Source organism: Paenibacillus sp. N22P23 (assembly GCF_059383735.1).
In genome coordinates, this window is the sequence record NZ_JBXENT010000008.1 from 172,091 (window position 1) to 229,761 (window position 57,671).

At 49.4% G+C, this 57,671-nt stretch carries 57 protein-coding genes and 2 tRNA genes (2 of these 59 running past the window's edge); 21 read left to right on the forward strand and 38 right to left on the reverse strand.

The window, feature by feature from the left end; translation table 11 throughout:
- The 3 genes from AC506A_RS24995 to AC506A_RS25005 all read left to right on the forward strand — a co-directional run.
- A protein-coding gene (locus AC506A_RS24995; RefSeq protein ID WP_495463714.1) for a tyrosine-protein phosphatase crosses the window boundary here: on the forward strand, positions 1–450 show its end. It extends 669 nt beyond the left edge of the window; only the last 450 of its 1,119 coding nucleotides appear in the window; its start codon lies off the left edge, out of view; the stop codon is at positions 448–450.
- 144 nt (positions 451–594) lie between these two features.
- Positions 595–1,242, forward strand: coding sequence for a GntR family transcriptional regulator (locus tag AC506A_RS25000; RefSeq protein WP_495463715.1), 648 nt, complete (start codon positions 595–597; stop codon positions 1,240–1,242).
- Positions 1,243–1,457: 215 nt separating this feature from the next.
- Positions 1,458–2,717: an MFS transporter gene (locus tag AC506A_RS25005; RefSeq protein ID WP_495463716.1), complete on the forward strand. Its 1,260-nt coding sequence runs from the start codon at positions 1,458–1,460 to the stop codon at positions 2,715–2,717.
- Positions 2,718–2,776: 59 nt separating this feature from the next.
- Here the strand turns inward: AC506A_RS25005 and AC506A_RS25010 are convergent, their stop codons facing one another.
- Complete coding sequence (locus AC506A_RS25010; RefSeq protein WP_495463717.1) at positions 2,777–4,333, reverse strand: stalk domain-containing protein; 1,557 nt, start codon at positions 4,331–4,333, stop codon at positions 2,777–2,779.
- Positions 4,334–4,359: 26 nt separating this feature from the next.
- A complete protein-coding gene (locus AC506A_RS25015) occupies positions 4,360–5,166 on the reverse strand; it encodes a methyltransferase domain-containing protein (RefSeq protein ID WP_495463718.1) in 807 nt (268 codons plus the stop codon).
- A gap of 207 nt (positions 5,167–5,373) precedes the next feature.
- Here AC506A_RS25015 and AC506A_RS25020 point away from each other — a divergent pair, with 207 nt between their 5' ends.
- The 3 genes from AC506A_RS25020 (at position 5,374) to AC506A_RS25030 (ending at position 7,438) form a co-directional block, all read left to right on the forward strand.
- On the forward strand, positions 5,374–6,003 hold the full coding sequence (locus AC506A_RS25020; RefSeq protein ID WP_495463719.1) for a lysoplasmalogenase: 630 nt from the start codon (positions 5,374–5,376) through the stop codon (positions 6,001–6,003).
- A gap of 84 nt (positions 6,004–6,087) precedes the next feature.
- Positions 6,088–6,567, forward strand: coding sequence for a hypothetical protein (locus AC506A_RS25025; protein WP_495463720.1), 480 nt, complete (start codon positions 6,088–6,090; stop codon positions 6,565–6,567).
- A gap of 208 nt (positions 6,568–6,775) precedes the next feature.
- On the forward strand, positions 6,776–7,438 hold the full coding sequence (locus AC506A_RS25030) for a hypothetical protein (protein ID WP_495463721.1): 663 nt from the start codon (positions 6,776–6,778) through the stop codon (positions 7,436–7,438).
- On the opposite strand, the gene AC506A_RS25035 is transcribed toward AC506A_RS25030, so the two are convergent.
- The 3 genes from AC506A_RS25035 to AC506A_RS25045 all read right to left on the reverse strand — a co-directional run bounded on the left by AC506A_RS25035 (position 7,435) and on the right by AC506A_RS25045 (position 8,975).
- On the reverse strand, positions 7,435–7,737 hold the full coding sequence (locus AC506A_RS25035; protein ID WP_495463722.1) for a hypothetical protein: 303 nt from the start codon (positions 7,735–7,737) through the stop codon (positions 7,435–7,437). The two genes, AC506A_RS25030 and AC506A_RS25035, sit on opposite strands and share 4 nt — an antisense overlap.
- Positions 7,738–7,913: 176 nt before the next feature.
- Positions 7,914–8,579, reverse strand: a complete 666-nt coding sequence (locus AC506A_RS25040; RefSeq protein WP_495463723.1) for a DUF421 domain-containing protein — start codon at positions 8,577–8,579, stop codon at positions 7,914–7,916.
- 15 nt (positions 8,580–8,594) lie between these two features.
- Positions 8,595–8,975 (reverse strand): hypothetical protein, encoded by a 381-nt coding sequence (locus tag AC506A_RS25045; protein WP_495463724.1) that lies wholly within the window; start codon positions 8,973–8,975, stop codon positions 8,595–8,597.
- Positions 8,976–9,131: 156 nt separating this feature from the next.
- On the opposite strand from AC506A_RS25045, the gene udk reads away from it, so the two are divergent.
- Positions 9,132–9,761 carry a uridine kinase gene (gene udk / locus AC506A_RS25050; RefSeq protein ID WP_495463725.1) on the forward strand — a complete coding sequence of 210 codons (630 nt, stop codon included), beginning with the start codon at positions 9,132–9,134 and terminating at the stop codon, positions 9,759–9,761.
- 229 nt (positions 9,762–9,990) lie between these two features.
- Entirely contained in the window at positions 9,991–10,566 is a 576-nt protein-coding gene (locus tag AC506A_RS25055) for a hypothetical protein (RefSeq protein ID WP_495463726.1), read from the forward strand.
- Between the two features lie 91 nt (positions 10,567–10,657).
- On the opposite strand, the gene AC506A_RS25060 is transcribed toward AC506A_RS25055, so the two are convergent.
- The 9 genes from AC506A_RS25060 to AC506A_RS25100 all read right to left on the reverse strand — a co-directional run bounded on the left by AC506A_RS25060 (position 10,658) and on the right by AC506A_RS25100 (position 19,198).
- A complete protein-coding gene (locus AC506A_RS25060; protein WP_495463727.1) occupies positions 10,658–11,149 on the reverse strand; it encodes a hypothetical protein in 492 nt (163 codons plus the stop codon).
- A gap of 70 nt (positions 11,150–11,219) precedes the next feature.
- Positions 11,220–12,617 carry a sensor histidine kinase gene (locus AC506A_RS25065; protein ID WP_495463728.1) on the reverse strand — a complete coding sequence of 466 codons (1,398 nt, stop codon included), beginning with the start codon at positions 12,615–12,617 and terminating at the stop codon, positions 11,220–11,222.
- A gap of 2 nt (positions 12,618–12,619) precedes the next feature.
- Positions 12,620–13,273: a response regulator transcription factor gene (locus tag AC506A_RS25070; RefSeq protein WP_495463729.1), complete on the reverse strand. Its 654-nt coding sequence runs from the start codon at positions 13,271–13,273 to the stop codon at positions 12,620–12,622.
- A 204-nt stretch (positions 13,274–13,477) separates the two neighbouring features.
- Positions 13,478–14,242 (reverse strand): glutamate racemase, encoded by a 765-nt coding sequence (gene murI, locus AC506A_RS25075; protein WP_495463730.1) that lies wholly within the window; start codon positions 14,240–14,242, stop codon positions 13,478–13,480.
- A 126-nt stretch (positions 14,243–14,368) separates the two neighbouring features.
- Positions 14,369–15,205, reverse strand: coding sequence for an alpha/beta hydrolase (locus tag AC506A_RS25080; protein WP_495463731.1), 837 nt, complete (start codon positions 15,203–15,205; stop codon positions 14,369–14,371).
- The gene (locus AC506A_RS25085; protein ID WP_091225244.1) at positions 15,202–16,035 is read right to left on the reverse strand and encodes an ABC transporter ATP-binding protein; all 834 of its coding nucleotides are present in this window, start codon (positions 16,033–16,035) and stop codon (positions 15,202–15,204) included. The genes AC506A_RS25080 and AC506A_RS25085 overlap by 4 nt, the downstream gene beginning before the upstream one ends.
- 1 nt (position 16,036) lies before the next feature.
- Positions 16,037–17,068: a FecCD family ABC transporter permease gene (locus AC506A_RS25090; protein WP_091225306.1), complete on the reverse strand. Its 1,032-nt coding sequence runs from the start codon at positions 17,066–17,068 to the stop codon at positions 16,037–16,039.
- Positions 17,068–18,108, reverse strand: a complete 1,041-nt coding sequence (locus AC506A_RS25095) for a FecCD family ABC transporter permease (protein WP_495463732.1) — start codon at positions 18,106–18,108, stop codon at positions 17,068–17,070. The genes AC506A_RS25090 and AC506A_RS25095 overlap by 1 nt, the downstream gene beginning before the upstream one ends.
- Complete coding sequence (locus AC506A_RS25100) at positions 18,101–19,198, reverse strand: iron-siderophore ABC transporter substrate-binding protein (protein WP_495463733.1); 1,098 nt, start codon at positions 19,196–19,198, stop codon at positions 18,101–18,103. Before AC506A_RS25100 ends, AC506A_RS25095 begins: the two co-directional genes overlap by 8 nt.
- Positions 19,199–19,483: 285 nt before the next feature.
- On the opposite strand from AC506A_RS25100, the gene AC506A_RS25105 reads away from it, so the two are divergent.
- The 4 genes from AC506A_RS25105 (at position 19,484) to AC506A_RS25120 (ending at position 27,940) form a co-directional block, all read left to right on the forward strand.
- Entirely contained in the window at positions 19,484–20,197 is a 714-nt protein-coding gene (locus AC506A_RS25105; RefSeq protein ID WP_495463734.1) for an ABC transporter ATP-binding protein, read from the forward strand.
- On the forward strand, positions 20,181–21,785 hold the full coding sequence (locus AC506A_RS25110; RefSeq protein WP_495463735.1) for a hypothetical protein: 1,605 nt from the start codon (positions 20,181–20,183) through the stop codon (positions 21,783–21,785). Before AC506A_RS25105 ends, AC506A_RS25110 begins: the two co-directional genes overlap by 17 nt.
- Positions 21,786–22,669: 884 nt before the next feature.
- Positions 22,670–23,455 carry a hypothetical protein gene (locus AC506A_RS25115; protein ID WP_495463736.1) on the forward strand — a complete coding sequence of 262 codons (786 nt, stop codon included), beginning with the start codon at positions 22,670–22,672 and terminating at the stop codon, positions 23,453–23,455.
- Between the two features lie 465 nt (positions 23,456–23,920).
- Positions 23,921–27,940: an S-layer homology domain-containing protein gene (locus tag AC506A_RS25120; RefSeq protein ID WP_495463737.1), complete on the forward strand. Its 4,020-nt coding sequence runs from the start codon at positions 23,921–23,923 to the stop codon at positions 27,938–27,940.
- A gap of 876 nt (positions 27,941–28,816) precedes the next feature.
- Here AC506A_RS25120 and AC506A_RS25125 read toward each other — a convergent pair.
- A complete protein-coding gene (locus AC506A_RS25125; protein ID WP_495463738.1) occupies positions 28,817–29,668 on the reverse strand; it encodes a sulfurtransferase in 852 nt (283 codons plus the stop codon).
- Between the two features lie 152 nt (positions 29,669–29,820).
- On the opposite strand from AC506A_RS25125, the gene AC506A_RS25130 reads away from it, so the two are divergent.
- Both AC506A_RS25130 and AC506A_RS25135 read left to right on the forward strand, forming a co-directional pair.
- The gene (locus AC506A_RS25130; protein ID WP_495463739.1) at positions 29,821–30,327 is read left to right on the forward strand and encodes a GNAT family N-acetyltransferase; all 507 of its coding nucleotides are present in this window, start codon (positions 29,821–29,823) and stop codon (positions 30,325–30,327) included.
- A 118-nt stretch (positions 30,328–30,445) separates the two neighbouring features.
- Positions 30,446–30,649, forward strand: coding sequence for a DUF378 domain-containing protein (locus tag AC506A_RS25135; RefSeq protein WP_495463740.1), 204 nt, complete (start codon positions 30,446–30,448; stop codon positions 30,647–30,649).
- Between the two features lie 93 nt (positions 30,650–30,742).
- Here AC506A_RS25135 and AC506A_RS25140 read toward each other — a convergent pair whose 3' ends face one another.
- From AC506A_RS25140 to AC506A_RS25150, 3 genes are all read right to left on the reverse strand, one after another.
- Positions 30,743–31,993, reverse strand: coding sequence for an EAL domain-containing protein (locus AC506A_RS25140; protein ID WP_495463741.1), 1,251 nt, complete (start codon positions 31,991–31,993; stop codon positions 30,743–30,745).
- A gap of 155 nt (positions 31,994–32,148) precedes the next feature.
- Positions 32,149–32,454 (reverse strand): 4a-hydroxytetrahydrobiopterin dehydratase, encoded by a 306-nt coding sequence (locus AC506A_RS25145; RefSeq protein ID WP_495463776.1) that lies wholly within the window; start codon positions 32,452–32,454, stop codon positions 32,149–32,151.
- A gap of 44 nt (positions 32,455–32,498) precedes the next feature.
- Positions 32,499–32,792, reverse strand: a complete 294-nt coding sequence (locus tag AC506A_RS25150) for a hypothetical protein (protein WP_495463742.1) — start codon at positions 32,790–32,792, stop codon at positions 32,499–32,501.
- Between the two features lie 264 nt (positions 32,793–33,056).
- On the opposite strand from AC506A_RS25150, the gene motA reads away from it, so the two are divergent.
- Together motA and motB are read left to right on the forward strand one after the other, a co-directional pair.
- Positions 33,057–33,857: a flagellar motor stator protein MotA gene (gene motA, locus AC506A_RS25155; protein WP_495463743.1), complete on the forward strand. Its 801-nt coding sequence runs from the start codon at positions 33,057–33,059 to the stop codon at positions 33,855–33,857.
- Positions 33,841–34,659, forward strand: coding sequence for a flagellar motor protein MotB (gene motB / locus AC506A_RS25160; protein ID WP_495463744.1), 819 nt, complete (start codon positions 33,841–33,843; stop codon positions 34,657–34,659). Before motA ends, motB begins: the two co-directional genes overlap by 17 nt.
- A 59-nt stretch (positions 34,660–34,718) precedes the next feature.
- On the opposite strand, the gene cuyB is transcribed toward motB, so the two are convergent.
- The 6 genes from cuyB to AC506A_RS25190 all read right to left on the reverse strand — a co-directional run bounded on the left by cuyB (position 34,719) and on the right by AC506A_RS25190 (position 42,367).
- Positions 34,719–35,420 (reverse strand): cysteate racemase, encoded by a 702-nt coding sequence (gene cuyB, locus AC506A_RS25165; RefSeq protein WP_495463745.1) that lies wholly within the window; start codon positions 35,418–35,420, stop codon positions 34,719–34,721.
- 58 nt (positions 35,421–35,478) lie between these two features.
- A complete protein-coding gene (locus tag AC506A_RS25170) occupies positions 35,479–36,981 on the reverse strand; it encodes a Mur ligase family protein (protein ID WP_495463746.1) in 1,503 nt (500 codons plus the stop codon).
- 88 nt (positions 36,982–37,069) lie between these two features.
- Complete coding sequence (locus AC506A_RS25175; protein WP_495463747.1) at positions 37,070–38,251, reverse strand: carboxylate--amine ligase; 1,182 nt, start codon at positions 38,249–38,251, stop codon at positions 37,070–37,072.
- 366 nt (positions 38,252–38,617) lie between these two features.
- Positions 38,618–39,313, reverse strand: coding sequence for a 23S rRNA pseudouridine(2604) synthase RluF (gene rluF, locus AC506A_RS25180; protein WP_495463748.1), 696 nt, complete (start codon positions 39,311–39,313; stop codon positions 38,618–38,620).
- Between the two features lie 32 nt (positions 39,314–39,345).
- Positions 39,346–40,053, reverse strand: a complete 708-nt coding sequence (locus tag AC506A_RS25185) for an NAD(P)H-binding protein (RefSeq protein ID WP_495463749.1) — start codon at positions 40,051–40,053, stop codon at positions 39,346–39,348.
- A gap of 61 nt (positions 40,054–40,114) precedes the next feature.
- Positions 40,115–42,367 carry an ATP-binding protein gene (locus AC506A_RS25190; protein ID WP_495463750.1) on the reverse strand — a complete coding sequence of 751 codons (2,253 nt, stop codon included), beginning with the start codon at positions 42,365–42,367 and terminating at the stop codon, positions 40,115–40,117.
- 345 nt (positions 42,368–42,712) lie between these two features.
- Here AC506A_RS25190 and tadA point away from each other — a divergent pair, with 345 nt between their 5' ends.
- A complete protein-coding gene (gene tadA / locus AC506A_RS25195) occupies positions 42,713–43,198 on the forward strand; it encodes a tRNA adenosine(34) deaminase TadA (RefSeq protein ID WP_495463751.1) in 486 nt (161 codons plus the stop codon).
- Here tadA and AC506A_RS25200 read toward each other — a convergent pair.
- On the reverse strand, positions 43,104–43,376 hold the full coding sequence (locus AC506A_RS25200) for a Spo0E family sporulation regulatory protein-aspartic acid phosphatase (protein ID WP_495463752.1): 273 nt from the start codon (positions 43,374–43,376) through the stop codon (positions 43,104–43,106). The genes tadA and AC506A_RS25200 overlap by 95 nt on opposite strands.
- A 251-nt stretch (positions 43,377–43,627) precedes the next feature.
- On the opposite strand from AC506A_RS25200, the gene AC506A_RS25205 reads away from it, so the two are divergent.
- A tRNA-Arg gene (locus AC506A_RS25205) sits at positions 43,628–43,704 on the forward strand.
- Positions 43,705–43,815: 111 nt separating this feature from the next.
- A complete protein-coding gene (locus AC506A_RS25210) occupies positions 43,816–44,358 on the forward strand; it encodes a GNAT family N-acetyltransferase (protein WP_495463777.1) in 543 nt (180 codons plus the stop codon).
- 404 nt (positions 44,359–44,762) lie between these two features.
- On the opposite strand, the gene AC506A_RS25215 is transcribed toward AC506A_RS25210, so the two are convergent.
- From AC506A_RS25215 to AC506A_RS25225, 3 genes are read right to left on the reverse strand one after another with little or no spacing between them, the layout of a single operon-like run.
- Positions 44,763–46,715, reverse strand: a complete 1,953-nt coding sequence (locus AC506A_RS25215; protein WP_495463753.1) for a carbohydrate-binding domain-containing protein — start codon at positions 46,713–46,715, stop codon at positions 44,763–44,765.
- 27 nt (positions 46,716–46,742) lie between these two features.
- On the reverse strand, positions 46,743–47,423 hold the full coding sequence (locus tag AC506A_RS25220) for a DUF4956 domain-containing protein (protein ID WP_495463754.1): 681 nt from the start codon (positions 47,421–47,423) through the stop codon (positions 46,743–46,745).
- Positions 47,420–48,187, reverse strand: coding sequence for a polyphosphate polymerase domain-containing protein (locus AC506A_RS25225; RefSeq protein WP_495463755.1), 768 nt, complete (start codon positions 48,185–48,187; stop codon positions 47,420–47,422). Before AC506A_RS25225 ends, AC506A_RS25220 begins: the two co-directional genes overlap by 4 nt.
- Positions 48,188–48,395: 208 nt before the next feature.
- Between AC506A_RS25225 and AC506A_RS25230 the strand changes: the two genes are divergently transcribed.
- Positions 48,396–49,073 carry a response regulator transcription factor gene (locus AC506A_RS25230; RefSeq protein WP_495463756.1) on the forward strand — a complete coding sequence of 226 codons (678 nt, stop codon included), beginning with the start codon at positions 48,396–48,398 and terminating at the stop codon, positions 49,071–49,073.
- A complete protein-coding gene (locus AC506A_RS25235) occupies positions 49,073–50,359 on the forward strand; it encodes a sensor histidine kinase (RefSeq protein ID WP_495463757.1) in 1,287 nt (428 codons plus the stop codon). The genes AC506A_RS25230 and AC506A_RS25235 overlap by 1 nt, the downstream gene beginning before the upstream one ends.
- Before the next feature lie 82 nt (positions 50,360–50,441).
- Here the strand turns inward: AC506A_RS25235 and AC506A_RS25240 are convergent, their stop codons facing one another.
- The 10 genes from AC506A_RS25240 to pdxS form a co-directional block, all read right to left on the reverse strand.
- On the reverse strand, positions 50,442–51,035 hold the full coding sequence (locus AC506A_RS25240; RefSeq protein ID WP_495463758.1) for a Gmad2 immunoglobulin-like domain-containing protein: 594 nt from the start codon (positions 51,033–51,035) through the stop codon (positions 50,442–50,444).
- 151 nt (positions 51,036–51,186) lie between these two features.
- Complete coding sequence (locus tag AC506A_RS25245; RefSeq protein ID WP_495463759.1) at positions 51,187–52,665, reverse strand: methyl-accepting chemotaxis protein; 1,479 nt, start codon at positions 52,663–52,665, stop codon at positions 51,187–51,189.
- A 39-nt stretch (positions 52,666–52,704) separates the two neighbouring features.
- Positions 52,705–53,781 carry a hypothetical protein gene (locus AC506A_RS25250; protein ID WP_495463760.1) on the reverse strand — a complete coding sequence of 359 codons (1,077 nt, stop codon included), beginning with the start codon at positions 53,779–53,781 and terminating at the stop codon, positions 52,705–52,707.
- Between the two features lie 160 nt (positions 53,782–53,941).
- Complete coding sequence (locus AC506A_RS25255; protein WP_495463761.1) at positions 53,942–54,091, reverse strand: small acid-soluble spore protein P; 150 nt, start codon at positions 54,089–54,091, stop codon at positions 53,942–53,944.
- Positions 54,092–54,123: 32 nt separating this feature from the next.
- Positions 54,124–54,300, reverse strand: coding sequence for a hypothetical protein (locus AC506A_RS25260; RefSeq protein ID WP_495463762.1), 177 nt, complete (start codon positions 54,298–54,300; stop codon positions 54,124–54,126).
- A gap of 63 nt (positions 54,301–54,363) precedes the next feature.
- On the reverse strand, positions 54,364–54,711 hold the full coding sequence (locus AC506A_RS25265; RefSeq protein ID WP_495463763.1) for a hypothetical protein: 348 nt from the start codon (positions 54,709–54,711) through the stop codon (positions 54,364–54,366).
- Between the two features lie 126 nt (positions 54,712–54,837).
- Positions 54,838–54,926, reverse strand: a tRNA-Ser gene (locus AC506A_RS25270).
- Between the two features lie 110 nt (positions 54,927–55,036).
- The gene (serS, locus tag AC506A_RS25275; protein ID WP_495463764.1) at positions 55,037–56,317 is read right to left on the reverse strand and encodes a serine--tRNA ligase; all 1,281 of its coding nucleotides are present in this window, start codon (positions 56,315–56,317) and stop codon (positions 55,037–55,039) included.
- A gap of 120 nt (positions 56,318–56,437) precedes the next feature.
- The gene (gene pdxT / locus AC506A_RS25280; RefSeq protein WP_495463765.1) at positions 56,438–57,025 is read right to left on the reverse strand and encodes a pyridoxal 5'-phosphate synthase glutaminase subunit PdxT; all 588 of its coding nucleotides are present in this window, start codon (positions 57,023–57,025) and stop codon (positions 56,438–56,440) included.
- Between the two features lie 23 nt (positions 57,026–57,048).
- Positions 57,049–57,671, reverse strand: partial view of a pyridoxal 5'-phosphate synthase lyase subunit PdxS gene (gene pdxS / locus AC506A_RS25285; protein WP_475783644.1) — the 3' portion only. The gene runs 259 nt beyond the window's last position; only the last 623 of its 882 coding nucleotides appear in the window; its start codon lies beyond the right edge, outside the window; it ends in the stop codon at positions 57,049–57,051.

Consider the following 57,671-nt stretch of genomic DNA (forward strand, 5'->3'; position numbering starts at 1 on the left):
GCATCTGCGGTTCAAATGATGGTCGGCTTCAACAAACAAATGGTCGACGCACCGAAGTTCTACGTGCAATTGATGGATCTTCTTAACGATCCGAAGAACGCCGCTCTCTTGCAGCACTGCACAGCCGGCAAAGACCGCACAGGCCTTGGCTCCGCAATTATTCTTCTGACACTTGGCGTTGACGAGAAGACAGTAATGGACGACTATCTGCTTAGCAACTTCTACCGTGCGGATGCAAACAAGAAGATGATCGACGGCGTGAAGCAGCAAGTGAAGGACGAGAACGTTGTTGCTGCCATCACAGCGCTGATGGGCGTTCAGAAGGAATTCCTTCAATCTGCTATTGACGAGATGAAAGCGAAATACGGCTCCATTGACGCGTTCCTGGAAACAGGCCTTGGCATCACGAAAGAAGAACGCGCTAAGCTGAAAGCAATGTATACAGAGTAATCACTCACCATCTAAACAGGAAGGAGTCTCCCCCATTGTGGGGCGACTCCTTTTTCAACTGCGTTTCGTTCATGTAAGTTTGCAGACAGTCTCTTGCATGTCATAATATACAGAGGAGTGCAGGAGAGAGAGGAACGTGCAATCATGGCGAATTCGACATTAATAGAGACCGCGTACGACTATATAAGTACCCAAATTCGAACCGGTGCGTTCATGCCGGGTTCACTTCTATCGGAGAACGAATTGTCTGAAATATTGAACATGAGTCGAACGCCAATTCGCGCGGCGATTTCTCGTCTCGAGCACGAAGGGCTGCTCGTTACGCTCAAGAATAGAGGCGTACTCGTCAAAGAGATCTCCATGAAAGAGGTCATCGACATCATGGAGGTTCTGTACTTGTTTCAACTCCAGGCCATCGATTTATTGAAAGATGGCGTAGTAGAACCGGATCTCAAGAATCTGCAGGAGCATCTGGACCGTCAACTCAAGGCCGAGCAGGATCATGCTTATACGCGATATCTGGAGAGCTCGATGAAGTTCTCTGAGTGCTTGCTGAATGTCTTGAACAACGGGGTCATCGCAAAAATAGTCGATGTTGGAATCAAACATTTGATCCTCTACGCCACCATTAATTTTAAATTAACCCCTCACGAGCCGCACTATTCCGCCAACAGGTTGAATCAATCGGTTTATGATGCGATTGTGGCAGGCGATTACGATCGCTTTCGTGAGATCGCTAACCAGTCATATACCCATAACCGGCAGCGCATGCTGCGGATGGCCAGGCTGTAATACCTCGAAGGGCAGGAACCGTCACCGTAATGGTGACTGTCCCGGCCCTTCTTTTGTCTATACAAAGCGCCCTGGCTTTGCTCCCATTGTCTATAATGCCTTCTCTACTAAATTTTAATCGTTTTAATAGTATGTTCTCGTTCCTTAATAGAAATAATTATAGTAGAATCGAACATATGATCTACTATTTTGCTATGAAAGGATGAATTTCCCACATGGAACTCCCTGTAACAAATAGTCCCTCATCCGAGCCAAAGCCCTCCATGGGCTCCATGCTGCAAAACCGATTTATTCAAGCCATTCTATCAGCAGGCGTATTCATGCAGATAGGCATTTGGGTGCGCAACTTCGCGGTGCTCTTGTTTGTAGTCGAAATGACTGATGGGGATGCGCTTGCCGTCTCGCTAGTCTCCGTAGCTGAGTTCGCTCCAATCTTCGTCTTCTCCTTCATTGGCGGTGCGTTTGCTGACCGCTGGCTGCCTAAGCGGACAATGGTACTGTGCGACCTGCTTAGCGCGATATCCATTTTTGTCATTTTGCTCACATTGATTTATGGCTCTTGGCAAGCCGTGTTCTTCGCAACGTTCGTCTCGGCGATATTGTCGCAATTCTCTCAACCTTCCAGCATGAAGTTATTCAAGCTGCATGTGCCGGGGGAACAGATGCAAGCCGGCATGGCCTTGTTCCAGACAATGATGGCAGTGTTTATGATTTTGGGTCCGATTCTGGGCACGTTCGTATTTGAACAATTGAACATCTACTGGTCGATGGGCATCGTGTGCGTTGCGTTCCTCCTCTCCGCCGCATTACTTACGCTGCTGCCGCCAGATAGAGTCGAAGAGAGAACGGATAACGGGACCTCCATTTGGACGGAAATGAAGATGGGGATCAACTACGTTCTTCATCGCAAAGCACTCGTTGCACTAGGAGGCTCTTTCCTCGCCGCAGGACTCGGCATCGGCGTTATTCATACGCTTGCCGTGTTTCTTATCACCGAGCAGCTAGGCTTGCCTAAGGGTAACTTGCAGTGGCTCTTCGCGGCCAATGGCGCGGCTATGCTAGTTGGGGGAGGACTGTCCATGGTGTTCTCGAACAAAGTCGCTCCGCAAACACTTGTCCTTTGGGGCATGCTGGTCACGGGGATTGGCGTATCCATTATGGGATTCTCCGAGATGTTCTGGCTCACGCTAGCGATGGAAGCCATGATCGGCCTCTTCATGCCAGCTCTGCAGATCGGTATTAATACGCTCATTCTGAACAAAACGGAGGGGGCATTCGTCGGGCGTGTAAACGGTATTCTGACGCCGATGTTTATGGGCGCAATGGTGGTTACCATGAGCATATCCGGCTTCCTGAAGGGCGCCCTATCGCTCTCTTGGACCTATCAATTCTCTGCTGCGATGTTCCTAATCGGCATTGTGTTTCTACTGCCGTTATACCGTATCAAGGATCCGGTTGCGGTGGAAGCGAACTAATTCATTAGAGGCCGGGTATCGGCACCACTATGGTGCTTGATCCCGGCCCTATTGTGTACTTAATCGCCGGTAAATGTGTGTTCCTCCAGCCCCGGCTTGTAAACGAAGGTATATTCTTTCAATGAAGCTTTAATCAGCCTACTTGACCCGTCGGTCGAGTGAAAGTCGCCAATGAATACCTTCCATGTATAGGTCTCCCCTTCGATCATCCCGCCAGCAGCGACGTAGCCTCTTCCAGCAAAGGCGGCATTGCCGGTATTCTTCCCATTCGCGTCTTGTAGAATGGAGAGCCCGGCTTGCGGCTTCCCCTCCCCATTGACGACCTTGCCAATCATCTGAATGCGGTTCAGCTTGATGTTGCCCAGGTCAAGCGGTGAGCCGTCATACGTGACTTTTTGAGCAGTAGGCGGGAGCAAGTCGCCCATGGCCGGCTTTTTGGATTCCGAGCTTGATTGAAACGGCACAAACACGGTAAGCAAATAGGAACGTCCCGTTTCAAGCCCCCGGAAGTAAAAGCTTCCATCCTCCCTAGATACAACGGATATACCGGTGCCGGATTCAGGACTGAGCGAGACACTAGTTCCGGCAATTGGCTTTCCTGTATCGTCTGTCAACCGTCCAGTAACTTGAGCCTCAGGCAAATTCGACAAAACGAACTGATGCTTAACCATGTCTCCGGCATGGTAAGTAAAGGTATACGGCGCGGGAACGTCAAATCGTTCGGACCATGCTGAAGGAAGCTGTGCGGAAATGGTATACGTATGCCCGTCCTGCAAGAGATTCGTTATATACTCGTTACGTTGTTGCCCCATGAGGCTAATTACCATACCGTTTTCGGATACGGTGAATTCCAGCCCGTCATCGATCATTGGTTTTCCTTCCGGTGACAGTACCCGGACTGTAGCCTGTCGATCAACTGAACCAAGCCGAGCGCAGCTTCCCCGAACTCGGAACTGGAAGGTACAAGTCATGATGTCGGTATCTTCCGACCAGCTTCCTTGAATGAAATAGTCACTCCCGACCTCGAGCCCTTCGAAGCGAAAATCCCCATTCAGACCGGTCAGGTCCTCCGCAACGCTCAGCAGTTCGTCACCCTGCATCTTTAGCAATTGGACATGCTTTCCGCTTATGTTCCCTATGCCATCAGCTGTATATACCCGCCCTTTCATCATGTTTCCGGTTAGAATGTCGATGTTACGGGCTGCCGCATTCCATGCGACTCTGTTACCCGTCTCTTCCCCAACGAATCGAAGCGGTACGTAAATAGCCCCACTCTTCATCTCAGCAGGCGCTTGCATCATAACTTGGTTCCCATTCACTCCGGCAGATAAGCTTCCAACCTTGAGTTCGATTCGCGTCCATGCATTTGACCCGGAAACGGTCTGTGTCGACTTGTCCCATTCGACCTTTAAGCTCAGTGCCTCGAAAATCGCCCTGAACGGAACCATGGTCACGTTTTGCATGATATAAGGCTTTGCCTTCAGCGCAACAGCCGCTCCATTGACGTGGACGGAAATGGGATCCGGCTGCCCTTGCGCTTGTACGATCGGCGAAAAGCTGCCACTGCCTATAAGTAAAGCTATACCAACAATGACTACCAGAAATCTACGCAGCATATGTCCCCTCCATGAATACATAGTTGTCAATCTCTTCGACGGGCGACATGGAGAACAGCACCCCAGTGGCGGCGAACCGATTGATCTGGGCGTCTATTAAGGTGAACACGGATTTCGTTAAAGAGTTTGTCACGTTTCCATTCCCCCATAAGAATGTGCCCGGAGAAGGTTTCAAGGAGATTAATATACTCATCAACGTGATAAATGCGCTCCCAATCGAAATGGCGGAGGTGAACAACCTCAAACAGGCCGCTTTTCTCAATCTCATCCCTTTGCTCCTGAAGCTCCCCTGGCCGTGGCCAGTCGTTGTTATCTACCGGCTTACCTTCACCAATTTCAGAATAAACGGATTGAATGTCGTGAAAAAAGGGGTCTCCTCCGTCTGAAAAAACATGATTGGCATTCCAAAATGCCAGGTATCCGCCGGGACGCAAAGCCTGCCATGCTTTCCTATACCGAACCTCGGGATCAATCCAATTCCAAGCGGTCGCAGCGAAGACCAGGTCAAAACCATTTCCCGCCTCCGGTTGCCAATCCTCGAAGTTCCCGTTGATGATGTCAACATCCAATCCAGCAAGGTTTAGTCGAGCAGTTGCAGCAAGCTCCGCGCCGAGTTCGATGCACGTGATGTTAAATCCGCGCTTGGCTAACGGGAGAGTAGCCTTGCCTGTAGCACACCCCACTTCCAACAAACGGTCACCTGCATTCAAATTTGTTGCATGGAGCAGATCAACGAACAATTCTTCTGGGTAATCCGGACGCGCCTGCTGGTAAATACTCGCGGCTTGTTCAAATGACTCGCGCAACCTTTTATTATCATGCTTCAGGTTCATACTACCTCCTTATGGGATTCTCCTAATATAAAGTGATTCAGCGTTAGGATTAAGGTATCCTGCCCGAAAGTTCAACGACACCTAAAATGAAACATGAAAATGCAGCTCCTAGAAATTGCTCGAGCGCTTAGCCGTCCAAATGGTGGAAGGAAACCGGCTGACTTACGTAGAATCAAATAGAACAATTCCATACTGGAGGAATGCTTCTTGATTCGCAAAATACTTCCTTATACCATCGGCATTATGAGCCTCATTTATATCTTCATCATTCCATCGGAACCGGAAGGTCTTAAGCTGACCCTCAAATTGATTCCAATGGTGCTGATCCTGTACTACGCCAGCTTGCTCTGTCCTCCAACCAAGCAGCCGAAACATAGGTTGCTATTACTTGGCTTGCTCTTCTCCATGTGCGGTGACGGATTGATGAAATGGTTTGTTGCCGGACTGTCTGCCTTTCTAATCGGCCACCTGTTCTACATCGTATCCTTCACACGCCGAATTCGCTTCTCATGGCCGCGCGCCGCCACTCTCCTGCCAATTGCTCTCTATGCCATCCTTATGGGTCAAAGACTGGTGCATGCGCTCCAGGACAGTGGGGATAGCGGACTTGTCGTGCCCGTTCTCATTTATATCATCGTGATCTCGTTGATGGCTTGGACGGCGATCCTGACGGGAAGTTTTCATGCCACAATCGGATCGTTGCTCTTCCTTGCCTCCGATTCCATTCTGTCATGGAACATGTTTATTTCAGAGATCTCCCATTCCGACATATGGATTATGACCACCTATTATGCGGCCCAATTTTTCATTGCCAATAGCCTGAGGGATTCATCATAAAAAAGAATAAAGGAGCATATATCCTAACTTAGGATGCTAGGAGAGGGGTGCTGCGAGATAGGCAGGTACTGGCGAATCACCTCAATGCTCGTCTTGATGTCGGTCTGGCTTGTCGGATGCGGGTCTGACGCCAAAGAGACCACGACCGTTCAAACAGCGGAAGGCAACGCGGAAATCACCAAGGACGGGGACAAAATCACGGTGAAGACGGATGAAGGCGAAGTAACCGTTACGAGCGACGAGAAGACGCAGGAATTGCCCAAAGATTTTCCGCAGGACATTCCATTACCGGATGACGCTGTTATTGTACAAACGATGAATATGTCTTCTGATGCGATGAAGAGCTATATGATTACCCTCACGACCGGTCAGAGCATCCCACAAACGGCAGACTTTTACCGGGAGGCGCTCAAGAAAGACGGTTACGAATTTGCGGATACGACCGCGCAGGATCAGGTTACCTTGGTTGGGGAAAATGATACGTACAACATGCTCATCCTCATTACGCCGGATGCCGCAGATGCCGGTCGATCGTCCGTTATGATTACATTCGGATCGCAATAGCGGTGAATACAGAAAGGCTGGGGCTGCCTCAAATGAGGAGGCTCCGGCCTTTTTGACGACGTCGTGTAATATACCCGGTCGGACAAGCCCATTTCCTGAATTCCGTTACGTTTACTGGGGGCCATTAGCCATTCACCCACTCCAAGCCCATCGGTTCCGAATATGTTGTAGGTGCTTATACACGATTCGACTCGAGGGAGTGATAGCAGTGCCCGGACTATTACGAACAGTGAACGGAACGACTACCCTATTCGCAACGGCAAGCATCAAATCCAAGCAAGAAGGCATCTTAAGTGCGAATGTCGACGTAGTCGCAAATCCTCGCAGCGGTGTCACAGACTTCTTCTTAAACATCACGCAGAATGCATGCAACTTAGCAATGATTAAGATACAATCTCTGACTCGCACAAGCAGCAGACTCACCGCTTCCTTCGGTAAACAAGTGAAAGGTGTCTGCAGCGCCAACATTATTCTGCAAGATAAGAACGGCAAACTCACTGCCAGAGGATTTATTAATAAAAAAGCAATCGTTCCCATTAAACTCGGCTGCGGATGTAAAGATGGATGCTCTTGCACAGATACGCAAAAGGTTCGTTTCAAAAACGGCACAACGTTAAACATCCATATAAGAAAATCGCTTAATCTCGCCTTGAAGCGACTATTTGCGAAGCTTGCGCGTGAACTCAAGAAGCTGACTCCGCGCAGAAGCAGAGCTACCGTTGCAGCCGCAGCTACCGATAGAGAAGCTTGCAGACAGAATTGTGTTCGAATCGGAAACGCCTGCCGGGCTGCGTGCGGTATTTTCGCTCCCATATGTGCTCCGATTTGCTTGACCGCGCAGACGGTTTGCATTATCCAATGTGGGTTTTAGCCAATTTCCCCGATATCATGCTGGCCGACAATAAGCTTCACCGGCTCCAAATACACTCGCGTGACCACCGGCTGTGTAATCAGATTAATCTCGATATCCGTTACCTTATAACGAGTGATTTTGCCCTCTCTTTTATCGTAGACAACATCAAACTCCTTCAACCCCAATTGATAAATCAAGACGGAGGAGCCAACCGACAAGGCTGCCGTCTCGTAGTCCCCATGCTCGAATAACACTTCCGAGATAATTTCATCATCCATATCCACGATCTTAACTTGCTGGCAAAATTGATAGTACATTCCTAATCCTCTCCCTCTACTCCTAGATGTCGACGTGCCTGTGCCAATCGTTCGTGCTTTTCTCCTATAATATCGGACGATTTAAGCTGTCTTTGCAGTCCTGAATACAGCAAAAAAAGAGGTGTATCGCTACATGCGCGATATACCTCTTCCAGTTCACAATTCATGCACGTCCGCTACCGGCTCCCGCTCACGAACAGCTGCTTCTGATCGTTGACTTCCGCGTAGAAAATGTTCTTGATCGTGGCATAGTGTTGGGATTTGAGCTGCTTGTCCAGCCAATCCTCGTTCACGCCGGCCGCTTGAAGCTGGTCTTTCATCAGATAACCATCGATAATAACCGCATAAGAGAGTCCTTCCTGCTGAGGCGAAAGCTTGAGATCGTCCGGCGTCACCGGTCTTGTCGTCGACTTCGGCAGTATGGACAGGTCTCCGCCCGCTTCCAAGATCGCATATTCCACATCCGCCACCTGAAAATAGCCCTGAACCCGGAGCTGAGAGAGCAGCATATGCAAATTCATGCTGTTCTTTCGCAGCTCTTTCTTGTCGATCACTCCTTTGGCAATAAGAATCGAGGGCGTGAAGTCCATCTTGTAAAACCAGCGGTGCAGAGAAAGCTTCGCGATAACCACTAGGCAAAAGCCCATAAAGATCATCCCTGCAGCCGTCTTGAACGAGTCCTTATTCACCAAAGGCTGCGCCGCCACGTTCGAAATCACGAACAGAATCGCCAAATCATAGGGAGTCAGCTGGGCAATCGATTTTTTGCCGATAAAATTGGTCACGAGCCAAGTCGCCAGAAGCACGATAAAGCATCGCACAGCGTATACGAAGAATTCCATTCTGATCACAGCTCCCTATGGCGACTTCGGAGATAGCGAAGTAATATTGTCGAACAACACCAACGCTTCCTTAGTGCTATACCGAACGGTTCGAAGATCCTTTTCCTCCGTTGCAGCCTTGAGCACGTCTAGCGTAACGTTCATCAAAGTGAAGCTCGTATCAGCGTGCTTGATGGCGACGAGCGTATGGCCCTTTTTCCAAATACGCAGCACGTTCTGGGCTTCTTGCTGGGCCTGACCCCATTCCCCTTGCACCGCATAAGCTTCCACGTTATGAAGGCGGTCCTGGAAGTCCGGGCTTCCATCCTCGAAGAGATAATATTGCCATATGAAAATTCCGCAGAGTAGTAAGAGTAAAATAGCCGATAAAACAACGGTTAGACTTCTTTGTTTCAACGCAAAACCTCCTCCCGGTTATCATTGACCAGAAAGAGGTGCGCCAAACAACATCTATTCGTGTAGCAGAGGCTAGCTCTTTGTGATTCGCTCCATCTCTATGCTACAATACTGAAATTGAATGTAATTATACAGAAGTGAGGTCAATAAACAGCCATGCTCATCATCGGAATTGCAGGCGGTACGGGATCGGGAAAAACAACGGTCGCACGCTCGGTCATCGAACATCACGGATCTGACAAAGTAACGTTTATTTCGCAAGATAATTACTATAAAGATCACCCCCATCTTTCAATGGCTGAACGCGAGCTGCTGAACTACGATCATCCGCTCGTCTTCGAGAACGATCTTCTTGTCGAACATTTGAAGCTGCTGAAAGCCGGACAGACGGTCTTCGCGCCGATCTACGATTTCACGACGCATTCCCGCTTCCAAGATAAAACCGAGAAGCTTATGCCCTACAACATCGTCATTATCGAAGGGCTTCATGTGTTGTCTGACGAGAACCTCCGCGCGATGCTCGACATTAAGGTGTTCGTCGATACCGATCCTGACGTGCGCATTTTGCGCCGGGTGCTGCGCGACATGGAAGAGCGCGGCCGGTCGATTCAATCCGTCCATGATCAATACTTGCAGACGGTCAAGCCCATGCACGACGCCTTCATCGAACCGTCCAAGAAATACGCGGACATCATTATCCCCGAGGGCGGACAGAACGAAGTCGGCATCCGGCTGCTTTCCATTTTGACGGAGAAATATTTAGGCGCGGAAGGCACGACGGAATAAAAAAAAGCCGTGGGGTACAACCCAGGGCTTTTTTTTATTGCGGTTATTTCGGCAAAACGGCCATCATGGGGTCACGAGAATCCAATTCACCTTCGCATACTAAAATTCCATATTATTCAAAATAAGATATACCCCTGTAATATCCTACCCGGATCTTAATATATATAGAGTGCCAGAACGGGAAGTCATCCTGTATTAGGTATGGATCTCAAATGGAGGTGCCAATGAAATGGTTGAAAAGCAGGCGGTTAAGGTATTCGCTTTACTGAGTGCAATCGTCATGGTTCTAAGCTTTCTGGGTATGTTTGCTTATTTCTTCTTTAACAGCGATAACTCAAGGCCGATGGATATTGTCATGCTCGCGCTCAACTCTTGCTGGATCATTAGCCTAATCTCCATCTATACCGTCCAGGCCGGTAGACTTGGCTCATTCGGTATCTTGGGTTTTATCGTCACCGCGATTGGGCTTGGATGGTTCATGTCCTTTGGCTTCGCACACCAATTCGCCGGACCGGTGCTGGAGGGTTTCCAAGCGAAAATTATGGATTACGAAAACATTCCTCAGCCGCTCTTGGATGGAGCTTATACTGCGATGACTATTGTCAGCTTAGGCTTCGTGCTGTATGGGCTCGCAATGATTGTCAGCAAAGTCGCGCGGTGGCAAGGCATTCTCTTCTTCATTAGCGGAATAGCTCTGGCCATAGGGTATGATTTCCACATCCTTCCGCTTGCTCTGCTGTTCTCGTTCTTAATCCCGATCGCCGTATTTTTTATCAACCTCAGAACGCTGAATGATCATTCATAAACATCATCGGGTTTAAAATAAAAAACCATTGGTCGTATCACTCATACGACCAATGGTTTCGATTGTTCAAAAGGCTCATGTAAAGGAACGTTTACTCCGTCGCAACGTCCGAACCGTCTCCCGATGGATTTTTCTCAATAGAAACGACTTCCCCGGTTTCGGCGTTTACGGTTGCAACGTAAAGATCGTTCCACTTGATGTCGAGCTCTTTACCCTCAAGTAAATCCCGCTTCGCTTTGATGAGTTCTTCGTCGGTATAGGTGTATTTTTGACTTTGGAAGGCTACAAAATAGAACTTTCCTTCCATGTCTTCTCGCGTGCCCACATTATAGGAAATATCCATGCCGCTTAAGGATACGTTATATTTTTCTTGAATCGCCTTCTCCGCAGTCACAACGGCTATCTTCTCGTGCACCGGCACCTTTTCGACTTTAGTAATTTCAGGCAGTTGTTGTTTTCCGGTGACCTCCACCTGTTGAGCATTGCCGAAGTTAGAAGCATTGGCCGAGATAACGCCGTTTCCGACCACCAGAACGGTTGCTACACCCAGAGTCATTGCTGCAGTGATAAATTTTTTATTCATTACTTATTACCTCCAATAGTTTTTGGTATTTCGTAGCTACAAACCAACTATAATGGAGCCGCGTTATGAACTAATCTTCAAGTTGTAACGGAGTTGTAAAATAAACAGAGACCTTGGTATAATCATTTTCTTTGGAGTCGATTTGGAGGGTTGCATGATGGAGCTGGGCAATTTCATTGCAGATCGATAAGCCAAGGCCAATCCCTCCCAGTTCTTTGGAACGGGAACGGTCCACGACATAGAACGCCTCCGTAATTTTCGCAATGTCCTTCTGGGGTATGCCTCTTCCATAATCCGTGACTTCAAGCACAACGCCTTCACCGTGAGGATAGCTTCTCAATTGGATCACTCCCCCGAACGAGGAAGCTTTGATGCTGTTTTCGACTACGTTAATGAACAGGGACTGCAACAGTTCTCGATCCCCATAGACGAGTTCGGCCGAGCACTCAATCTTTACCGTTATCTGCTTTGCCTCGATATGATGCCGCTCCATGTTTACCACGTAGGAAAACAGATTTTCGATAGCAACAGGTTCCAAGGCAATCTTGTCACTCTTCAAATACAGCAATTGCATCATTTTCCCCGAGAGAACATCCAGCCGTGCAATATGCTCATAAATATACCGGACCGCCATTTTCCTTTCTTCCTCGTTATAATTGGCCTGATTTAAGAACGCGCTATATCCCTTAATAGCCGTAATGGGGGTTTTTAGTTCATGCGTGAGGTTGTTGATGAACATTTCTTTGTCTTCGCTCGCCTTGTTGATCGTTTCAATATGATTGGAAACCGCATCGGCCATCCTGTTAAAATCTTGAGCTAATTCCCCGACTTCGTCGTTCCCTCCAACTTTCACTCGTTGATCATACGCTCCTGCAGCTATCGCCTTTACGCCTTTGTTCAGCCTGCGAATAGGCGCAGTTAATTGAAATAACAGAAAAAGAAGCGACGCCGACAAAATAATTGAAATCACAACGCTTAATTTCGTGAAATACTGCCGTAAAGTAACATGATATTCCTGTAAATAATCCGATTTTCTAGAAATAACCAATTTTAGATCCTGAATTTCCATTTTCCCGCCGACAAACAGCCACAGCTCATTATTCATCTTTCTATAAACGAAGTGGTACGGATTGCCATGCAGCTCCGCCCGATCTCCTGCAAACTGATAGGCATTGGAGAAGATCAATTGATCCGCTCGGTACACCTCCAGAAGGATATCCTCTTTATAATGATTTGCCGCGAAGCTGGCAATTAGCGATTCATAGTCGGTATTTCCCGAACTCTCCTTATAAACGCGTAGGATATAGCTTAATGACTTTTGGATGCTCCCGTATTCGCTCACGCCTCTGGAGATATCCAATTGTTCGTTCAGCTCATAGCTCTTCTTGAGTAGAGCATAGGCTCCGAGATCGAAGGCGATCAGAAATACAATCAACACGCCCAGGTACGTTTTCTGCCAAAATTTCACCGCTACACCTCTAGCCTGTACCCGTATTTATAAACCGTCTTGATCCGGTTCTCCCAATTCAGCTTCTTTCTCAGCTTCTGAATATGCACGTCAACGGTTCTGGTTTCTCCATAGAAGTCGTACCCCCAAGTTTGCTCAATAATTTTCTCTCGGGATAGCGCGATATTTTTATTTTGCACAAGAAGATCCAATAATTGAAATTCCTTGTTCGTGATTTCTACTTCTTGTCCATGAACCGTCACCATATGCTTCTCCAAATCGACTACGGTGTCATCCAGCCTAAATTCGTTTGCGGTCTTGTGGTTTCTTCTTAAGATAACATGGATACGGGCAATAAGTTCCACGGCTTCGAAAGGCTTGACGATATAATCTTCCGCTCCGATCTCCAAGCCATGTACTTTATCCGAAACCGAATTCCTTGCCGTTAAGAAGATAACCGGTATGCCCCGTTTCACAATATCCTGCATGATTTCAAAGCCGCCTCTGCCGGGCAGCATCACGTCCAGGATGATTAAATCGATAGGCATGTCATTTAATGTACTCCATACTTGATCTCCACTGTACAATTGGACATACTCATGCCCGACCATCTTTAAATTGACCGCAATCAAATCGTTAATGGCCTTCTCATCGTCTACAATTAGGATTTTCGCCATAAGCATACACCTCTACGCCATGATAGCAATTCTGCAATTGAAAGTTATCATGGAGTTGTAAAATTCTTTATCTCACAGTCTTACCTCGCTGAAGTTCATCCATTCAAAGGAATTTATCCATAAAAAATACAGAGCAGCGGCAGTTATCTGCCGTGCTCTGTATCCGGTTCTTGCGCTACTATTCAATTTTGCGGGTAAGCTCCTTTATCGGAGAAGAGTCAGCGCCAATTTCATCTTTTCAATGTATGCCGCTTCCCCGCCTGTACACATGAACGTCACATTCCCGTTCCCTAAGCCTGTATCGATGCCATAGCGATTAAGCAGCGCCGACAATCTTCTAACCGTGCCAGCGTTTCCATTGACGATCTCAATATGGGACGGCAAAATGTCGCGAAGAATCTCCGTATAAAATGGATAATGCGTGCAGCCTAAAACGATGATGCCGTAATTATTAAGATCATAGGGGGCAAGCTTGGTACGGAAGTAGTCGCCCATGACAGTCTTATCGAATTGAAGGGATTCGCAGTACTGGACAAGCTCAGGCAACGGCAGTGAATCCACGATTCCATCTTGATCCACGCGGGATACAAGCGCATAGTATTTAGGCATCTGCAACGTAAGAGGCGTAGCAAATGCAAGTACTCTTTTGCCGGTTGCGCGGTTCATCTCTACGGCCGGTTTGACGGCGGGCTCCATGCCGACAATGGGGAAGGAGTACCGCTCTCTCAGCTCGTTTATAGCAATGCTTGTCGCCGTGTTGCATGCAATGACAAGCGCATCGATGCCTTGCTGAATCATCTTCTCCACAGCTTCAAAGACGAAAGCCTGTACCTCTTCTTTCGATTTGGTGCCGTATGGGACATGCGTAGTATCAGCCATATAGAGATAATCCTCGGCAGGGAGCAATCTAAGCGATTCCGCCAATACCGTAAGCCCGCCGATTCCAGAGTCAAAAAATCCGAGTTTCATAGGGAATCAATTCCTATCGAATGTTATATAGTAATCCAATCATATACAGCATATCGCGATTGAAGTCCCAAGGGCAAGAAACAAGCCGCAAATTCAATGAATTTGCGGCTTGTTTTGTCAACTAAATTATGGCTGGAGCAGCCAACGATGAGCCTTAGCAAACAGCGGTCCCCACGTAGATTCGTGGTGCGTTCCGCCCGGAATGAAGTCGAATTGGATTCGGCCTTCCGCTGCCCCTGCTTCAATTAACGTCTGGCGGGCCAGCATGACGTGCTCATTGGCAATCCGATTAAAGTCCGGATTGTCAGTCTCCAATTCGCCGATGCTCAGATAGACGCGTAGCGTAGGAGAAATAACCGACTGCCGGATCAATTCGATGATTGCGCCGTTATCATGCCACATGACGAACGATAAGCCACCTACCCGGTCAAACTGAGCGGGATAGCGAATAGCGGTGTAGAGCGATATATACGCTCCGAACGAGCTGCCACTAATCATCGTATGCTCCGCTTCGGGAAGGGTCCGGTAGTGGCTGTCTACATACGGCTTGAGCGTCTCCGCGAGGAATGCGGCGTAAGCTTCGCCTTTGCCTCCAAAGCCATATTCCGCGTTAATCGTAAAGTTATATTCATTGTTGCGCTGGTCGCCTCCATTATCGATCGCGACCACGATAGCCTCAATCTCCGGTTCATCCACCGCCAATTGCTCCAATGTCTCATCGACGCCCCACTCGCTGCCCCATGATGTGTGTTGATTAAACACATTTTGACCATCATGCATATAGAGGACGGGATATCTGCGCGTACCTTCGTCATAGCTTCTCGGCAAGTAGATCCACACTCTGCGCTCTGTCTGCAGCTGCGGAATCGAAAACGCTTCGATCACCCTAACATCACCGGTGATGGTATGTTTGGCGTCGTCCGTCAGAACTTCTCTCCACGGCAAAGCAGTATGATTCATCATCGTTTCCCTTCAGCGTGAATAAGCTTTAAACTGCGCGCATGATGGCGGCCGATCGGCACGACCAGCGGGGAGTCGGACACAGGATCGCGAATGACCGTACAGTCCAGACCGAAGACATCTTGGATTAAGCCAGCCGTAATGACCTCAGACGGCTTGCCTTCCGCCACCAGCTTGCCTTCGCGAAGAGCGAAGATATAGTCCGCATAGCGGGCGGACAAGTTAATATCGTGAAGTACCATGACGATCGTCGTGCCATGTTTGCGGTTCAGATCGGTCAACAAATCCAATATCTCGACCTGGTAGGTAATATCCAGGAAGGTCGTCGGCTCATCGAGGAACAGAATGTCCGTCTGCTGCGCCAGTGCCATCGCAATCCAGACACGCTGCCTCTGGCCACCGGATAGCTCATCGATATTCCGGTCGCCGAGATCTGCAATCTTCATAATGTCCATGGCTTCGGCGACGGCTTCGTAATCCTTCTTCGTCCATCCGCCAAGCCAGCTCTGGTGCGGGAACCGCCCTCGGCCGACCAAATCCGCAACGGTAATGCCTTCCGGCACGATCGGAGACTGCGGCAATATGCCGAGGATCCGGGCGAGCGGCTTGGGGGAGAATTCGCTCAGCGCCTTGCCGTCCAGCGTGATTTGGCCGGATTCCGGTTTAATCAGCTTCGCCATGGTTTTCAGCAGCGTGGACTTCCCGCATGCGTTAGCTCCGATAATGACGCTTATCTGATTGCTGGGAACGGCTAAGCTTACGCCATGGATAATCGTTTTGTTGTCATAACCCGCAACGGTTTGTTCAGCTTGGAACTGATGGCTGGGTTTCATGTTAGAAATCCCCCTTTCGGTTCATTCGGATAAGCAGGTAGATCAGATACGGCGCTCCGAGAATACCGGTGATGACGCCAACGGGAAACCGGGTCTCGAAAGCATACTGGCCGATCAAATCAGCCCCTAGAACCAAGATAACGCCGACCAGACCGGCAGGAATAACGGTTGAGTAGCCGACGCCGACCAACCGCTTCGCGATCGGGCCCGCCAGAAAAGCGACGAAAGCAATCGGGCCTGTCGTTGCGGTCGCTATGGCAATCAAGCAGACGGAGCTTAAGATCAGCAGAATCCGGGTTTTGTCCGTATGAATTCCCAGGGAAGAAGCCGATTGTTCGCCGAGCTCGAGCAGGCTAAGACGCTTGCCCAATAGCACGATGATCGGTGTACATACCAATACCGTTATCGCTAACGGTGGGAGCTCATCTAATTGGGAGCCATTGAGGCTGCCGCTTAGCCATCGGAATGCCGCGGGAATGTCGTATTCAGCGCTAATTTTTAACAGGTAAGTAATGACGGATCCGAACATGGCATCAAGACCAATTCCGATCAGAACAAGACGCCCGATCGAAAAGGTTTTTCTACGCGACAACAAATAGAGCAGCATCACCGAAGCTAGGCCTGCCAAGAACGCCGAGATGGAAACGACCGCTTCACTCGTATGAAGGAAGATGATGCAAAAGACGGCTGCGACGCTAGAACTCGTGGTAATGCCCAATACGTCCGGATTCGCAAGCGGATTCCTAAGCATCGTCTGAAACGTATTGCCCGCTAATCCGAAAGCGAATCCTGCCAACAGTCCAGCCAGCATGCGCGGCAACCGGATCGTCTCCATGGTGAAGGTTAAGCCTTTAACCTCTTCTCCCAGCAGAACCCGTACGATGTCTTTTACCGGATAAATCGTATTGCCAAAATAGAGCATTGCGAAGCAAAGCAGGCAGGAAATGCCCCCGAGCACGGATGTAATCAGTACATAGCGGCGGTGCCTTAGACGTCTGCCCGCCATAATGAGGTTAATCGTCGTCGTATTCATCATAAGGATCGCACTTTCGATCGAATCGCCAGCAGGATGAGGATCGGAGCACCGACGAATGCGGTGACCATGCCGACCTCCAGCTCCCCGGGACTGCCGAGGACTCTGCCGACGACGTCGGATATTGTCAAGATAATGGCACCGGCCAAAGCCGACATCGGAATAAGATAACGCTGATCCGGTCCAATCAACAGACGGATTACGTGGGTCGCGAGCAGTCCAATGAAGCCGATCGGCCCAGCGAGCGCAGTGACGGTACCGCAAAGTAAGACGCCTGCTATCGATGCAATGAGTCGTAAAACGCCCGTTCGCACGCCCAGTCCACTCGCTGCCTCGTCACCAAGCGCCAACGCATTGAGGGCGGCGGCCGATGCAATTGCAATTAGGATACCAACAATGAAAAAGGGCAAGAACGTCGTGATATCATGCCAGTTCGCTGAACCGACGCTTCCCATCTGCCAGTAACGAAACCGGTCCATGACTTCGGTGCGCGGAATCATGATGGCGCTGATAAGCGAAGAAAGTGCGGCGCTTGTCGCCGCACCCGCTAGCACGAGCTTGATAGGCGTAGGTCCGCCTCGCCCCATTGAACCAATGCCAAACACGAACACCGCGGTAATCGCCGCTCCTGCACAAGCCAGCGCAATATATTGGTTAGCCGTACTGATATGGAAGAACGCGATTCCGCTAACGACGAACAATGCCGCGCCGGTATTGACCCCAAGCACGCTCGGATCGGCGATTGGGTTGCGTGTGACTGCCTGCATGAGAGAACCTGCGATGCCGAGCGCCCCGCCGCAGCAGAGACTGAACACGGTTCGGGCAACACGCTGGTGCATGACGCTGGCGCCGAATGAATCGGCGCCCGGGTTGAACAACCCGTCCATCATGTCCTTAATACCGATGACCCGAGAGCCGAACGCCAGAGACGCCAGTATGCAAGCACCGAGCGCGGCCAAGCCGATAATCAAGACGATCGCGAAGTGCTTGGGCACTGACGACTTTAGCGGCTTAGATACTGGCGAGATTAGATTAACCATTTGCCTTCTTGGCAGCCGCATCGATCAGTTTCAAGTATTCGTCGAGCGTATAAGAGATCGACAGCGGATTCGGATTACCGGCAGCCGCAAGAGGCGTGTTATCTTCGATCAGCACGACTGCGCCTTTGGCGATAGCCGGAACCTTGCCAAGCAACGGATCAGCTTGAAGCTTCTTCAGCAGTGCTTCGTTCCCGTAAGTGACAATGAGGTCGGTATCGGTAAGGATGTCAGCGTTCTCGGCGCTAAGCTCAAAATAGAAGCTATCCTTGGACACTTTGCTTAGGACGGTGTCCGAGTATTTCATGCCGAGCTCAACTAAGAAGTCGCCGCGAGGATCTCCAGGTGCATAAATCGAAATTTTCGACATGTCGTCCGGAGAAATGAATGCGAAGAGAGCATTCTTGCCTTGAATATCCGGATAAGCACTTGCTTTTTCCTTAATAATGGTTTCTGTATCCTTAATGAGCTGCTCGCCTTCCGCCTCCATACCCATACCCATCGCATCGAACTTGATCATCTCTTGCCAGCTCGTAACCCAAGGGCTCTTCTGATAAGCGACTACCGGAGCGATCTTGCTCAATGTTTCGTAGTCTTCCTTTGTAAGACCGGAATAAGCGGCCAGAATGACGTCCGGCTTCGCGTCTGAAATTGCCTCGAAGTCAAGGCCATCTGTATCTTGGAAAATGTTAGGTGATGATGCACCGAGCTCATCGAGCTTCTTCTTCGTCCAAGGCAACAAGCCGCTGCCGTCCTGAACACCGTAGTTTGCCGCCGAGAATCCGACAGGAACGACACCGAGTGCAAGCGCAACGTCTTGGTTCGCCCACGAAATTGTAGCGATACGTTCCGGCTTTTTCTCCAGTACCGTTTCGCCGAATGCATGCTTAATAGTAATCGGATATTGTTGCGCTGCTTCCTCGGAAGCAGTCTCTTCCGCAGCCGGCGCATTAGCCGCGACGTTTGAATTAGCTGTCGAGGAATTTGTTGCGTTGCTGTTAGTATTGCCGTTGCTGCCGCAGCCTGTTAGCGCGAGCATCAGCGTAAGTGAAGCGAGAAGAGTTGACACTACAAATTTGCGTTTGGATATCATTTGTATAACCCCATCCTGTCTTTGTTATAATTGATAACGATTATCATTTTCAATATTATAAAATGGTTCGTAAGGCCTGTCAATGTGTTCACAGAATGTTCGAATCTCTAGCGGATGGAATGATTCAGCCGACAGCTCTTACCTCTTATAACGACCATTATTCGCCTTTTACCAAGGCACGGAGATTGCTATTATAGAACTGACAGAGTCTATTGGGATTGCCCGCAACGGTCTGGTTACAATTGCGTAGTAGACGAGTAACACAGCAGTTAAGGGGGTAATGGCATGGAATTGATCCTGCAAGGGATTACCAAAAGCTTTGGGGATAAGAAAGTGCTCCAAGACGCAGGGTTCCACTTTCAGAAAGGCAAAATATACGGACTGCTTGGTCGCAACGGCGCCGGGAAAACGACATTGTTCAATTGTTTAAGCGGTGAAACCAAGATCGATGCTGGACAGCCGTGGTTGAAAGAAGAGGGAGGCTCGAGGAAACTGGCCGAGGAGGATATTGGTTATGTATATTCGTTGCCGATTTTACCCGAATTTCTGACCGGTTATGAATTTGTAAAGTTCTTCCTCGATATTAACCAAGACAAGCAGCCGAACTCCAATATTGACGCTTACTTCGATAGGATGAGCATGTCGAAGGAAGACCGCCACCGACTCATTAAAAACTACTCCCATGGTATGAAGAACAAAATTCAGATGCTGCTTTTTCTCATTTCCAAACCGCCGGTCATTCTGCTTGACGAACCGTTGACCTCCTTTGATGTAATCGTTGCACTCGAGATGAAAACGATGCTGCGCGAGATGAAGCGCGATCATATTCTCATTTTCTCCACTCATATTTTGCAATTGGCCGCCGATCTGTGCGATGAGCTTGTAGTGCTGAACAACGGTCAATTATCCGCCGTACCGACCGATTTGCTGCATAGTCCGGAGTTTGAACAGAGCATTATTTCTTTGCTAAAGGATGACAATCATGCTGAGAACAATTAGCACGCTGTTTTCCATCCGGATTTCATCAGCCGTAAATCGATTGATTTATTACGCGCAGAGGCTGCCGTGGGTTGGCAGAGCAATTAAGGATCCTTTATACGCCAGTCTAGATGGGAAAAAGGCGATTGCTGTCATCGCGTTTCTTCTACACATCGTTTGGGGCTTCACATCCAAGTTGGCTTATCTAGGGCTGATGGTTTACGTGCCGGCCGTCGTGTTGAACGGATCCATGCCTGAGGAGGATCAGCTTTCGCTATTTTTACATATTTTTCTGCTGCTTAGCTTTGTGGTGGCAGGTTTCGTCAGCATCTCGGTTTTGGAAACAAAACGCGAGAAGTACATTGCCGTAAAGCTCATGCGGATGAAGCCTGCCGCATATATGCAAGCGTCGCTGGGCTATCGTTATTGCACGTCCTTTATCTACTATACTCCGGCTATGCTGCTCTTCACCTCCTTACTGAACGTCTCGGTTCTTCAGGGGATGGCACTGGCAGTGTCAGTCATGTTTTGGCGAGTACTATGCGAATATCTTCATCTGAAGCTGTTTCAGAAGACAGGCATCGTCCTCATCAAGAATACCGTGGTTGTTTGGCTTGCGATCGGACTTGGCTACGGTGCTGCTTATGCCCCGATTGTTCTACATTGGGCTCCCTCCAGCGGCAATCTGCTGCTCCTGTGGCCCGTTACGATGGTCATTGCGGTGCTGGGCACGATCGCTGCGGTGCAGTTAAAACGATATTCTGACTATCGAACGGCAGTGGATGCTGCGACCAAACGGGATGATCCGCTGCTCGACCTTGGGCGAATGTTCACGGAAGCCAATAAAACGCAGGTAAAAACAAAGGATATCGACTATACATCTACAGTCGGGCAGACAGACCAATTAAAGAGCAAGGAAGGTTATGCGTATCTGAATGCGTTGTTTTTCGCTAGGCATCGCAGTCTTATCGTACGACCCCTGTGGAACAGAATGGCGATTATTGTCGCCCTAGGGGTGTTCGGCGTTTCATTAGCTATCCTCGATACAGAAAGGGCCTCCTCCCTGGCAGCACGCTGGACAACGGGAATCCCCTATTTGATTTGGATCATAAACTTCCTGTCCATTGGAGAACGAGCTTGTAAGGTCATCTTCTATAACTGTGATCTCAGCCTTATGCGTTACAGCTTCTACCGAAACGCTGCCGACCTTCATTTCCGTCAACGGTTAACCCACATCTGCCGGCTTAACCTAGTGCTTGCGGCCGGGCTTGCCGCCGCATTGACCGGATTTGCACTGGCTGCCGGGGGCGTTCCGACCGAAGAATTGCTTCTGACGCTAGTCTGCGTATTTGCGCTGTCTGTGTTTTTCTCCATCCATCATCTATTCATGTATTACATGCTGCAGCCCTATTCGACTGAGCTAAATATGAAGAATCCTTTTTTCTTTCTCTTAAACATCATCGTGTCTATGGCTTTCGTATTGGTCCTCATCCTGGAAGTCGATGCCACGGCACTCGCGATAGCCACCGTTGCCATAACGGTTGTTTACTTCATGATGGCGTTGATTCTTGTTAAGAGATGGGGCCCTCGCACTTTCAGGGTGAAATGAGTGCTGCATCATTCCAAACAGACCATAGTCTGCGATTATTCAAAATAGGGCCGGGTACAGCATCCTCGATAGGAGGGGCTGCCCGGCCTAATTTTTGTGCAATCTTTGTCGCGGAATAATGTGGGGGATGTCGGTATGCAAAATACCCATTATTATCTAATATTTCGACATCAACTATTTACATCGCCATTCAGATTATGAAATAATTGACTATATAAATTATGGCAGGTTGATATTTGTGGCTGGTTTTAAGAGAAAATGTTGCATTTTAGGGTTTTTAGTATTTTTATTTTAAGTGGGTCTGTTTCTGCAGCAGACATTCACACACAAAATTTCAACTCAGTTGATGGTGGAGAAATTAGATGGGGAACACACTGGGGGATTACCAAATATACAACTTATCGAGACACTGCAATTTCCTTGCACATAGCACTCTAATCGCTGATTTTAATGAAAAAAGGACTTAAAACAACCGAATTGTACTTTGAGGTGAATATATGTTTCCTAAGCTTGCGATTTACATTAAGAAGTGTTTGACACACCCAGCAACGCAAGTTATTTTACGTGTGCTAAGTATCTTCTCGCTAATTAGTACTTGCATCACGCTAGGGGGATTCTTTTTCTATTCAATTGGCTACTCATTTTTATATGGGTATTACTTTTCAGGCTCACAGAACCCCGAAGTAAGCTTGATCGATTTACTTATAAAAAACATACCATTTCCATTTTATTCAGTAATAATGACTAGTCTTGCATTCTTAAGTGCAGTCTCCATGTTTATATTTATTCTGTATAGTTTACATCTATCAATGAAACAACTATCAACCAAAGGGGATCGTGTAGTCGGACTATTGCGTTTTTTGATGACAATAGTAGGGTCAATAATGTTTCATATAGCATTAGCAACATTTTTTGTCGGGGGTTTCTCTTCTTCCTCTGATGTTACTTTGAAGTTTGGTCTCATTTGGATTGGCCCTTGCCTTATCGCAATATTTATTTATTCCTTATTTCGATTAATAAAAGGCATTTACTCCGCTTTATCTGGGATGCTATACGGTGTAATTGGTATGGGTATTATTAATTCTTTACTAGAGATACCTTCTTCTACGATGTGGGGATTTGTTCTAATTGCACTAGGTGTCCTCTTCAGTTTTTTCGATCACTTAATTAAATTTACCCTATATAGGGTTTTTCTTTGGCTTCCGATTAATTTTTTATTCTTTTTAATATTTATTCAAGTAATGCCCTATCTTAAACCAAAAAGCTCAATAAACTGGATTATTACTTTTGTTATTATAATGAGTATTTCTGCTTTATTAGCTTTTTTAATTGGAAGTAAAAATAAAAATAAGAACTCTTTGCATTTAACTGCTGAAAACAAATTAACAGATGCTTCAAGACTTAAGGTAGGGTCAATACTTGCATTGTTGGTGGTTGTGCTTATATTTTATATAGCAACAAGTATTCCTTTGTTAAGCGAACTTACAGGAAATTATTTTCGCACACTTACTCCCGAAAAAAACCGGCAAAACATTATTTATGACAATAACCAAACAATAGAAAACTCTAATTTAGTAGCTCAGAAAGGAAGTATTTATTATATTTCCAGTTCAGAGTGGAGATTAATATTGCTTAGAACAGAAAAGATCAGAGTTGATGATCCCAAATAAAACTCTTACAATGGATGACTTCTAGTAGAATCACTTACACCTCTTCGAACCTTGTTGACTTTATTTCCTTCAATGTTTAAAAGACAAACAAAGTGCCAGTAATTACACCATAATAGTGAGCTGTCTTGGCACTTTGTGTCATTGAAGAACAAACCCCACTGCCACCCGAAGGAAGCATCGAGGTCGACCTGGAAGCTTTTAAAACAAATTACCCCATGGTTATCGCGGGCATCGAGGACTATTTCTCCTCGGGACGAACGGTCGATGACCTGTTCAACGACGGATTGAAGTTGATTATCCGAGATTTGAAGTAGAATAGGCGTAAGCATTGGCTTGTTGCTGAGAAGAGGCATCTTTCGAGATGCCTCTATTTCCAATACTTACAAAAAAGGGTATTTCTTTAAAACGAAGAATTGTTAGTGTTGGAATAAATTGAATATCTTTAGGGCGGGGGAAATTATAATTATGAAATTGGGCAGTATTTTTAGAAAAATAGGGATTTTTACAGTGGCCGGGCTATGCTTCCTTGGCGTGATCCAGCCTCTTGCCGGACGCGCAAGCGCGTCGGAGCCCGATCCCAGTTCGCTCGAGTGGGCTCAAGAGGTTTCGGATTGGCAGTTGGATAACGATACGGGACTTCTCTATATCGTCTCCGCGGATACGAATAACCTGACGATCGTGGATACGGACGACATGACGGTTGAGCGCACGCTGTCCGTCGGCTCCAAGCCTAACGCGATGAGCCGCAACGGCAATATTCTCTATATCGCCTTGTCCGGCGAGAATCATATCGCGCGCGTGGACGTGTCAGCGCAATCCATGCTCACTCCGATCGCATCGATCGGCGGCAATCCGTATTACGTGGCGGCAACGTCCACGCACGTAATTTATTCAACCGAGAACGCTACGTATAAGTACTCGATATCGGACTCATCCAATACCTTTATGATGGGCGAATCCAAGGCACCTTTGTATGCCGACGAGGCATCTCACAGTCTATATAGCGGCGATGCATTCTGGTCTCGAGGCGACCTCTTTAAGTACGATTACATAACGAACGCCAAATTAAGCGAATCGCGTTTGACTAATGACGGAAGCCATTTCGATTATCCGAACGATAAGATTTTCGGAGACGGCAATTACGTCTATTATGCCGGCACGAAGGTCGACAAGATCGATTTGATGGAGACTTTCGGTACCTATCCCGTCGATCCGGAGCGATTTTCCCCATATTACTACTCGCAAATTTCCGACGTGAACGATCGGTTTGTTCTGACCCATCAGTCGATTTTCGATAAGAGCACACTGAAGAAGGTCGCCGATTATCCGTATGAAACAACCAGCGCTTTAATCGGAGACGATAACTCCGTCTATTTGTACGATAAGAACAACAAGGTCATCGAGAAATTCGTTTTGCAAGACGTTTATTTAGACCAGTTGAACTTACTGCCTTCGAATTCCCCGTTCCTGCAAGGGACCAATGAGATTACCGACTTCGCCACGAATGAGTCGACGCCTTATTTGTATGTCGTCTCGAAAGAAACAAACGACTTGGTCGTAGTAGACAAAGAGACGAACGAAACGGTGAATACAATCGCCGTCGGTTCCAAACCTTCTGACGTAGAGTTGTACGATGGCGCGGTATACATTGCTTTCTCGGGAGAGAACCACGTCGGCATGATTTCGATGGCGGATGCCCTGCTTCCGGGATCACAGATGACGAGAATCCGTACAATTGAATACCCGTTCCGGATCGTTCCGGACAATAACCGTTTATTCTATTCGGCCGAGGATCAGTCGCAAGACCTGCGGGTGCGGAACGGAAGCACGGGCGAGGAAAAGCAGTACTTATCGGTAGCCGAACCAAGCTTGTTCATGGACCGCGACAACCAAATTCTTTACGTCGCGGAATCCAGCATCACGAGCAGCGGTATCTATAGCTTCAATACCGCTAACGGCACGATGTCTTTGAAATCGAGCTCTACCCAGCATTTCCAGCGTTACGCCCAACATCGTTACGTGCACGCGGACGGGGCATACGTTTACTTTGACAAGGAACGGTTGAATGCCGCGGATTTATCAACGGTATCGACGTATCCCGAGCAGGTAATTTACGCTAAAGAGGAATTTGTTTTCGGCATGAATGCCGTTTACGACAGGGATTCTTCGGAAAAACTGGCGGACTTGCCTTTCGTCGCCATGCACGTTTACGTAGATGGAGAAGGGGCCGTCTACATCGCAAGCAAGAAAAGGTTGTATGCGTTCGAGAACATGGATTCGCTAATTGAGTATGCGGCGACGGCAAATACGACAGGTATCCCGTACCTCCACGACGAAGGCGAAACGGCGGGCAAAATCAACGGAAGCATTTACTTCACTCCCGCGGACGACGATAGCGCAATCGCTTCTTATAACTTATATTTTACGGATGCAAGCGGAAATAAGCTCGGGTACATTGGCAATGCGAACGATTCCTCCAGGGTCGTGGAATTCTTTTACGATTTTGTTATCCCGGGCGAAGTTTCGATTCCGCCTGGCGCAACGAACATCGGCGTCGCGCCTGTCATCGAAGGCCAAGCGTTCGATTCAGGCGGGCTCGTCTTAGGTCCGTTATGGGATGCTCCAACCTATATGGCGCAAAATATCGCGTTAACGGAAACCGGCGCCGGCGAGAACCGTTTCAGCGGGACGATCTCATGGTCTCCTGCTCCGATTGAGACTGCGGGCGGCAAATATCACATTTTCTTTACCGACGAAACCGAGATGCTGGGAGACCCAATTCGAACGGTTCCGGCAGGTTCGCAAAGCTATAGCGAAGTCTTTAACGACGTCGTGGTTCCCAGCGGTGCGATTGGGGTCGGCGTCGTTCTGGAAGATAAGGACGGCCAATCGGGGCCGAGGTTCTCGTCGCTCGTATTGGGACGCTTCCACTCCGCTCCAATCTCACTTTCGGACGTAACGATCGTTAACAACCAGACAGGATCCGATCGGATCACGGTTAACGGCGTTTCTGCTGGAGACCAGATTTGGGTGCATAAAAAAGCCGGGAATAGCTTCCTCTATTCAGGAACCGTTTCAGGCGGCCAAAACAAAATCGACTTGGATATTCCGAGCATCGGAAACCCGGGAGACGAGCTGCTGCTGTCGCGAAAGAGCCCCAATAAGCAAGAAAGCTCCCGATTAGTCGTAACGGTTCCAACCGTAACGATACCAGGAGGAGATAATCCAGGCGGAGGAGCACCGGGTGGAGGTTTACCGGGTGGGTTCTTCCCGGGCGGAGCAGTCTCCGAATTGCCGTGGACCGAGGAAGAAGCGGTTGCGGACGACGGCGGCAAGCTGATCCGGGTTCTGCTGTCCGATCAGGGCATAGAGAATATGGCAAAAAGTGATGAATTCGAACGTACGAATACGTTCGTCATTCGTTCCGAAGCCGATGCCGAGCATTTCGAATTTACCGCATCCCGGAAATCCCTGTCGGATATGGCCTCGAGCGGCGAGCAATCGAAGCTGCGGTTCGAGACGCCGCAAGGAGCATGGGAAATGCCGGCAGCCGATCTGCTGGAAAGCCTCGGCGATGCGGGAAGCGGTCCGGTTACGATCACCATCGAGAAGGCGGACGAGGAATATGCCAGTCGCTGGAACATGCAGTTTAAAGGAAACGGGATGCAAAAATTAGGTGGCATACTGGAGTTTACGGTTTCGGCCGGCAACAAGGAAGTACGGATATTCCCGCAGTACGCAGGACACGTCCTGTCCATCCAAACCGATTCCGTTCCGTTAGACGAACTGGCGGGCTTGACGTATGACCCCGTGACGAAGAAGTTCGTTCCCGTGCCGATTCGAGCGGAGTGGAAGGATGGCGTACTCCAAGTCACGTTGCTCAAAAAAGGCAACTCGGTTTACACGGTGGCGCGTACAGGCCACGCATCCTTTACGGATGTCCCCGCAAGCAGCATGTACGCAGAAAGTATTAAAGCGTTATCCAACCGTCTTGTGCTGGAAGGCTATACAGACGGAACGTTCAAACCGGAAAAAGCCATTACGCGCTCCGAATTCGCCGCTTTGCTGAATCGGACGTTAGGCATTCTGCCTAGCAGCGATAAACCGAGCCAAAAGTTCGCCGATGTGAAGCCAGGCGCGTGGTACGAGCAGGACATCGCGTCGGCCGTGTCCGCAGGATTGATCACGGGCTACTCACCGACGATATTTAAGCCTACTCAAACGATCACGCACCAAGAGATGATCACGATGCTGGTACGGGCGTTGGAGTACGTGCGTCCAAACTCGATGGATTCATCGAAAGTCACAGTTGCTGACGGATTGAACTTGCCGGATTGGTTCGTACCGAACTATCAAAAGGCGATTCAAGAAGGCCTTCTGCAATCGGCTTCCGATCCGTTCCATTTCGAGCCGAGCCAACTGGCGACCAGACAAGACAGCGCGTACCTGCTGTATCGGATGTTAAACGTGCTGGATTTCAACTAAACGAAAAACGGTTGAGCGGTTTTCTACCCGCCCAACCGTTTCTTTATGTTCATTCGGTCTCCTCGTCAGCTTCTCCGGATTGGCGATCAGCAAGCCTTACTGTAAACTGATAGACATGAGTTGCAGCCATATCCAGGCGCCAACTGCTGACTCCGTGTTGAGTTCGAAGCACAAAAACACATCACCAAGGCACAGTCGTTCCCATCACCAACTAATAAGCCGGAGTACTTGAACTTTGTACATTCCAAGTAATATTACCACGGGGATTGAATTTTTCATTAACTAATGCAGATATATAAACTTCTCTTCTATTTTCTTTTGGATATATATGCTTATTCTCAAGAACATCATAATCTACAACAATTTCTTCTAACTTACCTGTTTCATCAGTTAATGTTATATGGATATTCTGAAACTCGATCGGTGTTGTGCCGTTACTAATAAACCTTATCTCAATTACTAATTTATTAGTTTTTGACTGTTGTTTGACACGACCAATTTCAATCTTTGATAAGGAGCAGAAAGAACTGGCAAAAGAATTTATTCTTTTCGTCTCAAATAAAGAAAAACATAAGAGTGTAATCTCTCGCTTTGATGAAATAATTGTTGAATAGCGGTTGATTTAGAACTTAATGCGTTTAAATTGTTAATTTTTTTCATTTAAGACAGCTCTGCAACACCAAAATGTTGGGAGATGCCCAGACCCTTTTGGTGTCCGTAACGGGCATTGAGATAATACGAGCACTCGCTCGTTTTGGTCCGCCATAAAAGTACTTTCAATAGCTATGTGTTGATCCCTTGTTGGTTTCTGAATATATAAAAATACATCGCCGTGGCGTAAAGCCCTATGGCGATGTATTTAGCAAATAAAAACTTTTATGCTTCCTTCGATTCTTCTTCCCCAACCGCAATCGGATTCCCCTCATACGTAATCCAATCACTCCAGCTCCCCGCATACAACCGCACATTCGTAAAGCCCGCTTCCTGCAGCGCCAGCACGTTCGGACAAGCCGTCACACCCGAGCCGCAGTACACAATCGTCTCTCCGTCTTGCGCCAGTCCTTCGAATCTCGCCGCTTGCTCCTCAGCGCTCTTCCACTGTCCGTCCGCACCGCGTCCTTCCGCCCAGAAGCGGTTAATTGCGCCCGGGATATGGCCGGCAACGCGGTCAATTGGCTCAACCTCGCCGCGATAACGTGCGCCTTCACGCGAATCAATAAGCGTCACGCCGGCTTTGCCCAGCTTCTCCTGCACTTCATCGACCTCAACGAGCATGTTATGCTGCACCGTCGCGAAGAATGGACTCGGAATGAGCACCTTCTGGTCAGCTGACACGGGGAAACCAGCCTTTTGCCAAGCCGTGAACCCTTCATCCAGCACAAACACCTGCTCATGGCCGAGGTACTTCAGCAGCCACCAGAGACGCGATGCCATTGCCCCGCCTTGGTCGTCATACGCAATAACGCGTGAAGCATTGCCAATACCTGCGCGGCTAAGCGTTCCTGTCAGCTCTGCAATGTCTGGCAGCGGATGGCGACCGCCATGCTCCGTAATCGCCGAAGAGAGATCTTTCTCCAAATCCAAATACACCGCACCCGGGATATGCGATTCGTTATATGCCTCACGGCCAGACTCCGGCTTACCCAGCTGGAAGCGGCAATCGACGATCACGATATCCGATTCATACATACGAGCGAGCAACCATTTGAGCGATACAATATTTTTCATCCTATTAGCCGCCTTCCTTATTCCATCAATTAGATTCCATTACTTTAAATTATACATGATTCCAACCCACCCCGCTTCCACCGATTCATCAATTCTGCTACGATATAGAGGTTTACAATCCGTCAATATACCGCCACAAGGAGTCCCTATATATGACCGCTTCCACCGACCAGGCCCAGCCTGCCAAAACCCATCTTACCGTCGTGCCGCTATCCGACGCATTAGCCGAAGAACTCAGTACCTGGCGCTATGAACCGCCCTACGACTTCTACAATTGGTCCACCTGGGAGGTCATGCAGCAGCTGGGCATCGAGTTTGGCGACGCCTATGTCCGGAAGCAGCAATATGCCGCGGTAACGAATGACGACGGCCACTTAATCGGCTTCGTACAATTCTTTCCCTTGCTCGGTGTAACGCGAATCGGACTCGGATTACGTCCGGATCTATGCGGCCGGGGACTCGGTCTTCCACTCGTACAAGCCATAGTAGCAGAAGCCATCCGCCGCGCGCCAACCGACGAAATCGACCTTGAAGTACATATCTGGAACACGCGCGCCATACGGACCTACGAGCGTGCGGGGTTTGTGATCACGGACACCTACGCCAAGCAAACGTCTACAGGTTCGGTCGACGTTCACTGCATGTGCTACTCGCCATAATAACACCACAGCGCGGCCCGCTCGGGGCAGCGCTTTCTTTTTTATCGTGCTAAAACATCCCGCTTCGGCATATCCGTAGTAGTGTCACGAGCCATTACTTTTAAAGGAGGCGGGTCCAATGAAAGTTTTGAACATCGTCAGCTTATTAGTCCTAATTCTCGGCGGCCTGAACTGGCTGGCAGTGGGGCTTTTTGAGTATGATGTCGTTTCAGAGGTTTTTGACGGGTCAGATTCCGTTGGTGCCAAGATCGTGTACATTATTGTTGGGTTGGCTGCCCTATACAGCTTATCCTTCTTCTCCAAAGTGTCGGCAGAAGACTAACGTCCCCATTCCGCACCCACGCGGGTAATCAATCGTATGTACAAAATAAGAGCCCGTCCCAAGCGTATCATGCGCGGGGTGGGCTCTTTTCTATTAGCGTTCGCCTTCGAGCTCTGCTGCATCCAGAAACAGAATACAGCTGCCGCCAACCGGCACCGATAGGGTCCGGATTCGGTCGAAGGAATCGAGGTCCGTATAGGTCTGAGAAACCATCGCTTGCGGCCGATCCGCGAACTGAGCCGATAACGGGATAAAATAAGGCCGCCAGCTCCAATTATGCCCGCGATAATGCGGCTCTTTACTCCACCCTCCTTCGTCGCCGATCCGCTGATAGTTAGCGCTCACCTGAATGCCGTCTTTGCTGCACAGATAGAGGCGAATACATGGGGAGTCCGCCAAGCCGTCCAGCAGCGCCTCAATGAAATCATCTCCTGCCTCGCAGCCGCATTCGCCAAATGTCTGCCATACCTGATCAACCGTTGCCTGCAGCCGCTCCGCTTCCGCACTCCAATGCCGCTCCACGTGCAGCATGCGTGCCCGGCGCCGATCCAGTCCCGCTTCAAGAAGTCCCGCGAATGACAGCGCCGGGCGGAAAGTGGCCACCGCAGGCGAGAATAGATAACCCTGCACATATCGGGCACCGATTTCAATCGCCCGCTGTAAGTCCTGCTCTGTTTCTACGCCTTCCACCAGCAAGGAGGCACCGATTTGATCCGCCAGGGTGGAGAAGGAACGCATGACACCGTAGTAACCGCTGTGGCGCTCGCTCTTCTGGAGCATATGGATATCGATCTTCAGGATATGCGGTTGAATTTGAGCAATCCTGTCGATGCTACTGAACCCGCTGCCTACATCATCAATGGCAATCAGGCAGCCATAATTTCGATATAAATCCACTACTGCGCGCAGCTGCTCCATCGGCCCCAGAAACGACTCTTCGGTAATCTCAATGACGACCCTTCGCGGGTCAATCTTATATTTATCAAGCAGCTGAAGGGTCGGAAGTTCACCGGTTGCCACATAAGTTTGATAGATCCATGATGGTTTCAAGTTGATGAACAGCTTCCCGTACTCCGGATCGCTCGCCGCAAACTTCGCCAGCGCCTGCTCCCGCAAATTCCGGTCCACTCTAATCTGCTCCGCCATCGGCACGGTTTTATCCGCGAAGAAAGGCCCAACACTCCGAACGCCTTCGCCCGCACGTATACGACCAAGAGCTTCATAGCCCATAATACGCCTCGTATCAAGCGCGAGAATCGGCTGATAATAAGGAACAAGTCGACTGATCATATCCTTGTATATCTCCTCATGCAAGCCATCTTGCATGCGCTGCGCTTCCGCCATCACTGTAGCTCCCCGAATCTTGGTATATGATGTCATATATTCTCACATAACTAGTTGCACCTATTGTAAAGTAGCCGCAATTGCTTGTAAAGCCTCCGCCCACATCGCTTACAATTCAACCAATAAAAGGGTACCTGCGCAGAAAAAAACGCCAATTACCCGTTCCCGGGAATCGACGTCCGATAGACTTCATTAAAGCGCTGTGCCGACTGCATATCGAGCTCCGTCAAGCCCCCCGCATGCCAAGTCGTCAAACGCAGCGTTACTTTCTTGTAGTCAATGCCAATGAACGGATGGTGATTCATCGCCTCTGCAATGTTAGCAACTTTCCCCACGAAGGCAATCGCCTCCAAGAACGTGCCGAATCGGTAGCTTCCTTGCATCCATTTCTCATCCTGGCGTGACCAGCCGGGGAGTGCCGCAATGGCCTCGTCAGCCGCTTCGGATCGCATTTTCTCCATTTTACCCAATAGTTGCACCTCCCCCCTATCACTCAGAATCGTCTTTAGATTAATCGGATAATCCGAATTTCCTTCTGATCTACCGATACTTCAATAACGTGATGCTTCGGACGGTAAGCCACGACGCCTCCGCCTACATGAAGGACAGGCTCCTCACCCAGCGCGTAGAACACGTCATCTGCGAGTGCCTCCATTAACTCTTTGCGCTGCGCCTCCTCCAGTTCTTCCCAATCCGCTGTCTCCATTTCGAAGAACAGATAGCCATCCCCGATGGAATGCATCGCCTCAGCCAAATCACTCAGAATATCGCTGTATTCCCTTGCATGCTTAACTCCCATTTCCAATTGCCCCTCTTTCAGCTCTTATTCTCGCCTCATATGTCTTCATTTTACACGAAATCAGATGAAAACTGCTAAAACATCCATTTTGCTCTAATCTGAGCGCTCATTCTGACGATAATAAATAGAGATAGAATTGTCGAAACTCTGTTCATTTTGTCAGTCTGACACATCAGATTGCCTTAAGCTGTCTCCCGTTCTCCGGGGCATAACCGAAACGATCGGTTTTCAATGTCCTTATTATCTTATTAGATGAGGTGTATTATGGAAAAATCTACTATTATTGGTATCGCACTTGGGCTCATAGCCGTCCTTGTCGGTATGACGCTGAAAGGTGCTCCGATCTCCAACCTAGCAAACCCGGCCGCATTCATGATTATCATTGTCGGAACCGCAGCCTCGCTCTTCATCGGTTTCCCGCTGAACGAACTGAAGAAATTCCCGAAACTGATCAAAATGATCTTCACTGTGCAGAACCTGCTGCCGCGTGAAGAAGTTATCGCCCTCTTCATGGAATGGGCAACAATCACACGCCGTGAGGGCCTTCTTGCACTGGAGTCTAAAGTAGACGACATCCAAGATATGTTCCTTCGCAACGGCATGAGAATGATCATAGACGGTAACGATCAAGACCTCGTACGCGATGTACTGCTCGAGGACATTGCCGCTACCGAAGAACGTCACCGCGCGGGAGCGCTTATTTTCTCCCAGGCTGGCATGTATGCCCCTACACTCGGGGTTCTCGGCGCCGTAATCGGCCTTATCGCGGCACTTGCCGATATGAGCGACATGGAGAAGCTCGCACATGCGATCGCAGCCGCGTTCGTTGCTACACTTCTAGGTATATTCACCGGTTATGTATTATGGCACCCCATTGCCAATAAGCTCAAGCGTCTTTCCAAACACGAGGTTGAACTTCGCCTCATGATGGTTGAAGGCCTGCTGTCGATTCAATCCGGTGTTTCCACCATTGCGATTAACCAGAAGCTCTCGGTCTTCCTGACACCGACTGAACGCATTAAACTGAGTCAGAAGGGAGCAGAGGCGGTTGAGCAAAAAGCATAAAAGTGAACATCACGAGGAGCATGCCGATGAAACCTGGCTAATTCCGTATGCCGATCTCCTTACCCTATTACTCGCCTTATTTATTGTATTGTATGCGATGAGCTCGTCCGATTCCAAGAAATTTGAAGATATGAGCAAAGCCTTCAATATCGCGTTCAGCAGCGGTATTGGCGTTCTGGAACAATCTGCGGTCATCAGTAACGCCAATCAGTTTGAAGATACTTCAGACAGTCGACGCCACGAAGATACCAAGGATATGCAGAAGAAAGACATCGAGGCTCTGAAGCAGAAAGAACAAGAAGACCTTGAGAAGCTCAAGAAACAAGTCGATCAGTATATTAAGACAAACGGACTGACTACGCAATTGAATACGAAGCTCAACCTGTCCGAGCTAACGATTACGATCAGCGACAGCTCCTTGTTTGCGCCAGGCAGCGATAAGATCAAGCCGGAATCGCGTAAGCTGGCTGTTGGGATTTCCAACATGCTGCAGAAGTACCCGAATTATGAAGTGAAAGTAACGGGCCATACCGATAATGTACCGATAAACAAGAATCAATTCGAGTCGAACTGGGAGCTAAGTTCCATGCGTGCGCTCCACTTCATGGATATCCTCCTGCAGAATAAGAAGCTCGATCCGCGTCTGTTCAGTACGATTGGGTTGGGTGAGTATCACCCGGTAGCGGAGAATACATCGAATGTTGGACGCGCCAAGAACCGCCGTGTTGAAGTCTCCATCATTCGGAAGTATACGGATGCAAGCAAGGCTGCAACCGTACCCGTTGCAGCACCGACCAAATAACACGCACACAAAAAACCGTCAGGACCCCAAGTCCTGACGGTTTTTCTTTTCCCTCCGAGTTACAGGGACAGCTCGATGGAGCGCTTTACCAGCACATCCATGGCATCAACACAGTGCTGCTTCGTTCCTTCGCTTAGTGGAACGATCGACAGCTCCGTGCAGGCGATAATAATGCACTGACACCCATCTTCCGTAATCAGCTCATGAATGATATCCTCAAGCTCCTGCGGATCGATTTGCACCCCGCGTTTGATATCCTTGTAGATCATATTCATAATATGCTGCTGCATCGCATCTGACGGCAGATGCGGCACTAGCTTGTACTTACGTGCGGATTCACTGTAGATTCCACTGTGCAGCGTCCCGTTCGTCGCGAGAATGCCGACCTTACAGCCATCGCCATAAGCTTCGTGGATGACCTTGATCGACTCCTCAACCATGTTGATGATTGGAATCTGCGTCATCTGCTGCAGCTCGTTCACGTAGTAATGCGCAGTGTTGCACGGGATTGCGATATTGGATACTTCGGCATACTCCAGCAGCCGGATATCCTTCTCAATCTCACGCAGAAACTGTTCGGGACTATTTTCAAGAATGACATGAGTTCGATCCGGAAGCGAAGCATGATTGAGTATGACCATATCGATATGATCCTGATCTCTGTCTGCAACCGTACTCTCGATAATTTGATCGATAAATACGCTCGTCGCCTTCGGCCCCATTCCGCCTAGTACACCTAACCGACTTCTATGTTCCATCATTCAACCTACTTTATATGAATTAATCGATATCGTTCGTTGTTTGTTACCCTTCTTGGCCTTACTCCGAAACCGAAGAATCTGTATCTTTCAGCAGCTTTAATGCGATTTCCGCCCCTGGGTCCATTCCTTGACAGCCGGCCAGCAGGATCACATCTCCTCGTTCTGCTTTGGACAGCGCATAGGAGATCGCATCCGGCAGTTCACGATACAGCTTCACGTCAATGTTCGCTTCCGCCATCACTTCCAAGAATACATCCGCTTCCTCGTCGGAAACGGTATTGTTCTTGTTAACGTGAGATTCACTGCGCGTCGCGATAATCTCATTCATCTCAAGACGATTCATCCACTTCACAATGGCTTCTGCGTTCTCACGATTAATGATCGGTCCCCGATTGCCCCGGATCGCATAGACAAAGTGGCACTGCTCATAGTCCATGTACCGCAGCGTTTCCAGCGTCACATCGATATTACCCGGATTGGCAAAATGATCATCGATCATAATGAACTCATCTTCGTGAATAAACTCGAATCTGCGCTCTACACCGCCGAAGGTACGCAGCGTCTCCTGAATGGTTGCGATCGGCACGCCGCACAGCAGCGCAATTGCGATAGCCGCCATGGAGTTATAAACCGAATGCAGCCCCGGAATGCGCAGCTCTACGCGGAACTCGCTAGGCGTATACGTGACTCCGTCGCCTTCGAACGGCTTCCTAATCTCAACCGTGAATTTGGCACGTCCGGTCGACAAATCCAGATCCTTGCAGTGCAGCGTACCTTCGCTGCTCTTCAGACCGTAGGTCACGACCTTCGCGCGCGTCTGATCGACAAGCGATGCCGCATACTCATTGTCCAAATTCAGCACAGCATAACTTTGCTCGCCAGCCCGTTTAATCAAGCCCGCTTTAGCCTCAAAATAATTCTCGAACGTCCCGTGAGAATCAATATGCTCGCGGCTTAAGTTATTGAAGCAAACGATATCGTAATCCACCGTCTCTACCCGGTGCGACTCCAGCGCCGCCGAGGAAACCTCCATGCTGACATGCGTCACGCCGCGATCGACCATTTGCCCCAAGTAGGACTGCAAATCAAGCGATTCCGGCGTCGTCAGCTCGGATGGAATCTTTTCATTATCGATTTTGATCACAACCGTGCCCATTAGACCGGTCTTGAGACCATGATGTTCAAGAATCGCATTTGTCATATAGGTCGTGCTTGTTTTCCCATTGGTAGCCGTAATCCCGATCATCTTCAGCTTCGAGGATGGATGCCCGAAGTAAGCATCCGCCAGCTGCGCCATCGCAATGCGGCTGTTCGGCACGACATATTGCGGAATCGGCACATCTTCTTGAATGTGCTCGACAATTGCGGCAGTTGCGCCGCTTCTAACCGCATCTCGCAGATATTTGTGACCATCCGTGCTATAGCCCGTTATGCAGACGAATAGGTGCCCCGGTGACACCTTCTGTGAATGATAAGAAATGCCGGTGATCGCGAGATCCTCCGACGCCTGAAACGACTCGATAATCGTAGTCGCTTGCAGCAGCTCCTGTAATCTAGTCATAGAATGAATCCCTTTCTTTCTACCCGCAAAGCACCATGCCCGAGCATTACTGCCGTCTTATGGCCCCTGCTTTGTGATCGATCGTTGATTATCTGCTGAATCTGCCAAACGCTTTGCCTGCAAGCATGCCTAGGAACGCGAAAGCCGGCTTCGGATCCTTCCAATCCCAGATCGCATGCGCCTTAGGCTTGAAGTATGAGGCGATAACTTGTCCAATGGTAAGCTGCTTTGTCTTGATATAGTTTCGAACCGCCAGTAAATCCTCATAGGCATACCAGAATACAAGACCCGTATCCTTCTTAACCGCATGCGGCGGCAGCGGAGAGCCTGTCAGCTCGCGATACGTAATATAAGGGATATTCACACCTGTGCGGAATAAGAGGTTATTTAAATTCGTAATCCGAACATTGATTTCGATTAAGTAGTATTGGCCTGTGACGGCATCCTTCTTGAACTCGATCTCAGCGAAGCCTTTGAACTTCACGGCTTCGAAGAATTTGGCTCCGAGCTCATACAGCTCAGGAACATACCGTTGCCCCGTGTATACCGAAGCACCGAAGTTAATCGGATACTGGCGGAATTTCTGGCAGGTCACCCAGTGCGTTACTTTCGCATCCTGGTTCATGTAGGCGTCGAACGTATACATATGATCATCGAAGCCTGGAATGATGCGCTGTACGATGACTTCAAGACCCGCTTCATGCGAACGCGCAATTGCCGCTTCCAGCTCCGCCTGATTATTCACTTTGAACAGTTTCTTGCGAAATTTAGCTACGAATGACGGCGAATCCACGGGTTTGATAATGCATGGATATTGAATGATGGTATCGACTTTCTCTTGAAAATTGTCTTCCCCAACGCGGACTGTTTCCGGAACCGCAACACCCATCTCTAGTGCGATTCGCTGCAGCGTTTCCTTGTTCATCAGCTTCGTATAGAGGCCTTTCTCCGTTTGCGGGATCAAGAAACTCTCTCTCAGCTCATCCAGATACTCGTCCACCACTTCGACATAGGAATCGTGGCAAGGAATGAGAACAGGCTTCACGCTCTGCTTGTCCGCATAATCCTTCAGAAATTGAATAAACCCTTTCGGGTCTTCTTTATAATGAGGCGCAATTAGCCGCTCCGAGCAATATTTGGACTTCACGGCGTACGTGTTTTTATCCGTATAATCGACAGCAACCGTATGTATGCCATGAATCCCTAAGCAGCGAATAGTGCTTAAACCTATATAATAATTACATCCCAATATGACGGCCTTGTTGCTCATTAACAAACGCACATCCTGTTTGAATATATTTTTTTATAAATACCTCTATGCAAAGCGGTGACAATCATTTATAATTTTACTTCATGTATTCTAGGATTACAAATGTTATTATTGCTTGATATAAAGGTAAAATCGACCGTTTACACGAAACTAAGCAACGTATAGTGACGCCTACACGTTGCTTAGATTTAACAAAAAACCAACACCCCCGGCCTCATTGTCGGACGATGTTGGTTTCTTTATTAACATTATAGAATTTATGGGTTTCGGCTATAAATTTCTATAATATCTATTGGAAGAAACTTACTGCGCCTCCAAATGAGGGCGACAGCCGTTTCTTCTCGTTTCCCGGGAAAACGTCGAACGTTACTGATAGTTGAGCAGCGTAAATAGCTCCTTCAGTTCGCCATTCGTTAGGTCCCGCCACTTGCCGCTCGCAAGCGGGCCCAAGTGAATATTCATAATCCGCACGCGGCGCAGCTTCCTGACGTTGTAATCGAACGTTTGGCACATTCGCCGAATTTGACGGTTCTTTCCTTCGGTCAGCGTAATCCGAAAGACGCGATCGCCTTCTTTCTCTACCTTACAAGGCAGCGTCATCGCGCCTAATATACGAACACCTTCGCTCATGGCCTTCAGAAATCTTGGCGTGACAGGCCGGTCTACGGTCACGATATATTCCTTCTCGTGTTTGCCTTCTGCTCGCAGAATCCGGTTTACGATATCGCCGTCATTCGTGAGCAGGATCAGCCCTTCCGAATCCTTGTCCAGTCGGCCGATTGGGAAAATCCGCTCCGGATGTCCGATATACTCGACAATATTGCCTTCAACCTGCGACTCTGTTGTGCTTGTGATGCCAACCGGCTTATTCAGCGCAATATAAACATGGCCTTTCTGCTCGCCGATCACTTTCCCATCGATCCGTACATCGTCACCCAGCTCCGCTTGGCTGCCAAGCTCAGCCGTGACGCCATTAATGGAAACGCGCCCGCCCTCTACCAACTTATCTGCTTCACGTCTGGAACAATAGCCTGTTTCGCTAATAAACTTGTTAATCCTCAACTGCCGTGTTCACCCCGCATGAAAAGTGCTTCTTATAGCTGTATTTTAGCCTGTATTGCATCATTTTCATAGATTTTTACGAAAGTTCCCGCTTCTTGCCTCGCAACCGCGGCGGCCTGTCTCACCATAAAGGCAACAACGTCGTCTGCTTCAACAGGTCGATATTTACGAAGCCCGCTTTGCATGATGAGTTTCAATAGCGGACTGAGCCAGATTGCGGCCCGCTCCCCTAGCCGGAACTCATCCCGCTTCCCAAGCAGCAGAGAAGGCCGCAGAATATGCAGCTCTCGCAAGCCAAGTGCGCTCAGCTGCGCCTCCATCTCGCCTTTTACACGGTTATAGAAGATGGAAGACGATGCATTCGCTCCCATGGCAGAAACGATGATCATTTTGGAAGCCCCGTGCTGCTCCGCCCATTCCCCGAGTGCAACCGGGTACGACAAGTCCACCTGCCGAAATGCTTCTTGCGTCTTCGCCTTCTTCATTGTCGTGCCCAGCGTGCAGAAGACGATATCCGCTTCTACGCCAGCGAGAGCCTCATCCATGCGATCGAAATCAGCTGTGATCACCGTCAGCTTTCTGTTCGAGCCAATCCCACCCGAAGTAGGAAGGAGCGGCCTGCGGACAAGAATGGTAACGGCACTGCATCTGCTGTCTTGCATTAATTGACGCAGCAGTGAAGCACCTACAAGTCCGGTAGCCCCTACCAGCAGCGCTTTGTATGACGCCGATGCCTCCATGCCTATCACCCTCTTGTATGTAGTGTTCAAATAACATAACCGTCCTGGCAGCCGCCCGAGCTTAAGCCTCGTGCGCCTGCTCTTTGTTAAGCGGCAGCATAATGTTCACTGTTGTACCCACGTTCACTTTACTCTTGATCTCCAGCATCCCTTGATGCGTCTGAATAATGCGCTGGCTGACCATAATGCCAAGTCCGGTTCCCATATCCTTATCGGTATAGAACGGGTCACCAAGCTTCGCGATTCGCTCCTCCGGAATGCCGATCCCTTCATCTGTAATGGATACGTTGACATGTTGCTGATCATTCCGCCTGACCTCGATCATGATCCGCCCACCTTTCGGCATCGCTTCGATCGCATTTTTGAGCACATTGATAAACACTTGCTTTAATTGGTTCTCTTCGCACGAGATACGGCAATTCTCTTGGTCAAAATACGTCTCGAACTCAATATCGCACAGATGCGCCTGGCTATCGAGCAGTGAGATGACATCACCGAGTATGAAGCGGACATCTTTCACTTCGAATCGCGTCGCCTGCGGTTTAGCCAGAATAAGAAACTCGCCGACGATTAAATTAATACGGTCCAGCTCCGAAAGCATAATATCCACATGACGTGTATTGAGCTTCTGGGTTTCAAGCTGCAGCTGCAGAAACCCGCGCAGTGTCGTTAGTGGATTGCGAATCTCATGCGCTACACCGGCTGCCAGTTGGCCGACTGTCGTGAGCTTCTCCGATCTGCGCAGCAGCTCCTCCATCTTGTTACGACTTGTCATATCACGCGTAATACTGGCGATGGCACGGAGCTCTCCATGCTTGTCTTGAATTGGCGATGTCGTTGCGCTGACGGATATCCATTCGCCGCTCTTCGTCACACGCAGCGTCTCGCGAGCTGCAAGCGGCTTACCCGATTTGAGCAGTTCCATCGTCTTCTGCTCTTCTTCAAACAGATGCTCCGGAACGAGTGGAAGCATTTGGCCGATCGCCTCTTCCGTCGTATAATCGAACAATTGCTCGAATGCACGATTCACCTGTGTAATGCGGCCGTCCAAGTCAACGACATGGATGGCATCTGTCGTATGATTAATGAATGATTCCAAATATTCTTTCATCGACCGGTTCTCTTCGAACGCCATTTTTAGCTTTGTCATATAGATGTTGAGATTCTTCGACATGGCATTCACGCGCTGTGCCAGCTGCCCTAATTCATCCTTCCGCTTGACCTCGATAGTATCGTCGAATCGCCCGAAAGATACCTCGTTTACCTTCCACAAAATCGAGCGGACCGGCCGCAGCAGAATATCCGACAACCAGTAGCTGCAGAATACAACGACGATTAGCAGCACAATCGAAATAAAAATCTGATTGTTCCGCTGCTCATCCGCCAGCTTCATAATCGGCCTCTTGTCGAACACAAGCCCAATCACGTAGGGAACAGGTTCTTTCAGCGCAATAAAGCTCTTAATAACCTCGCGATTGTGAATCGTCTCTTCGCGGAACACCATTTTGCCCTGCAAAGATTCCTTCATACTCTTCTTATCTTTCTCTATTTCGCCATAATCATAACTGCCGAAAGCTACCGCTCTATCTTTCAACTGCTGAATGCTCACAATAGAAGGAATTTCTTTAATCGGCTCAACGCCAAATCGATCTGGATTAAATCCCGTAATCTCCAGTATCGTCGGATTACCCGTCTTCAGTTCCGTTAACAATGAAGTCGTATGCGAGATTTTCCGAAGATCCGTGAATTGATCGCTCTTCATATAAAATCGAATGATGTAGTCCAAGTTACGGTCTGAATAAAAGCTTTCTTGACCCAGAATGGTATTGTCGGTCAGCGTCAGTTTATCCGGCCCTATCCAAAACTCATAATCGAGCGTTTCCTGCTCGATCGTTTGGGATTTGTGCGCTGCCCAAACATTGCTGACATCGCCGATCTCTGGCGGATTGGTCGATTGGACGACGTAATAGTTGTCGCCTTGCTGCTTCAGTAAGGACATACTCGCAACACCAACATGCTCCGCAACCTGTCTCAGCTGCTCATAAGTGACCTCTGAGGCATGATATGGCAGCTGACTGGCGGCCGAGAACGATGCCAATTTCATCTTATCGGACAAGACCGTTTGAACGAACTCGACTTCTCTCGTATTTTGAATGACGTTTGCCGCAACCTGCTGGCTAATCGACATCATTTTGAGTTGAATGTCGTTCCTTAGATTGACCCGCGTCGAATATTCGTTCAGAATCACATTTAGAACGAGCAGCACAAATACAATCAATGAAATCATGACGGATAGTTTAGTTTTGACCGACAATATGCGACACATCCTTTAACAGGAACCTGTGGAAAGCTAATTGGATCATACCATAATTGGCATAAAATGAAAGCAATCTCGCGCATCATTTCATCAATAACTGTGGAAGAGAAGTCGATTCCGATGCTCGTTATCTGGATATCACCAATAGTTGTACACAGGTTTTTCCCCATATTCACAGGCCGATTTAATAATTTGTGTACAGTTCTGTGAATAATCAAAAGTTATCCACAATTCTATACACAACCTGTTAACAACGAATATTTGTTCGCGGCACAATTCGACAGTCGATTGACGTCGAATGGGTACAACTCATTATATAGAACAGGGCTGGAGGCTTAATTCATGACGATGATCGGGAAGGATTATTTTCGAGAAGAAGATTATAAGTGGATGCAGGAAGCGATCCTGGAAGCGAAGAAAGCGGAAGAAATCGGTGAAGTGCCTATCGGCGCTGTCATTGTTAAGGATGGCGAAATCATCGGCAGGGGCTACAATCTGAGGGAGACGAATTTGGATCCGACCGCACATGCGGAGATGATCGCCATTCGGGAGGCGAGCAAGCATTTGAATGCGTGGAGGTTGCTGGACTGTACGCTCTATGTGACGCTGGAGCCTTGTCCGATGTGTGCGGGCGCACTGGTGCAGAGTCGTATTCGAAAAGTTGTGTACGGCACAACCGACCCTAAGGCAGGCTGCGCCGGTACGTTAATGAATTTACTGCAGGAGCCTCGCTTCAATCATGAGACTGAGCTACTTGGCGGTCTGATGCAGCAAGAATGTTCGGATTTATTAACCCTCTTTTTTCGTCGGTTGAGAAAGCGTATCTAGTGGTATCGCACACTAGTTCTTCTTTCTGAATCTGTTGTAGCGTTACGATAAGTTCATCAGCTGCTTCACTTATAGCAAGTACCTCAGGGTCAGTTAAACTTCCGCGGGCTTCAGCCATTTCGAACAGCTTTGTACGAAGCACCTGCAACTCATGGAGTAGGTTCATTTTGTCATTCATGACGCCCTCGGTACATCTCCTATCGCATCTACTTGGTTACAGTTAGTAACTATTATCATTATATATGGTGTAAGCTATTATTTTTGTAAAATCTTGTCGACAATTTTCCCCGATATTGGCGTAAAGTTTCGACACCTTTCATCAGAAAGTCCCTATTCCAGGACTATTTTCTCACTATTCCGCAGCTAAATTAGGACTATTAGACTTGCTTGCGCCCGAAAAGCAGTTCATGCTATTATTATCCTTGCCGCGCGCCCGTAGCTCAGCAGGATAGAGCGACAGTTTCCTAAACTGCAGGTCGTACGTTCGAATCGTATCGGGCGCGCCATTTCTCCAAAACCTTGTTGTTGCAAGGTTTTTTGTTTTATATCCGAACATTCCTGACATGCATATCGCTTCGGGCGGTGAATGGGCAGACAGAATCAGGAGGCAAATGACGATGAATTTCCCGGGTGACCGCGTATATATTCGTTTCTTGGAGCTTCAGGATGCAGAAGCATTACTCGATCTGCAAGTGAGAAACCGCGAATTATTTCAGAAGTATTCTCCCATCTTCGCAGATGATTTTTACACCCTTGAATCGAAACGTCAGTCTATTAGCGATTCGATAAAACAGCGCGAAGAAGATAAGAAATATAGCTTCGGAATCTTCCTCAAGGAGTCCGGCAATTTGATTGGCAGTGTGTCCCTTAACCAAATCTATCGTGGTCCGCTTCAACGGGGCATGATTGGTTATCAATTGGACGGGCCATATAACGGCAAAGGACTTATGACAGAAGCAGTCTCTGTAACCGTCGCATTCGCGTTTAATGAATTACACTTACATCGCATTGATGCAGGTGTAATGCCGAGTAATGTAGGTTCGATGCGCGTATTAGAAAAGGCCGGATTTCATAAGGAAGGTATTGAACGTCAAGGGGTAAAGATCAATGGACAATGGGAAGACCACCAAATATTCGCGATCCTATCCGAACAGAACTAACCTGAGCGCAATCCTTTGTAATATAGAAGAACCGCAGCTGTGTGCGGTTCTTTTTTTGCGATTCCATTGCATGCTCACACCTTGCTTGTCGCATTCCGTAACCACCGACAGAATTGTAATGGTTGTGACAGTGGTTATTTTTCATAAAGAGCTCTTTTTCATTCTCTAACGGTTGCCGATGAGCTTATATGGTCATTTTCTGATCGAAATCAACCATTTTACTGGATTTAACGTCTGTCACAACCGTTAGCGTTTTAAAAGTCGACTTTTTCAAGGAATAGGCACGCTGGCAACCGTTAAAATTTGTTCTTCATCGGAATGGTTGTAGAGACTTTCTCGGGCAGCCTCAGCCGGCTCATTCTTTGTCACCTCTTCGTTCGCTTGCCACCTCATCCATACTTAGCCTACGATTCTTGATTCTGCGCTTCCGTCTCGCCATCGGTTGTCTTGCGACTACCTTGACCGCCATCTCTGCGGCCTGGGAAACCACCGCCGCCTGGACCGCCCATTCCGCTGCGGGCTTCGGTTATGCCGGATTCGTTCAACCAGGTTACGATGGTCGACGTTGTGAAATCGATGACCTTCGTCCCTCCCTGATAGTCGCCTCCGTCATAAAGTCCATTCTCCTGGCTGCCGGTCGAAGTACCGCCCGAGTAAAGCACGTATGACGTATTCACCTTCAACTTCGGCGAACTGACGAACACTGCTTGATAATCCTTCAGCGGAGCGAACGTCAGCACGTCACCGCCGTCACCATCCTCCACCCGAATTAGCGTTCCCGCTTGTTGGGTTTGCGGATACGTCATCAAAATCCCGGCCTGCGCCGATTGATCCGACGTCGCTTGTGCCATACCGGAGCTGCCTACAGAAACGAGGAAACCTCCCGTCATATCGAAGCTGCCGTCGTAGTCCAAGGAGCCATTTCCGTTCTGGGTCGGGCCGTTGACGATAACGGTACCGCCGCTCATGAAGATGGAGCCGTTTGCGTCCAAACCGTCACCTGCCGCGTTAACGGTGAGTTTACCTCCACTGATCGTCAACGTGTTGTTCCCTGCACCTCCTGGCGGAGTACCGCCTTCCGGTGCGCCCTCCGGTGGCATGCCATCCGGCGATGTTTCAAACGACGGCGCGCCATCGCCGCCTGCTCCCGGACCAGCTCCGTCTGCCGCTTGATCGCCTCCGACCGCAGCTTCAGGCGCCTTGCCATCCTGCGCGGCTCCATCTGGAGGGCTGCCGCCAGGACCGCGTCCTCCCTGTCCACCTTCAGCCGACTCGCTGTCTCCTGAAGCGGCATTGACACCGTCGTCGCTTGACTCGACTGCAATCGTACCGTCCGCGATCAGGATGTTCGGAGCTTCGAGTCCTTCGTTGCTCTTCGCAACATCAATCGTGCCGCCCGTCACGGCAAGCGCGATCTCCGCATGCACGCCATCGTCTCCGGCATTGATATGAAGCTCGCCTCCCTTGATCAACAGGCCGCCGCTGCTGTGCAAGGCATCTTCTTTGGACGTGATCTCGAAGCTGCCGCCTTCGATGGCGATGACACCTTCTTCGCCTTCAGTATCATTCGTCGTTTTGATGCCATGGCCACCGGCATTGATCGTCAGGTTACCGGCCTGAACCGCGACCAAATCGCGCCCCATCACTGCATCATCGGCAGCATGGATTTCCAGCGTGCCTCCCGTTATTCTCAGCTTATCCTTAGTTGTGATGCCGTTGTTATAGTTGCCTATCACGACGAGCTTGCCGCTGCCGTTGATCGTGAGGCTGTCCTTGCTGAAGATCGCCGCATTAGGTTCACTATCCTCCTCCGAAGTGCCGTCCGGGAAAACATACTTCGTGCCATCCTCGACCCGGTTCTCCGTCCCTTCTTCCAACGATACAATCGTCTTGCCCGCTTCCTCGACGTAAATCGCGGAACTCGATTCATTATGGATCTCCGCCCCGTTCAAGACGAGCCGTACCGTTTCTTTATCCTCTACGTTGACGACGATACTTCCATCATCCAGCTTACCGCTAGCTACGTACGTGCCGGCTTTCGTAATCGTGATCGTTCCGTCTTTGGCTGACGCACCTTCACCCTCAATCGTTGCGCTAGTACCGTTTAGCTTAATAACGGTAGCATCCGCTTCGGACCATTCGGTATACGCATCGTCGGTGTCGTATTGGATATCGCCGTCTAGCTTCAAGCTGGCCAGCGTAGCAGCCTCACTTTGGGAGACAGTGCCGGATGGCGTGGCTGCCGCATCCGTTCCAGCTGCCACGGATTCATTCGCAGCGTTATCGCTGCATGCGCTCAGTAGAACGGCGCATAATAGGAGGGCACTCAGTTTTTTGGCATGTTGAATTGATTTCATCGTTCATCTTCCTTTCGATCGTTTCTTTTAATAGTCCGTCATCGGCGGATTCATCGTCAGTGTTATATCGAGATTACCGTTCCTGCACCGAATGGCGTCAAGGAGCTCCTTTTGGTTCGTTTGCGGGTCGAGCGTGATGGCATACACCACTTCATACAAGCTTCCAAGCTCAGTTGTTCTAACTTTTCTCAATTCATAAGCCACATCGAACATGTTGAAAACTTCGTCGAAGACGTCTTCATAGCCTAGATTCTCCGGAATTGTTACTCTCAACAGCTTCTGCGTCGCCCGTTTTGCCCCAAAGTTGAATGCCCGCAGCACAAACATCAGCACACACAACACGACTGTGAACAGTACGGCATAGCCGAACGATCCGACTCCGCATGCAAGACCAGCCGCCATCGTAAACAAGACGAACGCAATATCCTTTGGATCGCCCGGCGCGCTGCGAAACCGAATGATGGAGAAGGCGCCGGCGAGGCTGAAGGCTCTGGCAACATTGCTGCCGATTAGAAGGATAATAATGGCTACTATAACTGGAAGCACAATCATGGTCAGTGCAAAATTCTGGGTATAGCTTGCTTGCGTCCTCATATACGTCCAACTGATTAGCAATCCAAGTGCAATAGATACAAATATGGTTAATAAGGCATCGGTCAGCGTGAGCGCCGAACCTTCGGCCGCCAACGAGAAAATAGCATCGATCATAACAGTACGCTCTCCTTCGTCATCATTTCGGACTCGGTGAACAGGCTTTGCTTCCCGTCCCGCGTCCATTTCTTATACTCATTGCCATACTTCGAGAAGCTTGCCTTGAACATCCCGCTCTCCGACAGCAGCCGGGAAAGCCAGACCGGAATCGTCTTCTCCGCCTTCACTTCCATCAGCCATTGACCAGCCGGCATCAGCTGCTCGCCGTAATCCCCGCACTCCAGTCCGACGTCATGCCGCCTCGACCGAATGTTCGTATCAAACGTGATGCGCAGATCGCGGTTCTCTTTGCTGAAGAGCGCGATCCGGTCATAAGCCAGATACACCTTCGGCTGCAATTCGTAGCGCTGCAGAAAATAATGAATTTCCCGGATGACCTGCTGATTCATGCCGGTTCGGAACGTCGGCGCCTCGCCGGTTCGAACGAAATGGTAAGCCTCGTTCAGCGTCAGTGCCGTCCTGCGCTTGTTCACCAAACCGAACACTTTCTTTTTTAACTCCAGATACACCTTGCCATCCTCTCCGGGTACGCCGTACGCCCGAATGCGCAGCTTTTCCCGGTACTTCGGCTTTGCCAAACTGGTACGGATCAACGCATCGTGCTCGGTATCGTAATAGAGATTACTAATGGCGTAGAAATCGCCGTTCTTGTTGTAGGCATCGGGCTCCAAATAGGCAAGCAACCGATTATGCAGGGTAGTGAAAGCTAGGGTATCCATGAGATATTTATTCTCGTAACGGTTGAACACTTCGATAGCCATCGTGCCGTTCGCTCCTTTCATGCCGGCTCAGCCCGCCGTGCCATGACTGTATCTTAGAGCCTGAACCTTTAACGAATCTTAAATCTTAACATGTTATTTACAATTGACGGTTGCATGCAAGGCTCCGGTAGAATTAAGGTTGATTAAAGGTTCGTTGCCTATAATGAAGGGGAAACAGCAACACGATGACGAAAAGGGGAAAACCGGAATGAGACTATTAATCGTGGAAGACGAGGTCCATCTCGCGGAAGCGTTGACCCAAATTCTTAAGAAACACCATTATTCAGTTGATGTCGCACATGACGGCAGAGAAGGACTTGACCATGCCCTGAGCGGCATCTATGATCTCATACTGCTCGACATTATGCTGCCTGAGATGGACGGCATTGCGGTCCTCAAGGCGCTTCGGGCAGAAGGCGTGCGGACGCCTGTCATTCTATTGACTGCCAAAGGTGAAATCGACGATAAAATTACGGGGCTGGATCACGGTGCAGACGATTACGTCGCCAAGCCGTTCTCGACAGGTGAGCTTCTGGCGAGAATTAGAGCTGCCTTGCGGCGCAAAGGCGATACGATATCGGAGGATACGCTGCGATTCGGAGACATTGAATTAAACACATCGACGCTCCGGCTGGCGTGCAAAGGCAAGGAACTCAAGCTGATTCTTAAAGAAAGCGGGCTGCTCGAGCTGCTCATGACGCGGAATACCGCCATTACATCTAAGGAGCAAATGATCGAGAAATTGTGGGGGTTCGACACGGAGGTGGAACATAATAACGTGGAAGTCTACATCTCTTTCCTGCGCAAGAAGCTGACGTTCCTGAACGCTTCGGTACGGATTAACACCATCCGCGGCGTTGGATACGTCCTGGAGGTGACGAACTGATGTTTAATCGGCTTCGCAACCGTTTCTTGATCTTGAACATCGTCATCATTACTTGCATGATGCTCGTGGCGTTCGGGGCCATCTATACGATTACGTATCAGAACGTCCGTGCCGACATCGACATGGAATTGCACCGGGTATCGGATTTCTACCGTAAGCCGGGGGGATTGGGCGATGCTGATGGAAGTCCGCGCCAGGACGGTGATCATCATCCTCAGGACAACGCTTTTAATGGCGGCGGCCCGCCGCCGGAGCGTTCAGTTTCGTTCTCCGTTCAAACCGACGCGGTTTGGAAGCTTACGTCAACGGATTCCCGCTTCGATATGGACGCTGATTTCTACGACCACGCCATCTCAATCGCTGCCCACGGCCATGCAAACAGCGGACGGTTCAGCTTAGACGGTACTCACTGGGCCTATCTGATTCAAACTACTACAGTGGGTTACTCGATTGCGTACCTTGACGTGACCGCCCAGCAGCAAATCCTAACGCATCTCGTCTATACGTTCCTGCTAGTCGGACTAGGCATGCTCATCGTTATTTATCTGACGAGTCGTTATTTTGCAAATCGCTCCATCGCACCGGTCAAAGAAGCATTCGATAAGCAAAAGCAATTCATTGCAGACGCGTCACATGAATTGAAGACACCGCTTGCCGTTATCAATACGAATGTGGACGTCCTCCTTGCCCACGAAGAAGAGCGCATCGCCGATCAAGCCAAGTGGCTGCATCATATCCAATCGGAGACGGAGCGCATGAAGACCTTGACGGGCGACCTTCTGTATTTGACCGAAATGGATGATTCCCGGGCGCGTATGGCGTTCGCCCCTTTTAACGCGAGCGAAGCCGTAGAAGCCGTTATTCTAACGATGGAAGCTGTGATCTTCGAGAAGCACCTGTCGCTGAACTACACCATCGAGCCGGGTTTGATCGTTCGCGGCAGCGGCGAACAAATCAAACAGATCGTCATGATCTTGCTCGATAATGCAGTGAAATACGCCAGCGCGAAGAGTACCATCGACGTGAAGCTGAGCAAACGCCACCACGACATGCTGCTCACGGTGAGCAATATCGGCGAAGGCATTGCTCCCGAGCATCTGGAGCGCATCTTCGACCGCTTCTACCGAGCGGATGCCTCCCGATCGCGTAAGCAAGGCGGACACGGCTTAGGCTTGGCCATCGCCAAATCAATCACGGAGCAGCATAAAGGAAGGATCGCTGCACGAAGCGTGCCAAACGAGACGACAACTTTCACGGTCCAACTGCCGCTGGCTGCCGGCAAATAGCCCATTTGTAACACACACAAATAAGGAGAACTCATCAGCGCATGAGTTCTCCTTATTTTCATCACCTATGACGATCGTCCCTTCACTCCATAAACGTTTCAAGCGGGAAATTGAGCACGTTCACCTTACCGCCATCCATGGCGCTATATTCGAAGATCTGCAGCATCAAGGTTCCGTTCTTCGGCAATTTATTCGCTGGAATCACGATGCTTAGCTCAAAGGTCGACCAAGCCGGTGCGCCTTCACTAAGCATATAGTTTTTCTCCAACAAATAGTTGTGCCCGTCCTCCACAGCATAATTCATCATCGCCTCGAACACTCTCGCCTCACCGGTTACCTTATACTTGCCCCCGCTCCCGGACACCTGTATGCCCCGAAAAGCATTGTTTTGCTTAGAATCGTCGATCGGATACGAAATCTCCACCTGCCGCAGCGTGTCGTTCCACTCAACACCCGCCCCCAGCAAATCGCCAACTGCTCTCAGCGGCACATAGGTGCTTCCCTTATAATTCATAATGGGCAGACTCTCATCCTCGTAGGCCGTACCGTTCACCTCAATAGGGTAAGCGGCATCCCCAAGTACATATTGCTTAACCGCTGCACCTACTGTCGGCATTGCGAGCATGATCATACTGCCGGTCAACGCACCGACTATGAATCCACGGATATGCTTCATCGCCTTCACACTCTTTTCATGGGCATACACCCGGAATGGTGTTCCGATAGTTCATCCTATGCGGGAAAAGCCGTACTTACTTACCCTTACCCGCAAAAAAGCCTCCAACATCACATGACAGTAATGTTTGAGGCTTCCTTGACCTATTGAACTAACTCACCAGCGACTGAACAGAACCGCTCGTCTCTTTGATGCGCTGCAAAGTGCGTTCATTCTGTTCCGCAAGCGTGGTAATCGTTGCAGACAGCTCCTCCAGCGTAGCGGAGGACTGCTGACTGACCGCAGCGACATTCTCCGTCGCGCTCTCGATCGAGCTGCTGGCGCCGCGGATCGCGGTCATATTATCGCGATAATACTCCAGCGACAGTGCAAGCTGCTCCACCGTTTGCCGTACGACAACGAAGGCTTCGCGCGTATCCGTCGTAATGCGGCTGCTGGATGCCATCTGCTTGCCAATCCCGTTCATCAAGCCGCGTGTAGTGTCCGCTTGCTGCTGCATACTCTCGAGCTGCTCCGAGATGGAATCTGCCGTCCCTGCTGAGAGCTCAGCCAGCTTACGTACTTCACCTGCGACAACGGCGAAACCACGGCCGCTTTCACCGGCTCTTGCCGCTTCGATGCTTGCGTTAAGGGCAAGCAGGTTCGTTTCACTCGCGATCCGGACGATGGACTCCGTAAATTCACTAACGTGGCTGATAACCCCATCCAGTGCCGCCATCTGCTCGGACATATTTTTAACCGAGAGCTGGAACTGCGAGATCGTCTCGTACAGCTCGTCCATTTTCTCGCCGCCGCTCGTCGTTGAACTGCTGGCCGTTGTAGACTGTGCTTCCAGCTGATGGAGCGAATTATTCATCGTTTCCAGTCGCTCATGCGTTTCTTGCACCAATCTGGAGATATCAGACGTAGACGAAGCCTGCGTATTCGCACCTTCCGTAATCTCCTGGAAGGCATGCGTCATTTCACGGAACGACGCTTGGTTCGCTTCGCTGACTTCCGTGATTTGAACCAAATTGCTTGCGATCGACTCCACCTGCGCAAGCAGCTGCTCTTTCTGCGCGGTCTGCTGCTTCGTTACGGATTCAGATTGCGCCCGCATCGTTTCCATTTGAGCAGCGAAGAATTTGCCTGCTTTCACAAGTGCAATCAGAAGCGCGCTCACAAGTCCGAAGTAAACGAAGATACCGATAGCTGTATCGGCACTCAGCTGTTCACCAAGCTCCGGTCCTTGCACGATCAACACATAAATATTCATAAACAACCCGATGCTAAGCCCCAGCAACAGCGGCGTCCACCTCATATAAATAACCGCTATGGCTGCAATATAATACACCGAGAAGAAATTCGTAATCGATACCACATCAAACATGAGGTAAATCGTCAGCACCGAGCTGCCACCGACAGCAACGTATGGGAAGATGCTCATCCCCACCTTGCGAGTCAGCATGACCCCAAGAACCGCGAGCAGCACAACGGAAATAGCAAGAACCATCCATTTGCCCACACCTGGAATTAAATTCAGCGCCATGACGCTGCCAACCGAAATAATCGATGAAGCGATCAAGCCCATAAACACAATACGATTCCGATAAAATAAATCCGCGACTTGCAATTCTGACTGTGTCATCATCCCAACTCCTACCGATATCAAAGTAGGATTAAACCCGTTCTACGAGCCGCTTGGCAAGCCCAGCATCTCCTGGATCTTCTCAACAGGCACCGCGTCTTTCGGCAGCTCATACTCAAATTTAATCTCCTTATTTATATCGTCCAAGGAGAGGTCGAAATGAATGCCCAGCTTCATCGCTTGTGCGGAATCAGTCGACTCCACATTCAAATCCACGCCTTCATAGGTCAAATAATCATCCGTAATCCCGCCGGTGACGTCCAGCTGATTGATCTTAATCGATTTCTTCAGCTCTTCAACAGCCGCTTTAACCTTGCCATCCTCTTTGTCTGCAAGCTCCTTCTTGGCAGCCTCTAGATCTGCCTTCGTAAGCTTGAACATCTTGGCGTAAGCCTCATTGTTGAGCAATATATCAATGATTTGCGGTGCAGCTTTCTCCATAATGGCCGTCCACGCAGCTTCGACATTCTTCTCGTTAATCGAGAAACGAACGAGCTGATCAACTTTTTGATCGGAAACTAACCCTTTCACATCCGCGGCTTCAGGCTCGCTGAAGTAGGTTTTCTCATCCAAGCTGTCAACCAGCGCCTTCAGGAGGTCCTGTGCCACCTGCGGTGAGGCAGCAACATCGGCAGCGCCTTGCTCCTGTTCAAGCTTCTTCATATCGATTTCCACGAATTTGCCTGCAATCGTCTCCGGCAGCGGAAGCCCCGGAATTTGCGGCACCTTAATCCATGTTTTATCCTCCGTAATGATCATCGGAATCGATGCATTCAATTTCACATCGCCGCTGCCAAGTACAAGATCCATCGTTAACTCCGCACGCATCGGCGATTTCTGAACCGAACCATGCACGTTGATGACGGCACCTTTCAAGAAAGTAAGCATCATCGACGTCACTGCCGAATTTGCATTGCCTGCAGCATCTGCCGCAGCCGGAGGCAGTACCAAATCGTTGAAGGTCAATGTTCCCTTATATGTCATGCTAGTCGCTTTCTGATTGTTAACCATCGCATCCATCATTGCTTCTTTGGGCGATGTTCCTGAGCTGCACCCAGCCAGTACGGCAGCCAGTGAGGCTACAAGCAGCGCGGCTGTTCCCCGTTTCCATAATTTCATGTCAGAACCCCTCTCATCATACGAGCACCTTCAATTTTACCCCATCCCGTCCCAATTCGAAAGGTTAAAATGATGGCATGACCGCATGCAAAAAAGCCCTCCGAGGCCGAAGAATGTTCGGCTTCCGAGGGCTGATCTTATGATTTTATAGCAGCGGCAGTTATCCTTCTCGATTATGGTGGCTCACATGATTCGCCTGCTTCGTCTTCTTTGATCCGGATAAGGGCTCTTGTTGATGGGAGTCGGGTGAACGCGACTTAGAATTCTGCTCATAAGGATTAGGTACGGGAACATTTTTGGGCTTACCCATTAATAAAGCACCTCGCTAATCAGAAATTCGAATTAACTCCGGGAATGAAGCAAATCCGTCGGTTCATCATGATTCAATTGATCCTGGTGGCGGCGATCATTCGTATCCTGCTGCAATTGCTGCGCATGATGGCTGTTCACCGGATTCTGGTCCAAATCTTCCACGACATTGCTTAAATTTTTATCAGCTGTTCCTTTAGCCTTTGTCATCGCTTGTATCTCCTGCCTTTCGCTTTGCGTACAGCCCTTGCCGGGAGTTAGGCTCCACCTCCGCTAAGCATGCGTCAGCCCGTGCAGCGCCTGTGCGCACTCATGAATATGACGGGTATAATCCTGCACGAGCTGCTGAATAATGTCCGTGCGTTCATCCACCGTACGACCGTCTTTCTCCACATCAATTAACGTCGTTTGAATTTCGCGGCTATCCACATAAGCAACTTTAAAATCTAACGTGTACATCTGGTGTCCTGCTATATGAATCGTGACACGTAGAGCTTTTGGATCCGCCTCATCCGGCATAACCTCGGCGCGGTCTGTAGGTTGAACTGTTTCCGGCAGCGTACGCTGCCATGCTGCAGTCAGCTGCTGTTGATCAATCGACAACTCGTCGTGTTTGCTCATCGCTTACCACCTCCATGCCGATAATATGCGGCTTTGGCTGCCTTTTTATGCGGCTTGCAGCGTTTAAGCAAATAGGAAAAAAGCGCCCAAGCGAATGATCGTTTGAGCGCTGTGCTGTAAAAGTTATGGCGGAGAGGGTGGGATTCGAACCCACGTGGAGTTGCCCCCTAACGGTTTTCAAGACCGCCCCGTTATGACCGCTTCGGTACCTCTCCATTGTATCAAGTTCCCTTTTTGAAAAGGTCACAAGATGTATTGTACCACAGACGAATTCAGATAAGCAACTCCAAATTACGCCTGCGGTCGAATAATAGTTAAGCTCGTATTAACGTGCTGCGATAACTTCTAGTCCGCCCATATAAGGACGAAGCACTTCCGGTACAATAACCGTACCGTCAGCTTGCTGGAAATTCTCCAGAATCGCTGCAACTGTACGTCCTACCGCAAGTCCCGAGCCATTCAGCGTATGCACGAATTCCGGCTTGCTCTTCGCTTCCGGACGGTAACGAATGTTTGCACGACGCGCCTGGAAGTCCTCAAAGTTCGAGCACGAGGAAATTTCGCGGTACGTACCGCCGCTCGGGATCCATACTTCAAGATCATACGTCTTCGCCGATGTGAAGCCCATATCGCCCGTGCAGAGCGTCAGCACGCGATAAGGAAGGCCAAGCAGCTGCAGCACTTTCTCGGCGTTTGCAGTGAGCTTCTCGAGCTCTGCATAGGAGTCCTCCGGCTTCACCAGCTTCACCAGCTCAATCTTATTGAACTGATGTTGGCGGATAAGGCCGCGCGTGTCACGTCCTGCAGAACCGGCTTCCGAACGGAAGCAAGCACTGTAAGCCACGAAGTTCTTCGGCAGATCTTCCGCAGACAAAATTTCTTCACGGTGAATGTTCGTAACCGGTACTTCTGCAGTAGGGATCAGATAATACTCCGTGTCCGCAATCTTAAAGAGATCTTCTTCGAACTTCGGCAGTTGACCGGTACCGATCAAGCTGTCACGGTTAACGATATAAGGAGGGAGCACCTCTTCATAACCGTGCTGATCGCTATGTAAGTCCATCATAAAGTTAATCAGTGCACGCTCCAGACGAGCGCCTAGACCACGATAGAACACGAAACGCGAACCGGTTACTTTCGCCGCGCGCTCGAAGTCCAGAATGCCCAAATCCTGTGCCACTTCAAAATGCGCCTTCTGCTCAAACTCAAACGCAGGCACTTCCCCATGACGGCGAATTTCAACGTTGTCTTCTTCCGATGCACCAACCGGTACCGACTCATTCGGTACGTTCGGGATCGCCAGCATAAGGTCCGCAATTTCGGCTTCGGCTACACGAATTTCTTCGTCCAGCGCCTTGATACGGTCGCCAACCTCGCGCATCTCCAGAATAAGCGCTTCTGCGTCTCCGCCGCTCTTTTTCAGTTTCGCAACCTCTTGCGAAACGGTATTACGACGGTTCTTCAACTGCTCCGTCTCCTGCAGCATATCGCGCCATTTGCCATCCAGCGCCGGGAACCCTGCGATCAAATCTAGCGATTTGCCGCGATTCTTCAGGGCTTGCTCTACTTTAGCGTAATCATTACGCATCAATTTAACATCTAACACGGAAGGTAACCCCTCTCTTTATCATTTTCATTTATTGCCTGTTCAAGCAACTTGCATACTGACAGCGATACCATGGGAGCCCAAACGGCAAAAAGACTGCGCATACGCAGTCTTTCCCCGTTATTCTTTAGCCGCAGCGGCCGCTTCCTTCGCCATATCGAGGAAATACGCATGCAGACGATAATCGTCTGTCAGCTCCGGATGATAGGACGAGGCCAGCAAATGCCCTTGACGTGCCGTTACAATTTCACCGTTATACGTCGACAGGATGTCTACGCTCGGCGATACTTCTTTGATAAGCGGTGCACGGATAAATACCGCACGCACCGGCTCATCGATGCCTTTAATCGGCAAGTCCGTCTCGAAGCTTTCGCGTTGACGACCAAATGCGTTGCGGGCGACAGTCATGTCCATCAGCTGCAGATGCGCATCATCTTGGCCTTCAATGCGGTTCGCAAGTACGATAAGACCTGCACAGGTGCCGAATATCGGCTTGCCTTGCTCGGAGAAATCACGAATCGCATCGATAAAGCCGTAATGACGCATCAGCTTCCCAATCGTAGTGCTTTCTCCACCGGGAATGATGAGACCGTCCAGCTCTTCCAGCTGTTCCGTCCGCTTTACAGCGACGCCTTCACCACCCGCGGCTTCTATGCTTCGTATATGTTCCGCAACGGCGCCTTGAAGCGCCAGTACACCAATCTTCATCGGTTCATGCCTTCCTTCCGGAATTACCAGCCGCGATCCTGCATACGCTCGGAAGGATTCAGCTTGGAAATTTCAATGCCTTTCATAGGCGTGCCCAAGTTTTTGGACACTTCTGCGATCAGCTTGTAATCCGTGTAGTGCGTTGTAGCTTCAACGATAGCACGGGCAAATTTCTCCGGATTATCGGATTTGAAAATACCGGATCCAACGAATACGCCGTCAGCGCCCAGATGCATCATCAATGCAGCATCGGAAGGTGTCGCCACGCCGCCTGCTGCAAAGTTTACTACCGGCAGCTTGCCAGTTTGATGAACATCCAAGAGCAGATCATAGTTTACGCCGAGGTTTTTAGCTTCTGCATACAGCTCGTCCTTCGACAAGTTTTGTACCTTACGGATTTGACCCGTGATCAAACGGATATGACGTACCGCTTCAACGATGTTACCTGTTCCCGGCTCGCCTTTCGTACGCATCATAGCTGCGCCTTCTTGGATACGACGAAGGGCCTCACCAAGATCCTTCGCTCCACATACGAACGGTACAGTGAATTCGCGCTTATCGATATGGAATACTTCGTCTGCCGGCGTGAGCACTTCGCTCTCATCGATATAGTCCGCACCCAGTGCTTCCAATACGCGAGCTTCTA

Coding starts and splice junctions, on each gene's coding strand:
- AC506A_RS25215 (WP_495463753.1), bottom strand. CDS start 46,715: ATGAAATCAATTCAACATGCCAAAAAACTGAGTGCCCTCCTATTATGC.
- motA (WP_495463743.1), top strand. CDS start 33,057: ATGGAAAAATCTACTATTATTGGTATCGCACTTGGGCTCATAGCCGTC.
- AC506A_RS25230 (WP_495463756.1), top strand. CDS start 48,396: ATGAGACTATTAATCGTGGAAGACGAGGTCCATCTCGCGGAAGCGTTG.
- AC506A_RS25135 (WP_495463740.1), top strand. CDS start 30,446: ATGAAAGTTTTGAACATCGTCAGCTTATTAGTCCTAATTCTCGGCGGC.
- AC506A_RS25095 (WP_495463732.1), bottom strand. CDS start 18,108: ATGGTTAATCTAATCTCGCCAGTATCTAAGCCGCTAAAGTCGTCAGTG.
- AC506A_RS25220 (WP_495463754.1), bottom strand. CDS start 47,423: ATGATCGATGCTATTTTCTCGTTGGCGGCCGAAGGTTCGGCGCTCACG.
- AC506A_RS25035 (WP_495463722.1), bottom strand. CDS start 7,737: ATGTACTATCAATTTTGCCAGCAAGTTAAGATCGTGGATATGGATGAT.
- AC506A_RS25175 (WP_495463747.1), bottom strand. CDS start 38,251: ATGAGCAACAAGGCCGTCATATTGGGATGTAATTATTATATAGGTTTA.
- AC506A_RS25000 (WP_495463715.1), top strand. CDS start 595: ATGGCGAATTCGACATTAATAGAGACCGCGTACGACTATATAAGTACC.
- AC506A_RS25085 (WP_091225244.1), bottom strand. CDS start 16,035: ATGAAACCCAGCCATCAGTTCCAAGCTGAACAAACCGTTGCGGGTTAT.
- AC506A_RS25010 (WP_495463717.1), bottom strand. CDS start 4,333: ATGCTGCGTAGATTTCTGGTAGTCATTGTTGGTATAGCTTTACTTATA.
- pdxT (WP_495463765.1), bottom strand. CDS start 57,025: ATGAAGATTGGTGTACTGGCGCTTCAAGGCGCCGTTGCGGAACATATA.
- AC506A_RS25115 (WP_495463736.1), top strand. CDS start 22,670: ATGTTTCATATAGCATTAGCAACATTTTTTGTCGGGGGTTTCTCTTCT.
- AC506A_RS25210 (WP_495463777.1), top strand. CDS start 43,816: ATGAATTTCCCGGGTGACCGCGTATATATTCGTTTCTTGGAGCTTCAG.
- AC506A_RS25100 (WP_495463733.1), bottom strand. CDS start 19,198: ATGATATCCAAACGCAAATTTGTAGTGTCAACTCTTCTCGCTTCACTT.
- AC506A_RS25185 (WP_495463749.1), bottom strand. CDS start 40,053: ATGGAGGCATCGGCGTCATACAAAGCGCTGCTGGTAGGGGCTACCGGA.
- cuyB (WP_495463745.1), bottom strand. CDS start 35,420: ATGATGGAACATAGAAGTCGGTTAGGTGTACTAGGCGGAATGGGGCCG.
- AC506A_RS25105 (WP_495463734.1), top strand. CDS start 19,484: ATGGAATTGATCCTGCAAGGGATTACCAAAAGCTTTGGGGATAAGAAA.
- AC506A_RS25250 (WP_495463760.1), bottom strand. CDS start 53,781: ATGAAATTATGGAAACGGGGAACAGCCGCGCTGCTTGTAGCCTCACTG.
- AC506A_RS25120 (WP_495463737.1), top strand. CDS start 23,921: ATGAAATTGGGCAGTATTTTTAGAAAAATAGGGATTTTTACAGTGGCC.
- AC506A_RS25240 (WP_495463758.1), bottom strand. CDS start 51,035: ATGAAGCATATCCGTGGATTCATAGTCGGTGCGTTGACCGGCAGTATG.
- AC506A_RS25055 (WP_495463726.1), top strand. CDS start 9,991: ATGGTTGAAAAGCAGGCGGTTAAGGTATTCGCTTTACTGAGTGCAATC.
- AC506A_RS25070 (WP_495463729.1), bottom strand. CDS start 13,273: ATGGCGAAAATCCTAATTGTAGACGATGAGAAGGCCATTAACGATTTG.
- AC506A_RS25125 (WP_495463738.1), bottom strand. CDS start 29,668: ATGAAAAATATTGTATCGCTCAAATGGTTGCTCGCTCGTATGTATGAA.
- AC506A_RS25255 (WP_495463761.1), bottom strand. CDS start 54,091: ATGGGTAAGCCCAAAAATGTTCCCGTACCTAATCCTTATGAGCAGAAT.
- AC506A_RS25235 (WP_495463757.1), top strand. CDS start 49,073: ATGTTTAATCGGCTTCGCAACCGTTTCTTGATCTTGAACATCGTCATC.
- AC506A_RS25110 (WP_495463735.1), top strand. CDS start 20,181: ATGCTGAGAACAATTAGCACGCTGTTTTCCATCCGGATTTCATCAGCC.
- murI (WP_495463730.1), bottom strand. CDS start 14,242: ATGAAACTCGGATTTTTTGACTCTGGAATCGGCGGGCTTACGGTATTG.
- AC506A_RS25090 (WP_091225306.1), bottom strand. CDS start 17,068: ATGAATACGACGACGATTAACCTCATTATGGCGGGCAGACGTCTAAGG.
- AC506A_RS25080 (WP_495463731.1), bottom strand. CDS start 15,205: ATGATGAATCATACTGCTTTGCCGTGGAGAGAAGTTCTGACGGACGAC.
- AC506A_RS25260 (WP_495463762.1), bottom strand. CDS start 54,300: ATGACAAAGGCTAAAGGAACAGCTGATAAAAATTTAAGCAATGTCGTG.
- AC506A_RS25015 (WP_495463718.1), bottom strand. CDS start 5,166: ATGAACCTGAAGCATGATAATAAAAGGTTGCGCGAGTCATTTGAACAA.
- AC506A_RS25170 (WP_495463746.1), bottom strand. CDS start 36,981: ATGACTAGATTACAGGAGCTGCTGCAAGCGACTACGATTATCGAGTCG.
- AC506A_RS25025 (WP_495463720.1), top strand. CDS start 6,088: ATGCTCGTCTTGATGTCGGTCTGGCTTGTCGGATGCGGGTCTGACGCC.
- AC506A_RS25265 (WP_495463763.1), bottom strand. CDS start 54,711: ATGAGCAAACACGACGAGTTGTCGATTGATCAACAGCAGCTGACTGCA.
- udk (WP_495463725.1), top strand. CDS start 9,132: ATGCTCATCATCGGAATTGCAGGCGGTACGGGATCGGGAAAAACAACG.
- AC506A_RS25060 (WP_495463727.1), bottom strand. CDS start 11,149: ATGAATAAAAAATTTATCACTGCAGCAATGACTCTGGGTGTAGCAACC.
- AC506A_RS25245 (WP_495463759.1), bottom strand. CDS start 52,665: ATGATGACACAGTCAGAATTGCAAGTCGCGGATTTATTTTATCGGAAT.
- tadA (WP_495463751.1), top strand. CDS start 42,713: ATGACGATGATCGGGAAGGATTATTTTCGAGAAGAAGATTATAAGTGG.
- AC506A_RS25200 (WP_495463752.1), bottom strand. CDS start 43,376: ATGAATGACAAAATGAACCTACTCCATGAGTTGCAGGTGCTTCGTACA.
- AC506A_RS25130 (WP_495463739.1), top strand. CDS start 29,821: ATGACCGCTTCCACCGACCAGGCCCAGCCTGCCAAAACCCATCTTACC.
- AC506A_RS25145 (WP_495463776.1), bottom strand. CDS start 32,454: ATGGAGAAAATGCGATCCGAAGCGGCTGACGAGGCCATTGCGGCACTC.
- AC506A_RS25150 (WP_495463742.1), bottom strand. CDS start 32,792: ATGGGAGTTAAGCATGCAAGGGAATACAGCGATATTCTGAGTGATTTG.
- AC506A_RS25140 (WP_495463741.1), bottom strand. CDS start 31,993: ATGGCGGAAGCGCAGCGCATGCAAGATGGCTTGCATGAGGAGATATAC.
- AC506A_RS25225 (WP_495463755.1), bottom strand. CDS start 48,187: ATGGCTATCGAAGTGTTCAACCGTTACGAGAATAAATATCTCATGGAT.
- AC506A_RS25040 (WP_495463723.1), bottom strand. CDS start 8,579: ATGGAATTCTTCGTATACGCTGTGCGATGCTTTATCGTGCTTCTGGCG.
- AC506A_RS25005 (WP_495463716.1), top strand. CDS start 1,458: ATGGAACTCCCTGTAACAAATAGTCCCTCATCCGAGCCAAAGCCCTCC.